This window comes from Colwellia sp., assembly GCF_013214175.1.
Classification (GTDB): domain Bacteria; phylum Pseudomonadota; class Gammaproteobacteria; order Enterobacterales; family Alteromonadaceae; genus Colwellia.
Genome location: NZ_JABSPA010000006.1, coordinates 230,687 through 288,357 on the forward strand (window position 1 = coordinate 230,687; position 57,671 = coordinate 288,357).

Annotated in this window: 60 protein-coding genes (2 of these 60 running past the window's edge); 19 read left to right on the forward strand and 41 right to left on the reverse strand. The window is 39.0% G+C overall.

Going from position 1 to position 57,671, the window contains the following annotated elements; translation table 11 throughout:
• Together feoB and HRT55_RS15345 are read right to left on the reverse strand one after the other, a co-directional pair.
• On the reverse strand, window positions 1-1,736 hold the 5' portion of the coding sequence (gene feoB / locus HRT55_RS15340; protein ID WP_291622677.1) for a ferrous iron transport protein B. 499 nt of this gene lie to the left of the window's left edge; the window shows 1,736 of its 2,235 coding nt (coding positions 1-1,736); its start codon is at window positions 1,734-1,736; the stop codon falls past the left edge of the window.
• A gap of 84 nt (window positions 1,737-1,820) precedes the next feature.
• A complete protein-coding gene (locus HRT55_RS15345) occupies window positions 1,821-2,042 on the reverse strand; it encodes a FeoA family protein (RefSeq protein WP_291622678.1) in 222 nt (73 codons plus the stop codon).
• A gap of 370 nt (window positions 2,043-2,412) precedes the next feature.
• Between HRT55_RS15345 and HRT55_RS15350 the strand changes: the two genes are divergently transcribed.
• Window positions 2,413-4,341, forward strand: coding sequence for a tetratricopeptide repeat-containing diguanylate cyclase (locus HRT55_RS15350; protein ID WP_291622679.1), 1,929 nt, complete (start codon window positions 2,413-2,415; stop codon window positions 4,339-4,341).
• A gap of 110 nt (window positions 4,342-4,451) precedes the next feature.
• On the opposite strand, the gene HRT55_RS15355 is transcribed toward HRT55_RS15350, so the two are convergent.
• Window positions 4,452-5,306: a hypothetical protein gene (locus HRT55_RS15355; protein WP_291622680.1), complete on the reverse strand. Its 855-nt coding sequence runs from the start codon at window positions 5,304-5,306 to the stop codon at window positions 4,452-4,454.
• A 145-nt stretch (window positions 5,307-5,451) separates the two neighbouring features.
• Window positions 5,452-5,847 carry a hypothetical protein gene (locus tag HRT55_RS15360; RefSeq protein WP_291622681.1) on the reverse strand — a complete coding sequence of 132 codons (396 nt, stop codon included), beginning with the start codon at window positions 5,845-5,847 and terminating at the stop codon, window positions 5,452-5,454.
• A gap of 219 nt (window positions 5,848-6,066) precedes the next feature.
• Between HRT55_RS15360 and HRT55_RS15365 the strand changes: the two genes are divergently transcribed.
• Complete coding sequence (locus tag HRT55_RS15365) at window positions 6,067-6,936, forward strand: peptidylprolyl isomerase (RefSeq protein WP_291622682.1); 870 nt, start codon at window positions 6,067-6,069, stop codon at window positions 6,934-6,936.
• A gap of 190 nt (window positions 6,937-7,126) precedes the next feature.
• Here HRT55_RS15365 and HRT55_RS15370 read toward each other — a convergent pair whose 3' ends face one another.
• The 3 genes from HRT55_RS15370 to HRT55_RS15380 form a co-directional block, all read right to left on the reverse strand.
• Window positions 7,127-8,407: an ammonium transporter gene (locus HRT55_RS15370; RefSeq protein ID WP_291622683.1), complete on the reverse strand. Its 1,281-nt coding sequence runs from the start codon at window positions 8,405-8,407 to the stop codon at window positions 7,127-7,129.
• A gap of 12 nt (window positions 8,408-8,419) precedes the next feature.
• Window positions 8,420-8,758 (reverse strand): P-II family nitrogen regulator, encoded by a 339-nt coding sequence (gene glnK, locus HRT55_RS15375; protein ID WP_291622684.1) that lies wholly within the window; start codon window positions 8,756-8,758, stop codon window positions 8,420-8,422.
• Between the two features lie 251 nt (window positions 8,759-9,009).
• On the reverse strand, window positions 9,010-9,237 hold the full coding sequence (locus tag HRT55_RS15380; protein ID WP_291622685.1) for a glutaredoxin family protein: 228 nt from the start codon (window positions 9,235-9,237) through the stop codon (window positions 9,010-9,012).
• Between the two features lie 384 nt (window positions 9,238-9,621).
• Between HRT55_RS15380 and HRT55_RS15385 the strand changes: the two genes are divergently transcribed.
• The 10 genes from HRT55_RS15385 (at window position 9,622) to speD (ending at window position 20,418) form a co-directional block, all read left to right on the forward strand.
• Window positions 9,622-10,815 (forward strand): alginate export family protein, encoded by a 1,194-nt coding sequence (locus HRT55_RS15385; protein ID WP_291622686.1) that lies wholly within the window; start codon window positions 9,622-9,624, stop codon window positions 10,813-10,815.
• A gap of 210 nt (window positions 10,816-11,025) precedes the next feature.
• A complete protein-coding gene (locus HRT55_RS15390) occupies window positions 11,026-11,625 on the forward strand; it encodes an aminodeoxychorismate/anthranilate synthase component II (RefSeq protein ID WP_291622687.1) in 600 nt (199 codons plus the stop codon).
• A 122-nt stretch (window positions 11,626-11,747) separates the two neighbouring features.
• The gene (locus HRT55_RS15395; protein ID WP_291622688.1) at window positions 11,748-12,893 is read left to right on the forward strand and encodes an HDOD domain-containing protein; all 1,146 of its coding nucleotides are present in this window, start codon (window positions 11,748-11,750) and stop codon (window positions 12,891-12,893) included.
• A 352-nt stretch (window positions 12,894-13,245) separates the two neighbouring features.
• Complete coding sequence (locus HRT55_RS15400) at window positions 13,246-14,457, forward strand: aspartate aminotransferase family protein (RefSeq protein ID WP_291622689.1); 1,212 nt, start codon at window positions 13,246-13,248, stop codon at window positions 14,455-14,457.
• A gap of 100 nt (window positions 14,458-14,557) precedes the next feature.
• Window positions 14,558-15,574 carry an arginine N-succinyltransferase gene (astA, locus tag HRT55_RS15405; RefSeq protein WP_291615629.1) on the forward strand — a complete coding sequence of 339 codons (1,017 nt, stop codon included), beginning with the start codon at window positions 14,558-14,560 and terminating at the stop codon, window positions 15,572-15,574.
• 157 nt (window positions 15,575-15,731) lie between these two features.
• Complete coding sequence (gene astD / locus HRT55_RS15410) at window positions 15,732-17,210, forward strand: succinylglutamate-semialdehyde dehydrogenase (RefSeq protein ID WP_291622690.1); 1,479 nt, start codon at window positions 15,732-15,734, stop codon at window positions 17,208-17,210.
• A complete protein-coding gene (astE, locus tag HRT55_RS15415; protein ID WP_291622691.1) occupies window positions 17,211-18,335 on the forward strand; it encodes a succinylglutamate desuccinylase in 1,125 nt (374 codons plus the stop codon). It abuts the gene before it with no gap.
• Window positions 18,336-18,479: 144 nt separating this feature from the next.
• Entirely contained in the window at window positions 18,480-18,824 is a 345-nt protein-coding gene (locus HRT55_RS15420) for a DUF3802 family protein (protein ID WP_291622693.1), read from the forward strand.
• 421 nt (window positions 18,825-19,245) lie between these two features.
• Window positions 19,246-19,653, forward strand: a complete 408-nt coding sequence (locus HRT55_RS15425; protein WP_291622695.1) for an OsmC family protein — start codon at window positions 19,246-19,248, stop codon at window positions 19,651-19,653.
• A gap of 9 nt (window positions 19,654-19,662) precedes the next feature.
• Window positions 19,663-20,418: an adenosylmethionine decarboxylase gene (speD, locus tag HRT55_RS15430; RefSeq protein WP_291622697.1), complete on the forward strand. Its 756-nt coding sequence runs from the start codon at window positions 19,663-19,665 to the stop codon at window positions 20,416-20,418.
• Between the two features lie 165 nt (window positions 20,419-20,583).
• On the opposite strand, the gene HRT55_RS15435 is transcribed toward speD, so the two are convergent.
• From HRT55_RS15435 to HRT55_RS15530, 20 genes are all read right to left on the reverse strand, one after another.
• Complete coding sequence (locus HRT55_RS15435; RefSeq protein ID WP_291622698.1) at window positions 20,584-21,483, reverse strand: phosphoribulokinase; 900 nt, start codon at window positions 21,481-21,483, stop codon at window positions 20,584-20,586.
• Window positions 21,484-21,662: 179 nt separating this feature from the next.
• A complete protein-coding gene (rplQ, locus tag HRT55_RS15440) occupies window positions 21,663-22,067 on the reverse strand; it encodes a 50S ribosomal protein L17 (protein WP_291622700.1) in 405 nt (134 codons plus the stop codon).
• Between the two features lie 43 nt (window positions 22,068-22,110).
• Complete coding sequence (gene rpoA, locus HRT55_RS15445; RefSeq protein ID WP_291622702.1) at window positions 22,111-23,100, reverse strand: DNA-directed RNA polymerase subunit alpha; 990 nt, start codon at window positions 23,098-23,100, stop codon at window positions 22,111-22,113.
• Window positions 23,101-23,125: 25 nt separating this feature from the next.
• Window positions 23,126-23,746: a 30S ribosomal protein S4 gene (rpsD, locus tag HRT55_RS15450; protein WP_291622704.1), complete on the reverse strand. Its 621-nt coding sequence runs from the start codon at window positions 23,744-23,746 to the stop codon at window positions 23,126-23,128.
• A gap of 31 nt (window positions 23,747-23,777) precedes the next feature.
• Entirely contained in the window at window positions 23,778-24,167 is a 390-nt protein-coding gene (gene rpsK / locus HRT55_RS15455; protein ID WP_011041474.1) for a 30S ribosomal protein S11, read from the reverse strand.
• A gap of 13 nt (window positions 24,168-24,180) precedes the next feature.
• Window positions 24,181-24,537 (reverse strand): 30S ribosomal protein S13, encoded by a 357-nt coding sequence (gene rpsM / locus HRT55_RS15460; RefSeq protein WP_011041473.1) that lies wholly within the window; start codon window positions 24,535-24,537, stop codon window positions 24,181-24,183.
• 151 nt (window positions 24,538-24,688) lie between these two features.
• Window positions 24,689-24,802, reverse strand: a complete 114-nt coding sequence (gene rpmJ, locus HRT55_RS15465; RefSeq protein WP_081967783.1) for a 50S ribosomal protein L36 — start codon at window positions 24,800-24,802, stop codon at window positions 24,689-24,691.
• A 30-nt stretch (window positions 24,803-24,832) separates the two neighbouring features.
• Window positions 24,833-26,155 carry a preprotein translocase subunit SecY gene (secY, locus tag HRT55_RS15470; protein ID WP_197061183.1) on the reverse strand — a complete coding sequence of 441 codons (1,323 nt, stop codon included), beginning with the start codon at window positions 26,153-26,155 and terminating at the stop codon, window positions 24,833-24,835.
• 21 nt (window positions 26,156-26,176) lie between these two features.
• A complete protein-coding gene (gene rplO / locus HRT55_RS15475; protein ID WP_291622713.1) occupies window positions 26,177-26,611 on the reverse strand; it encodes a 50S ribosomal protein L15 in 435 nt (144 codons plus the stop codon).
• Window positions 26,612-26,613: 2 nt separating this feature from the next.
• Window positions 26,614-26,793, reverse strand: coding sequence for a 50S ribosomal protein L30 (gene rpmD / locus HRT55_RS15480; RefSeq protein ID WP_058026240.1), 180 nt, complete (start codon window positions 26,791-26,793; stop codon window positions 26,614-26,616).
• A 6-nt stretch (window positions 26,794-26,799) separates the two neighbouring features.
• Window positions 26,800-27,309 carry a 30S ribosomal protein S5 gene (gene rpsE / locus HRT55_RS15485; RefSeq protein ID WP_019026709.1) on the reverse strand — a complete coding sequence of 170 codons (510 nt, stop codon included), beginning with the start codon at window positions 27,307-27,309 and terminating at the stop codon, window positions 26,800-26,802.
• A gap of 9 nt (window positions 27,310-27,318) precedes the next feature.
• Complete coding sequence (rplR, locus tag HRT55_RS15490; RefSeq protein ID WP_291622718.1) at window positions 27,319-27,672, reverse strand: 50S ribosomal protein L18; 354 nt, start codon at window positions 27,670-27,672, stop codon at window positions 27,319-27,321.
• A gap of 9 nt (window positions 27,673-27,681) precedes the next feature.
• Entirely contained in the window at window positions 27,682-28,215 is a 534-nt protein-coding gene (rplF, locus tag HRT55_RS15495; protein ID WP_291622720.1) for a 50S ribosomal protein L6, read from the reverse strand.
• 10 nt (window positions 28,216-28,225) lie between these two features.
• Window positions 28,226-28,621, reverse strand: a complete 396-nt coding sequence (rpsH, locus tag HRT55_RS15500; RefSeq protein ID WP_291622722.1) for a 30S ribosomal protein S8 — start codon at window positions 28,619-28,621, stop codon at window positions 28,226-28,228.
• Window positions 28,622-28,634: 13 nt separating this feature from the next.
• Window positions 28,635-28,940 (reverse strand): 30S ribosomal protein S14, encoded by a 306-nt coding sequence (gene rpsN / locus HRT55_RS15505; RefSeq protein ID WP_291622724.1) that lies wholly within the window; start codon window positions 28,938-28,940, stop codon window positions 28,635-28,637.
• Between the two features lie 4 nt (window positions 28,941-28,944).
• Window positions 28,945-29,490 carry a 50S ribosomal protein L5 gene (gene rplE, locus HRT55_RS15510; RefSeq protein ID WP_033081913.1) on the reverse strand — a complete coding sequence of 182 codons (546 nt, stop codon included), beginning with the start codon at window positions 29,488-29,490 and terminating at the stop codon, window positions 28,945-28,947.
• Window positions 29,491-29,502: 12 nt separating this feature from the next.
• Entirely contained in the window at window positions 29,503-29,817 is a 315-nt protein-coding gene (rplX, locus tag HRT55_RS15515; protein WP_291622729.1) for a 50S ribosomal protein L24, read from the reverse strand.
• 12 nt (window positions 29,818-29,829) lie between these two features.
• Window positions 29,830-30,198 (reverse strand): 50S ribosomal protein L14, encoded by a 369-nt coding sequence (gene rplN / locus HRT55_RS15520; RefSeq protein WP_019026716.1) that lies wholly within the window; start codon window positions 30,196-30,198, stop codon window positions 29,830-29,832.
• Window positions 30,199-30,466: 268 nt separating this feature from the next.
• Window positions 30,467-30,904 carry a D-aminoacyl-tRNA deacylase gene (dtd, locus tag HRT55_RS15525; protein WP_291622731.1) on the reverse strand — a complete coding sequence of 146 codons (438 nt, stop codon included), beginning with the start codon at window positions 30,902-30,904 and terminating at the stop codon, window positions 30,467-30,469.
• Window positions 30,901-31,845, reverse strand: a complete 945-nt coding sequence (locus HRT55_RS15530; protein WP_291622733.1) for a virulence factor BrkB family protein — start codon at window positions 31,843-31,845, stop codon at window positions 30,901-30,903. The genes dtd and HRT55_RS15530 overlap by 4 nt, the downstream gene beginning before the upstream one ends.
• 108 nt (window positions 31,846-31,953) lie before the next feature.
• Here HRT55_RS15530 and HRT55_RS15535 point away from each other — a divergent pair, with 108 nt between their 5' ends.
• A complete protein-coding gene (locus HRT55_RS15535) occupies window positions 31,954-32,178 on the forward strand; it encodes a hypothetical protein (RefSeq protein WP_291622735.1) in 225 nt (74 codons plus the stop codon).
• A 27-nt stretch (window positions 32,179-32,205) separates the two neighbouring features.
• Here the strand turns inward: HRT55_RS15535 and HRT55_RS15540 are convergent, their stop codons facing one another.
• The 7 genes from HRT55_RS15540 to HRT55_RS15570 all read right to left on the reverse strand — a co-directional run bounded on the left by HRT55_RS15540 (window position 32,206) and on the right by HRT55_RS15570 (window position 42,465).
• Window positions 32,206-32,388 (reverse strand): hypothetical protein, encoded by a 183-nt coding sequence (locus HRT55_RS15540; protein WP_291622737.1) that lies wholly within the window; start codon window positions 32,386-32,388, stop codon window positions 32,206-32,208.
• 580 nt (window positions 32,389-32,968) lie between these two features.
• Entirely contained in the window at window positions 32,969-34,786 is a 1,818-nt protein-coding gene (typA, locus tag HRT55_RS15545) for a translational GTPase TypA (RefSeq protein WP_291622739.1), read from the reverse strand.
• A gap of 235 nt (window positions 34,787-35,021) precedes the next feature.
• The gene (locus HRT55_RS15550) at window positions 35,022-36,542 is read right to left on the reverse strand and encodes a carboxypeptidase (protein ID WP_291622778.1); all 1,521 of its coding nucleotides are present in this window, start codon (window positions 36,540-36,542) and stop codon (window positions 35,022-35,024) included.
• Window positions 36,543-36,861: 319 nt separating this feature from the next.
• Window positions 36,862-38,886 (reverse strand): methyl-accepting chemotaxis protein, encoded by a 2,025-nt coding sequence (locus HRT55_RS15555; RefSeq protein WP_291622740.1) that lies wholly within the window; start codon window positions 38,884-38,886, stop codon window positions 36,862-36,864.
• Between the two features lie 198 nt (window positions 38,887-39,084).
• Window positions 39,085-40,476 carry a cbb3-type cytochrome c oxidase subunit I gene (locus HRT55_RS15560; RefSeq protein WP_291622741.1) on the reverse strand — a complete coding sequence of 464 codons (1,392 nt, stop codon included), beginning with the start codon at window positions 40,474-40,476 and terminating at the stop codon, window positions 39,085-39,087.
• A gap of 3 nt (window positions 40,477-40,479) precedes the next feature.
• Window positions 40,480-40,920, reverse strand: coding sequence for a cytochrome c (locus HRT55_RS15565; RefSeq protein ID WP_291622742.1), 441 nt, complete (start codon window positions 40,918-40,920; stop codon window positions 40,480-40,482).
• Window positions 40,921-41,508: 588 nt separating this feature from the next.
• Window positions 41,509-42,465 carry a 4Fe-4S binding protein gene (locus HRT55_RS15570; RefSeq protein WP_291622743.1) on the reverse strand — a complete coding sequence of 319 codons (957 nt, stop codon included), beginning with the start codon at window positions 42,463-42,465 and terminating at the stop codon, window positions 41,509-41,511.
• 339 nt (window positions 42,466-42,804) lie between these two features.
• Here HRT55_RS15570 and HRT55_RS15575 point away from each other — a divergent pair, with 339 nt between their 5' ends.
• Genes HRT55_RS15575 through HRT55_RS15590 form a run of 4 tightly spaced genes read left to right on the forward strand, consistent with a single transcriptional unit; the run spans window position 42,805 to window position 46,491 of the window.
• Window positions 42,805-43,356 carry a hypothetical protein gene (locus tag HRT55_RS15575; protein ID WP_291622744.1) on the forward strand — a complete coding sequence of 184 codons (552 nt, stop codon included), beginning with the start codon at window positions 42,805-42,807 and terminating at the stop codon, window positions 43,354-43,356.
• A complete protein-coding gene (locus HRT55_RS15580) occupies window positions 43,353-43,943 on the forward strand; it encodes a penicillin-binding protein activator LpoB (protein WP_291622745.1) in 591 nt (196 codons plus the stop codon). The genes HRT55_RS15575 and HRT55_RS15580 overlap by 4 nt, the downstream gene beginning before the upstream one ends.
• A 27-nt stretch (window positions 43,944-43,970) precedes the next feature.
• Window positions 43,971-45,500 carry a hypothetical protein gene (locus HRT55_RS15585; protein WP_291622746.1) on the forward strand — a complete coding sequence of 510 codons (1,530 nt, stop codon included), beginning with the start codon at window positions 43,971-43,973 and terminating at the stop codon, window positions 45,498-45,500.
• Window positions 45,501-45,540: 40 nt separating this feature from the next.
• On the forward strand, window positions 45,541-46,491 hold the full coding sequence (locus HRT55_RS15590) for an LPP20 family lipoprotein (RefSeq protein ID WP_291622747.1): 951 nt from the start codon (window positions 45,541-45,543) through the stop codon (window positions 46,489-46,491).
• A 98-nt stretch (window positions 46,492-46,589) separates the two neighbouring features.
• On the opposite strand, the gene HRT55_RS15595 is transcribed toward HRT55_RS15590, so the two are convergent.
• The 7 genes from HRT55_RS15595 to HRT55_RS15625 all read right to left on the reverse strand — a co-directional run bounded on the left by HRT55_RS15595 (window position 46,590) and on the right by HRT55_RS15625 (window position 55,154).
• Window positions 46,590-47,924 carry an ATP-binding protein gene (locus HRT55_RS15595; RefSeq protein ID WP_291622749.1) on the reverse strand — a complete coding sequence of 445 codons (1,335 nt, stop codon included), beginning with the start codon at window positions 47,922-47,924 and terminating at the stop codon, window positions 46,590-46,592.
• A gap of 34 nt (window positions 47,925-47,958) precedes the next feature.
• Window positions 47,959-49,266 carry a sigma-54 dependent transcriptional regulator gene (locus tag HRT55_RS15600; protein ID WP_291622751.1) on the reverse strand — a complete coding sequence of 436 codons (1,308 nt, stop codon included), beginning with the start codon at window positions 49,264-49,266 and terminating at the stop codon, window positions 47,959-47,961.
• 114 nt (window positions 49,267-49,380) lie between these two features.
• On the reverse strand, window positions 49,381-50,595 hold the full coding sequence (locus HRT55_RS15605) for an FtsX-like permease family protein (RefSeq protein WP_291622753.1): 1,215 nt from the start codon (window positions 50,593-50,595) through the stop codon (window positions 49,381-49,383).
• A 20-nt stretch (window positions 50,596-50,615) separates the two neighbouring features.
• Window positions 50,616-51,914 (reverse strand): ABC transporter permease, encoded by a 1,299-nt coding sequence (locus HRT55_RS15610; protein ID WP_291622754.1) that lies wholly within the window; start codon window positions 51,912-51,914, stop codon window positions 50,616-50,618.
• Complete coding sequence (locus HRT55_RS15615) at window positions 51,907-52,647, reverse strand: ABC transporter ATP-binding protein (RefSeq protein ID WP_291622756.1); 741 nt, start codon at window positions 52,645-52,647, stop codon at window positions 51,907-51,909. Before HRT55_RS15615 ends, HRT55_RS15610 begins: the two co-directional genes overlap by 8 nt.
• 146 nt (window positions 52,648-52,793) lie before the next feature.
• Window positions 52,794-54,065, reverse strand: coding sequence for an HlyD family efflux transporter periplasmic adaptor subunit (locus HRT55_RS15620; RefSeq protein ID WP_291622758.1), 1,272 nt, complete (start codon window positions 54,063-54,065; stop codon window positions 52,794-52,796).
• A gap of 267 nt (window positions 54,066-54,332) precedes the next feature.
• Entirely contained in the window at window positions 54,333-55,154 is an 822-nt protein-coding gene (locus HRT55_RS15625; RefSeq protein ID WP_291622760.1) for a crotonase/enoyl-CoA hydratase family protein, read from the reverse strand.
• A gap of 304 nt (window positions 55,155-55,458) precedes the next feature.
• Between HRT55_RS15625 and HRT55_RS15630 the strand changes: the two genes are divergently transcribed.
• Complete coding sequence (locus HRT55_RS15630) at window positions 55,459-55,602, forward strand: hypothetical protein (RefSeq protein WP_291622762.1); 144 nt, start codon at window positions 55,459-55,461, stop codon at window positions 55,600-55,602.
• A 92-nt stretch (window positions 55,603-55,694) separates the two neighbouring features.
• Window positions 55,695-57,671, forward strand: partial view of an acyltransferase family protein gene (locus HRT55_RS15635; protein ID WP_291622764.1) — the 5' portion only. 36 nt of this gene lie beyond the right edge of the window; only the first 1,977 of its 2,013 coding nucleotides appear in the window; its start codon is at window positions 55,695-55,697; its stop codon lies beyond the right edge, outside the window.

Sequence of the window (57,671 nt, forward strand, 5' to 3'; positions counted from 1 at the left end):
GCATGGGGGGAATATAAGTTATTAAAAGTTGCTACTAATACTTCTTTGGCAAATATTCCGGTAATAATGCCGACGCCTGCTTGCCAATTATCTTCTTGCACCCCCATAGGCGCCAACAGCGGCATCACGACTTTTGCTCCTTGGCTCAATATAGAGTTTTCACTGTCTTGATTACCAAATTGACCACTGGTATCAATAGAGTTAAAGAAGTTTAATAAACACACAACTATCACTATGGTTTTACCAGCGCCGGTAACGAAGCCTCTAGTACGCTGCCAGACACGTTGACTTAAATCGCCAAGTTTGGGCAGTTCATAATTAGGTAATTCCATAATATTTAAAGAACTAGTGCCTGACAACACGGTTTTCTTTAATAAGAAGCCGGTAAAGATCGCGGCGGCAATACCAACTAAATACAATAAAAACACTAGGTTTTGACCATTATCAGGAAAAAAGGCCGCGGCAAATAGCGCATAAACAGGCAACCTAGCCCCACATGACATAAAGGGAGACATCATTACCGTAGTAATGCGCTCTCGCTCACTATCAAGAATTCTTGCTGACATGACCGCAGGTACCGTACAGCCAAAACCAACAATCAACGGCACAAAGGCTTTACCGGGTAAACCAATTTTTTGCATAACGCTGTCCACTACAAAAGCGGCCCGTGCTAAATAACCTGAGCTTTCTAAAATTGATAAGCCGATAAACAAACAGGCGATAACAGGTATAAAGGTCGCTACTGTTTGCAAACCACTGCCAAAGCCCTCAACGATAGTAAGTAACCACTGCGGTAAGTCTAACGGTGCAAGAAAATGTAATGGGTAATCGACAAATAAGGTGCCACTAAGAATATCGAAAAAATCGATAAAGGCACTACCTACATTAATGGCAAACATAAAGAGTAAGTACATCACGCCGAGAAATACCGGTATGCCCGTTAAGGGGTGTAAAACTACGCTATCAATTTTATCTGACATCGACTTGTTGGCACATGCAGGATTGGCGTAGGCAGCATTGGTCGCCTCAACACTGCTAACACGGGCCAGCATATCGGTAATATAATCATAACGCGCTTGCATTGCTTTTACGCTTTGCTTTTGTTGCTGCGCTGGTGGCTGCTTTATTTCTCGCTCTTTTTGGCAGCTAACACTATTAACGATTTTTTGATGGCTAACACTATTAACGATTTTTTGATGGCTAGCGGATAGCTCATTTGTCATTTGAGCCAGTGCCTGCTGCACTTCTACTAAGGCATTTTTACTTTGGGCACTTATGGCAATAACAGGACAACCTAATTCTGCAGCTAATGGCGCAATATCAATGTGTAAATGTTTTTTTCGATCGACTTTATTGAGTACCACTATCATAGGTACACCCAATTCGAGTAGCTGACTAGTTAAATAAAGTTGCCGGCTAAGCTGGTTAATATCAACAACGTTCACTAAGCAATCAATATCATTATCTTGTAAAAAGGATTGCGAAATAGTCAGATCTTTACCTTGCTCGGCATGTTTTTCTAGTGAACTTAAACCGGGTAAGTCTGATAAATAAGCGCTCTGCTGCCCTAAACTAAAACTGGTTTTTTTAGCGGCTACGGTAACACCTGACCAATTGCCAACTTTTTGCTTACTTTGCTTTTTTTTGTTTTCGCTAGCGGATAATAACAGGTTAAATAAAGTGCTTTTACCTGAGTTGGCAAAACCAACCAGGGCGAAATGTTTTGATTGTGTCACGGCAAGATTCTTTTGAGGTTGCGGGGTATAAATGAATTATCTTTGTAATCAATTTTTTTCTTAACTTATCGATTACTTTACTAATTAAAGACTAACGCCAATTTGCTTTGCGACGGAACGCTGAATACAAATTTTAGTATTGTGTAAGCGAAAGGCCATTGGGCCATTAAAGGGTGCCTTATGCGCTAATGACACATGGGAACGAAGAGTAAAGCCTTGTTCAATCAGTTGCGCAGCGATTGCTTCATCTTTAGGTAAAGCGCTAATTTTAGCAGGCTTATTCAGGGGAAGGTCTGCGAGAGTCATGCTAGAAGTCCAAAAAAAAGTTCATTAATCCACAGATGTTAACCTAAGGGATAATGATAATTACTATTGTTTAGATGGTAGCATTAGCCAGAAAAAATCAATAGTAAAACAATGTAACTAATCTTGACCTTGATCAAACAAAAATGTTTCATTAACTAATCAAACCTCTATGTCATTACTTATAGAGTTTATGTCCATTACATTACTTTTTTCACTATTACTAAGCTCGTTGCAAGCTTAGCTATAAACATTGATTTCAGCTAAAACGAATTCCTTGGTAAAAGTGACTACAATTAATACAGGTAGACTGTTTATATGTAAAAACTTTTAGTAATATAATGGTTAATAAATCCATCCGAGAGCTAGCTATATGAAAAAAAAGGTTAATGTTTGCAATATAGCAGAAAAAAACACCCTGATTTTTACTATTATCGTAAGTGTTTTTTTTATGTGCTTTAGCTTAAACAGCCATAGCTACACGCTTGATTCCCCTTCTACTTGGATGCAAGTCCCCCTTAATAAAATTGATGAATTAAATAAGAAAGATCCGGCATTAGCACTAGCCTTTTCTAAAAGTCTACTGAATGAACATAAGCAAAAAATGACTGATATTGATAAAGCCTCATTGTTTAGCAAGATGGCTCAACATAACTATATATTAGGGCACTATAATATAAGTCAGGGGTATCTAGACCAAGCTTATGCCTTGAAAGTAGACTTAACAACTGATGTTGGTATTTCTTTGTTATTAACTCAGGGCGGTATCATGGATGAGCTGGGTAGATCAGAGCAGGCAATGGAAAGGTACTCACTCGCAGCGAAATATGCCAAAGAAAATGAAAACTCTAGACTGCTCGCAGATAGTTATTCTTACATGGCTTACTCATATTCTATTAATCATAAAGATACTCAAGCCCTAAAGTTTTATCATCAAGCTTACTTACAACTTGAACAAATTGGGGATGAGTTAGGCTTAGCTTATTTGAAAGCTGAAATGGCTAATGCCTATTCACTTACCTTTGACGACATCAATGCAATTAAGCTAGCAAAAGAAGCAAGTGATTACTTTAACAAGCATCAATATTATTTTGATGAGTTATTTATACAAAATGTATTAGCCAAAATTTACCTACGAAAAAAAGATTACCAAAAAGCCGAAATAACCTATCTAAGAGTTATCGAAATAACAAAACAAACCAATAAAAAAGAATACATCTACTTAGCTTATTTAGGTTTAGCGAATACTTACCATCACTCTCAACAACACGATAAAGCCCGTGTTTTTTGGCATAAATATCAAGAGCAACATCCCCTTTATGAAAATCCGTCGGCAGAAATTGGCGCCATTGTATTAGAAGCCAAACTTGCACTGAGTGATAACAACATACCAGCTGCAATTGATATTTTAGCTAGAACTGAAGCAATACTTAAACCTTTAGGTATGCAGAATGCGCTTAGTTGGTATGTACAGCTATTCGATTTACAGGCACAAGTTGCGGTTATCCAAAGAGACTTTCAAACTGCATATTTCAAGCAAAAACAAGCAAGAGCCTTACAAAAAGATTATTACAACGCTGAACGTGAAACTATACGTTCAAAATATAAAGTCATCTTTGATACTGACCAAGCTATTTTGACCAACAAGTTATTAGAGCAAGATAAGGCTTTAAATAAAGCGGCTCTAGAGAATTCGATACAACAACAGCAATTACAAAATATGATCATCATAATTATTTTATTATGTGTGTTAGTACTCTGCTATTTTATTTATCGACAAATACTTAATAGTAAAGCTCTTCAAAAAATAGCTAACACTGATACCTTAACTGAACTAGCAAACCGTAGGTATAGCTTTATTTATGCCGAGAAGATGTTATTGCAAGCGATAAAAGCCAAGCAAGCATTTTCTGTCGTCATATTCGACGTAGATCATTTCAAACGAGTTAATGATAACTTTGGTCATGCCGGTGGTGATATCGCATTAAAAGAGCTTGCCTCAACAGCCAATGAATACGTTAGATCTCATGATATTCTAGGTCGCATAGGTGGTGAGGAATTTTTACTGATTTTACCCGAAGAGTCTGCAACTCAGGCATATGAAATAGCTGAACGTATTAGACATGCTATCGAGCATAAAGTAATGACTATCCAAGGGCAGTCATTACAAATTACCGCAAGCTTTGGCATTGCCGAGTTAACGGAGCAACAAGATAGTTTTAATCAACTCTTTAACAGTGCCGATATGGCTTTATATCAAGCAAAAGACCAAGGCAGAAACCAAGTGGTGATGGCAAGCTAGGCATCGCCCATCAACTTTATTAGCTGAATTAAACTCAATAAAAAACTGCTTAACCATGAATAGGCACCTTGATTACTTTTGTTGACATGGTAAGCATAAGTTGGCCTTTATTAATGTTTAATTAAATCAGCCAAGCTTTGTTTATTGATTAATTTCTTTTTCATACCATAGGCAAGTCTATGGGTTCCATGACAACGGGCACAGGCCAAAACCGCTAGGGTTCCCAGATCACGTCCTTGCTGCTTAGCCGTACCTAACTCTAATGATACTTGTAAACTACTTAGCGTACTCTTCATCGCTTCGCTTGGATAAGTTTTGCGGTCTTTTTTATGGCAATCCACACAAGTTTCACCGAGTGTCACCATACCTTGATTAAGCTCAACTAAAGTTGCTAGAGCTAAGTATTTGTTACCATCTTGCGCCGATATTTTTATCTGATTCACTTGCTTAGTTAAGCTGTTCATATGCTCGGTAAAGCTTATTTTCTCTGTGATTTTTATACCGCGAAAGTCCGCTGTTCGATAAGTTAAAGCGGTAATCGCTTGGTAATCTTCATGGCAAGCATCACAACTTTGTTGCAAGGTTTTATGCTGAACTAACACAGCGGAAAAATCTTTTTTATCACTGGCTAATTTTAACTCAGCCATGGTTTGCAGTGACAATTTCTTTTGCCATGCAGGCACCATGTCAGCCACTTTAAGGTAATGCTCATTAAGTTGCCCTACCCACTTATGTAAAAGCTCTGCCTCTTGCTGTTGCGCATAAAACTCTACTGCCTGCATTTCACGCCTGAGTTTAAACATATTATGCAGCCAAACTTGTCGCTTATTTTCAGGTTTATACCATTGCGCCAGCGCTATCGGTGGAGTTTTAACTAAGCTAACTTTATCTTGATGCTGATAAATAAGCCCAGCAACTATTAACAAGATAATCACCAGTAAAAGAATAAAATAACGCCAACGCATAACTAAGCACTCTGTTTCATTTAATAGCCATTAGTGTATTTTAAATAAAATTCAGCATTATTGATTTGGCATAAAAAAAGAGCTTTAAAGCTCTTTTTATAAATTTAGCAAACTAACGTGTTAATTAGCTTGCTGAATTAACTAATTAAAATGAAAAACGCACACCGATAGCACCATCAACACTAAATTTAAATTTATCATCAAAATTTGCTACTGGCTGTACTTGGCCGTATAAATCCCAACCTTTGGCAAAATACCAAGAAACACCCACTGGCACACGTACACCATAGCCATGGTTCCAACCAGCCCAACCACCGCCAGCAAGATACCAAGATAATGGCGTTTCATTATTAAAACCACCGGTTTTCACTAAATAATCTACGGCGAAACCACTATCACCCAAAACGATGTTATAGCTATCTATCTGTGCAACAAGACTTAAGTCCATATCTAGCGCCACACCAACTTTAACATTAGCTTGAGCATAACTAGACAGTGATAATGCAAGTAATAAAACACTTACTAAAAACAATTTTTTCATTGGGATTCCTAAGATATCGAAGAGGTAGTGATTAAAATTGGCGCTATTGTAATCGTTCTTTAGTGCAAAACAAGGAAAAGCCGAGTACTTTTCGAATATGGCTTAGTTTACTTATAACTTGGTATTGTTACTAAAGTGCTACAGCTACTTGTTAACATTGATCACAGCCTTTACTATAAGAAACGATTTATAACCCTTAACTGCATAATTAGGCTGTCTATGTTTACACAAAAAACCAACAAAACAACAAAAATAAACGCTAGAAAAGCGCTAGCCCTTATCAGCATAGCCACTGCCAGTTTAAGTTTTACTAACACTGCTAGCGCGACTATTGTTGAAATTAAAACCTCACTAAGTGAACAACTGATTAAAGTTAACTTATTTGATAGTACTACACCTGCAACAGTAGCTAACTTCCTCAATTATATTGATAGTGGGCATTACACTAACTCGGTTGTGCATAGAGTTGCTACCGATTTTGTTGTGCAAGGCGGTGGTTATAAATTTACTGGTGAGTGGCCATTAACGCCACTAGTAGCAAGCGCGCCAGTAAAAAACGAGCCTGTTTATTCTAATGTTAAAGGCACCATTGCCATGGCGAAAAAGGGCAGCAATGTTCATAGTGCTACTAACCAGTGGTTTTTTAACTTAAAAGATAATAGCGATAATTTAGACCGACAAAACGGTGGTTTTACCGTATTTGGTCAAGTTATTGAAGGTATGGATATAGTAGACAAAATAGCGCAACTAAAACTATGTAACGCTGGTGATTTAGAGGGTATCCCTATGGTCATGGCTGAAAGTCAACAATGTGGCGATATGAGCACACCTGGCATGGAGAACTTTGTTGTTATTGAGTATGTAGGTATTTTTGATAACTCTGAGGTGACGGATGGTGATTTAATCCCATTGAAATCAAAAGAGCCTGATAGTGATGGTGATGGTGTGATAGACATATCTGATGCTTTCCCAAGCGACCCTGCTAAATATTTACCTGATGCTCAAGAAGATAGCGGTGGTTCAATCACTTGGTTTGCTCTTGCTATGCTTACCTTGCTAACCATGAGAAGACGTCTCTTCTCTATGTAGGAGCAGGCTTTAGCCGCGAACATTAGTAAATATTCAGGCGTAAACATTCGATAAAACCTAGATTCCCGACAAGTGAACTCGGGAATGACGGTACAGAAGCCCATATATTAAAAAGCAGCGTATCGTCTAACGATAGCTGCTTTTTTTAGTGCTTAAGCTTTTGTAACTAAGACATTAATGCCTAAGTCCCCTAACCTCTAGTGAATTCTGGATAAGCTTCCATACCACAGTCAGAGATATCAACACCTTCGTACTCTTCTTCAGCACTAACACGAATACCGATGATTTTCTTCAGGGCAAACCAGACAATAAAGCTAGTACCAAAGACCCAAACAAAAATGGTTGCCGCGCCAATCAGCTGACCGCTAAAACTAGCTGATGAATTAGTAATTGGTACAATCAACAAACCAAAGAAGCCAACAACGCCATGTACTGAAATAGCACCTACGGGATCATCAATTTTAATTTTATCTAAAGCTAAGATTGAAAGCACCACGATTACACCAGCAATGGCGCCAAAGAGTGTCGCTTGTAATGGTGATGGCGTTGATGGCTCAGCAGTGATAGCCACTAATCCAGCCAAAGCACCGTTTAAGGTCATGGTTAAATCGGCTTTCTTAAATAATATTTTAGCAAAAACTAAGGCTGAAATTGCACCGGCAGCAGCGGCGGCATTAGTATTTAAGAACACCATAGCCACTGAGTTAGCACTATTAATATCGGCAAGTTTTAATACTGAACCACCATTAAAACCAAACCAACCCATCCATAAAATGAAAGTACCTAAGGTTGCCATAGGCAAGTTAGCGCCAGGAATGGCATTCACTTTACCGTCTTTACCGTATTTACCTTTACGAGCACCAAGCAATAAAACACCGGCTAATGCCGCTGAAGCGCCAGCCATATGAACAATACCAGAGCCAGCAAAGTCAGAGAATCCTAAGTCACCTAAAGTATATAAACCAAAGACAGCTTCACCGTTCCAAGTCCAGCTACCTTGCATAGGATAGATAAAGCCGGTTAATACCACAGTAAAAGCTAAGAAAGCCCACAGTTTCATCCGCTCAGCAACAGCACCTGAAACAATCGACATAGCGGTTGCAACGAATACTACTTGGAAGAAGAAATCAGCTGCATTGGAATAAACAGCGCCACCATCAAATCCAGCTTCTGCAGACTCTGCTAGCACAGTACTAACCAATGCATCAGCATCACTCGCACCATCAAGACCAATGCCATTTAAGAAAACACCACCGCCATACATAATATCATAACCAACAATAAGGTACATAATGCAGGCAATAGCATATAGCGCGACGTTTTTGGTTAGGATTTCAGTAGTGTTTTTAGCACGTACTAAGCCAGCTTCTAACATAGAGAAACCTGCAGCCATCCACATAACCAAGGCACCACACATAAGAAAGTAAAAGGTATCTAAAGCGTATTGTAATTGAAAAATATTTTGTTCCATTATCTCTCTCCCTTAAAGTGCTTCAGAGTCTTGCTCGCCCGTACGAATACGGATAGCATGCTCTAGGTTAAAAACAAAAATCTTACCGTCACCAATTTTACCGGTGTAAGCGGCTTTAGTTATGGTTTCCACTAAACGCTCAACCAGATCATCATTAACTGCAATTTCCAACTTCACTTTAGGTAAAAAGTCTACTTGGTACTCGGCACCGCGATATAATTCGGTATGACCCTTTTGACGGCCAAAACCCTTGACCTCACTGACTGTGATGCCCTCAACTCCGATTTCAGAAATGGCTTCTCTGACATCGTCTAGTTTGAATGGTTTAATGATTGCGCTAATTAGTTTCATGCTTACCCCTAGTTATCGTTCTTTTTATGACTAATAACCTGATAATACAATTCATATGCCACAATAAAATAATGATACTTATTAGCTAGTTAGTTTAAATTCTATTTTTTATCGGTAGCAGTTCGCACCAAGAGCGTGCAGAAAAATCATCCACTGAGTTCATCTGGTGCAATTGGTTAGGGCTAAGGTAAGGTGATTTTTGAGAGAGTATTTTTAGAGAGTCAGCTAATTTAAGGTAGCGCCGCTAACTTTTAGCTATTATAAAGTTCGGTAAAAGTCTTAACCGAAAAACCCTTAAGTAGTTGGTCACCAACCTTCAATACAGGTACGCCACGTAGACCAGTTGCGGCAAACTCTTTTTGCCCCTTGGCAGTTTTAATATTACATAACCTAAAAGCAATACCTTGCTGTTCAAGGTAGCGTTTTGCTGTTTGGCAATGTGGACACTTATCTGTGGTATATAAAACAACACGTTTCATTTTCATTCCTTATTACTTATTACTTATTACTTATTGTTTGTTTTTTGTTGTTTGTTGAACATGACGTATCTAAGATACTAACTGCTATTTTACCCTAGCTTGAAGCTTTATCTGTAACACTTATCTTGGCTTTTTTTTATATTAATCAATAATAACGCCAATAAAGTAGCAAACACGCTAACCTAGACTAAAGTTGTAGCAAAGCTTGATGCAAATCAAGTTAGTAATCCTATTCAAAACAATATATTAACAACTTGATTTAAATCAAACTATTCAACTCGATGCGATGCAAAAATTATCCCATCAGTTACCAATACCCAAAATAATAATAATAATAGCGAAGCTAACTAACCCACTTATAAAACATGATCTTAGGATATTATTATGAAAACAGCAGTAAACAAGTTTACCTTATCGTTAATCACGACCGCGATTTTAGTGGCCCCTGCCGCCTTTGCCGTTGAAACTGAACATGGCAAGGGCATTACCGAAGCGCTTAGTGATAGCACGGTAAAAGTTGAATTACGTGCCCGTTATGAAGGCGTAGATCAAGACGGTAAAGATAAAGATGCCTCTGCAGCAACATTAAAGAGTCGTATCACTGTCAAAACTGGCAGCTACAGCAATTTCTCTATGGCTATAGAAGTGGATAAAGTGGATGCTTTAGTTGATGACTATAACAACACCCAAAATGGTCAAACTCAATACCCAGTAGTTGCCGATCCACAAGGTACAGACGTAAACCAAGCTTATATCAAGTATGCAAATGATGGCTTTAGCGCCGTTGTTGGTCGCCAACGAATTTTACATAACAATCAACGTTTTGTTGGTGGTGTAGGCTGGCGTCAAAATGAGCAAACTTATGATGGTGTACGTGCTCAATACAAAGCGGATGCTTTCTCTGTAGATTACAGCTACATTCAAAACATAAATGACATTACTGCCAACAATGTAAAAGGTGACTTCCACTTAGTAAATGCAAATTATAATATCAATAAAGCCCATAAAATATCTGGTTTTGCTTATATTCTAGATTACGATACCGCTGTAGCTAACTCTAGCAGTACTCTAGGCGCATTATATAACGGTAAATTTGGTAAGTTTTTAGTGAATGCTAGTTTAGCGAGTCAAAGTGATAATGGTGACAACCCTACTAGTTATTCAGCAATGTATATGAATGCCGAAGCGGGTTATAACTTTGGTCCGGTAACTTTAATAGGTGGTTATGAGTTATTAGGTAGCGATAACGGTGTTGGTTTTAACACCCCGCTTGCCACTAAACACGCATTTAACGGCTGGGCTGATAAGTTTTTAGGCACTCCAGGTGAAGGCTTACAAGATGTCTATATAACCGCTAAAGGTAAAGTTTCAGGGGTTAAATGGGCAGCAACATACCATGATTTTTCATCAGACGTAGATAGTATTGATTTTGGTAGCGAGCTTAACTTAGTAGCCACTTATCAAATTAACAAAAACTACGGTGTATTAGTAAAAGCGGCTAATTATGGCGAAGGTGATGACGGTGTATCTCCAACTGACACTAACAAAGTATGGGTACAACTAACGGCTAAGTTCTAATGCTTTACAATTTAAACGTTAGAAATTAATAAGATAGCTCAATGAAACCAGAAACCAGCACATGCTGGTTTCTTATTTTTTAGCCAGCCGTTTTACCCTCCTGTTTTATCCCATCACTTATCCTGTTACTTTATCCTGCCATTACATTGCCCCACCCTAATAAAAGCATTAGAATAGCCGCGAATTTTACTGGCTGTTAGGCGAAACTTTTTGTTATTAATGATCGACAATTACGACTCATTTACTTTTAATTTAGTGCACTATTTTCAAGCGCTAGGTCAAGAAGTGGTTGTTTATAGGAATGATGAAATTAGCCTGAAAGAAATTGAGCAATTAAAGCCTCAATATATTGTTATATCCCCTGGTCCTGGCGATCCGGACTCTGCCGGAATCTCTCTGGCTGTGGTTGAACATTTCTCCGGTAAAATACCCTTGTTAGGTGTCTGCTTAGGTCATCAATGTATTGCCCAGCACTTTGGCGCTAACGTTAAAAAAGCTAAGCAAGTGATGCACGGTAAAACCTCAAAGATTCGCCATAATCAGCAAGGTTTGTTTAACAACTTAAATCTTCCGTTAGAAGTTACTCGTTATCATTCATTAATAGTAAGCAAACAATCTTTACCAAGCGAACTGACGATAACGGCATGGAGCGTAAATAAACAAGGTGAGGTTGATGAAATTATGGCGCTGGAGCATAAAAGCCTGCCTATTAGTAGCGTACAGTTTCATCCAGAATCAATTCTCACTGAGCAGGGACAAAGTTTATTAGCAAATTTTATCAAGCAATTTAAAAATTACCCGATAAGCTAATAACAGGAGCTATTTAGATTAAAGCCAGATAGAGTAGTGCTTTACTCGTTTAGGCGCTAGATTAAATTTAATGCTCAGTTTTGTACTTGGGTAGCAATAAAAAGGTAAGCAATAAAACCGCTATGCAAATTTTTGAACACAATCAAACTGTCGCCACTATATATCAACGCGCGATCAGCCTCTCTATTTGTAAAGATTTTGCGGAAAAGCAAAGTGGTAAAATCACTATGGTTGACCATCAAGGTAGCGAACAAGAAAATCGCCGCCGAGAGTTGTTATCTGTAGAAGTACAAGCGCAACAAGAAAAAATTATTGCCAAGCATGGTGAAGAGCATTTTCGTAAACAAATCAAACAAAGCTTCTTTAGCCGTGTTCGTACAAAAATTAATAGTGACTTTGACAATAAAGAGCACCTTTACCATCATGTGCTAGGTATTGAAGATGCCTGCCCTGCTATTCTCGATATTTTATCTGCTCGCGCCGCTTCCGTTAATCAAATCAAAGATCTTGCTGCCTCTTTATCTTGGTTAGCTACCGATTTAATAAATTTAGTTAATAAGCCACAGTATCGTAAACGTGCTGACGTGCAAGTTACCGATGCTAAGCTAGCTTTGAGTTATATTGGCTTAGACAATTTAAAATTGGTGATGCCAACCTTTACCCTTAAACATTGGTTACCAACCAGTACGGCGCCCTATGGTCTGATGAAGCGAAAGCTATGGAATGATAGTTTAGCTATTGCCCTAGCCGCACGCGCGTTAGCCAAAGAACAAGGTCTAGATGAGTTTACTGCCTTTACTACGGGTATGCTGTCTAATATAGGTAGGTTTGCCGTTACCCGTTGTTATTTAACTACGTTTAGCGAGATGTATAAAAAAGAAGTACGTGAAGCATTTGAAAGTAAAGACAAACGCTTACACAATGTTTTATCAAAAATTGAAGCCAGTGAGGAGCTACTGCTAGAACAACTGACTATGCGCAGTTCACAATTATCTGCTGATTTAATTGAGATAATGAGTTTTAGACGTATGGGCATAACCGAGCCCATTTTTGATCTAGCCTACGCTGATACCATAGAAAAAATGCATCCTATCGCTCAAGTTGTTGCTAAAGCCAAAGCTTATGTTGCCTTTCGTGCCTTAGCCAAAGAACAGTTAATAAACAGTGATGAGAGTAAAGCATTACTTAGCGTAGTTAAGTTAACGCCAGCTGAAATAACCTTATTGAAAAAGAGCGATATTGACCACATTAAGCTCAACTTCAGTTAATATCCTGCTAATTTTCTACTTTTTCACTGATTTTTTCTGATTAATTATTAAAAAATCACCTTAAGCGCTTTTCAACGTGCAAGCGCTTACCTCCTCACTTACCCCCTTATTTCAACAAAACAATTCGACCCTATAAATATTCACAATTTCTGAATAAAATTAGCTAAACCGTTGTTTTGTCTGGGCTGCAGAGTAGCACAGCAAGACAAGTCGACTGTTTTCTGTCATACTATCGCTCTATTTTTAACGCGCTGTTAATATTTTTCACTAAATTAAGCTATTCATTAAGCAATATTTAGATAATGCAGTAAGATTAAAAAAACATTACCCACAATGAATGAGGATTTTTATAATGTCAGAACATTTTTCGGTTGAACGCGGTTTATTTGATGATGTGATGGTGCCAAACTATGCACCTTCAGCGATTATTCCTGTACGCGGTCAAGGTTCTCGAGTGTGGGATCAACAAGACAAAGAATATGTAGATTTTGCCGGCGGTATTGCTGTTAGTTCTTTAGGTCACTGTCACCCAGCTTTAGTTGGTGCTTTAAAAGAGCAAGGCGAAAAGATTTGGCATTTATCAAATGTTCAAACCAATGAACCAGCATTACGTTTAGCAAAAAAATTAGTTGATAGTACTTTTGGTGAAAAAGTTTACTTTTGTAACTCAGGTGCCGAAGCTAATGAAGCAGCACTTAAACTAGCTCGTCGTTGGGCATTAGACGTACATGGCGCTGATAAAACACAAATCATTGCTTTTAAGCAAGGCTTCCATGGCCGTACTTTCTTTACCGTTACTGTTGGTGGTCAAGCGGCCTATTCTGATGGCTTTGGTCCAAAACCAGGTGATATAGATCATGCTGAGTACAATAACTTAGATAGCTTAAAAGCATTAATCTCTGATAAAACTTGTGCTGTTATGATTGAACCATTACAAGGTGAAGGCGGAATTATTTCACCAACTGATGAATTCATTAAAGGTGTTCGTGCTTTATGTGATCAACACAATGCATTATTAATTTTTGATGAAGTGCAAACAGGTGTTGGCCGTTTAGGTCACTTATACGCATACATGGATTTAGGTGTTACTCCTGATATCTTAACTTCTGCTAAAGGCCTAGGTGGCGGTTTCCCTATTGGTGCTATGCTAACAACTACTGATATTGCTAAGCACCTTAAAATAGGTACTCACGGCAGTACTTATGGCGGCAACCCATTAGCTTGTGCTGTTGCGGAAGCAGTACTAGATACAGTAAACACTGATGAAGTTTATGCTGGTATCAAAAGCAAAGCTAAACTTTATGTTGATGGTTTAAATGCAATCAATGCTAAATATGATGTTTTCTCTGAAATTCGTGGTAAAGGTTTATTAATTGGCGCGGTTTTAAATGAAAAGCACCAAGGTAAAGCAAAAGCATTTTTAAATGCAGCTATGGATGAAGGCGTTATGGTATTAGTTGCCGGCGCAAACATTGTTCGCTTTGCACCTTCACTAGTTATTCCTAATGAAGATATTACCCTTGGTCTAGCGCGCTTTGAAAAAGCTATTGCTAGCTTAGTTTAGAGTTTAACTAAATCTAAACTAGCCTAGTCAGTGCTAATAGCTACTTGTTTGAGCCACATCGATTTAAACAAGTAGCCTCCCCCTTTCATCGAGAGCAATTATGATCATTGTACGTCCGATTAAAAAAAGTGACCTGAAATCTCTATACCAAATTGCGGTTGACTCAGGTCACGGCTTTACTTCACTCCCTGTGAATGAACAATTACTGCAACAACGTATCCACCACGCTGAAGAGTCGTTTGCCAAAGATGTTAAAGAAGCTGGCAACGAAGGCTATCTTTTTGTAATGGAAGATACCGAAACCGGTGAAGTAGTAGGTACTAGTGGCATTGAAGCAGCTGTAGGTTTAGATGATGCCTTTTATCACTATCACCTAGGTAAAGTTGTCCACAGTTCACGTGAACTAAATATATACAATACCGTTGAAACTCTGTCTTTGTGTAATGACTACACCGGCGCCAGCGAAATTTGTACGTTATTTTTAAGTGATAGCCATCGTAAAAATAATAATGGCCGCTTTTTATCGCGTTTCCGTTTTCTTTTTATCGCTGAACACAAAGAGCGTTTTTCTGACACCATCATTGCTGAAATGCGCGGTATATCAGATGAAAATGGCAGCTCACCATTTTGGCAGTGGCTTGAAGAGCACTTTTTCTCAATGGACTTTCCGACCGCCGATTACTTAACTGGCATAGGTAAAAAAGTATTTATTGCTGAATTGATGCCTAAGTATCCAATTTACGTTAATTTGCTCAGCAAAGAAGCGCAAGCAGTAATCGACAAGGTACACCCGAAAACAGTACCAGCGTTGCGCTTATTAGAAGCTGAAGGTTTTGCCCGACGTGGTTATGTTGATATTTTTGATGGTGGCCCAACGGTTGAGTCTCATGTTAACAATATCAGAACAGTAAACCACAGTAAGCGTTGCCAAGTGATCATCGGCGAAGTGCAATCTACCGATAATTACATTATCTGTAATAGCAAAGTTGATGGTTTTAGAGCAACACAAGCACCACTTTCATTACGTGACACCGCTAATCAAGTAGTGATTAGCCAAGAAGTGGCTGATGCGTTAATGATCGGTGAAGGTGATTGGGTGCGCTTGGTAGCAAACTAGCTCCTAGCTAATACCTAACGAATACCAAGTTAACACCTAGGCTATTTGCTTAGCAGAACAACTTCACGATTTAGCGTGGCTAGCACTAGCCACTGATCAAATTACTAATGGTGACAGCGACACTCTCTGTCACCACTATCAATGAGAAGGAAATACCATGTCTCACACAAATCCAGTTCAATTTATTAATGGTCAATGGCAAGCAGGCTTAGGTCATGATGTTAGTTCATCTAACCCCGCTCGTAATGAAGTTATTTGGCAAGGTAAAACAGCCAGTGCTGAGCAAGTAAACGAAGCGGTATTAAGCGCTCGTCAAGCATTTGAAAGCTGGGCAAATATTAGCTTAGAAGAACGTGTAGCTGTGGTAACTAAATTTGCTGAATTATTAGCTGAAAACAAAGATGCCTTAGCAACAACAATTGCCTTAGAAACAGGTAAGCCAAAGTGGGAAACTACTGGTGAAGCCGGTGCTATGGTAGCTAAAATAGCTATTTCACTTAAAGCTTACAACGAACGTACTGGTACGGTTGAAAACCCTATGCCTGGCGCTAAAGCATTTATACGTCATAAGCCTCATGGTGTGGTAGCTATTTTTGGCCCTTATAACTTCCCAGGTCATTTACCTAATGGCCATATAGTGCCAGCATTAATCGCCGGTAATACTATTGTATTTAAGCCAAGTGAATTAACGCCGCGTGTAGCTGAAGAGATGTTAAAACTTTGGGAAAAGGCTGGTTTACCTAACGGTGTAATTAACCTAGTTCAAGGTGAAGTAGAAACAGGTAAAGCCCTAGCGAGCCATAAACTTATTGATGGTTTATTTTTCACTGGTAGCTCAACTACTGGTCATTTGTTACATGAACAGTTTGCTGGTCAGCCAGGTAAAATTCTTGCATTAGAGATGGGTGGCAATAATCCACTTGTTGTTAAAGACGTTAGCGATATTGATGCTGTTGTGCATGATATTGTGCAATCTGCCTTTGTAACTACGGGCCAACGTTGTACTTGTGCACGACGTTTATTCATTGAAGCCAATGAACAAGGTGATGCAATATTAGCTCGTCTTATCGAAGTAACTAAAAACTTAACCATTGGTTATTTTGATGATGAAGAGCAGCCATTTATGGGCTCTATGATCTCTGAAAAAGCGGCACTTAGCTTAGTAGCTGCACAAGATAAATTATTAGCCTTAGGTGCAACATCAATTGTTGAACTTAAACACTTAGAAGCGGGCACTGGTTTTGTTTCACCGGGCATAATCGATGTAAGTGACATTATTGCTGATATTCCAGATGAAGAGTACTTCGGTCCACTAGTGAAAGTTTATCGTTATACTGATTTCGATAAAGCTATTGATGAAGCTAATAACACTGGTTTTGGTTTATCTGCTGGTTTGTTATCTGACAGCGAAGAGTCATACAACCACTTCTTTACCCGTATTCGTGCTGGTATTGTTAACTGGAACAAGCCTATTACTGGCGCTAGCAGCGCAGCACCATTTGGTGGTATTGGCGCTAGTGGTAACCACAGAGCCAGCGCGTTTTATGCAGCTGATTATTGTGCCTACCCAATCGCTTCAGTTGAAGCGGAAAAAGTTAGCTTACCTGAAACATTAACACCTGGTTTAAAATTCTAAATGCAAAACGACAATACTCTTACTTCAAAAAAACTTACCGATATTACTGGTAATGATTTTAGCCAAGCTTATGAAGAGTTTCTTAAGCAAGGCGACTTTATTTCATTAACACGCCAGTTTGAGCAAGGTTTTACCCAAACTGGTCGAGATAACCAGCTTAGCTTCAACGTCAAGAAAGCTAAAGTGAGTATACTCGACACTGGTATCTTGTTAGTTGAGCCTGAAAATTCAACTACATCGGTTAAGCCTAGTAAGAGTATTGTCATTTCTTCGGCAATTCATGGTAATGAAACTGCCCCGATTGAAATTGTCCAACAACTCATAAGTGATATTGTTGCACAAAATATTCAAGTGAAGCACCGAACTTTATTCATCATGGGTAACCCTGTAGCGATGAATATTGCCAAGCGCTTTCAAACTGAAAACTTAAACCGCTTGTTTTGTGGTAAACATCAAGATATTGCACCTTGTTTTGAAAAAGATCGTGCTGAAAAACTAGAAACTTATGTTAGTGATTTCTTTAATGCTGGCACAGATTCAAGTGATAGTGATGTAACTAACTATCACTATGATCTACATACTGCTATTCGTAACTCCAAACATGAAAAGTTTGCTATTTACCCTTACCAAGGTGATAAGCCTTGGGACAAAGAACAGCTAAGCTTTATGGCTGCTTGTGGCGTTAACACTATTTTATTTGGTCATGGCCCAACTGGCACATTCTCCTATTACAGTAGTGCTAATTTTTCAGCCCATGCATTTACCGTAGAATTAGGTAAAGTAAGACCTTTTGGTGAAAATAATATGGCTAACTTCTCGGCCATGACAGAAAAGCTAACCGCTCTTATTTGTGATGAAGACCTGTTATTAAATAGCTTTGATAATAAAGACTTTAATTTATATACCGCACTTGGTGATATCACTAAAGTTAGCAATAATTTCAAGTTATTTATTGATGACTCAGCCAGTAACTTTACCGATTACCCGGTTGATACTTTATTATCAACTGATACCGGTGAAGAGTATCGAACTACACAGCCTGGTGAGAGTATTGTCTTTCCTAATGCTAAGGTCGGTAATGGTCAGCGCGCAGTATTAATGGTGGTGCCAACTACACTGTCATAAGCTCATGCCTTATAAGTTCTCTGCTATATAGCCCTTAAATCATTACCAAAGAAGGGCTATTGATTCTCCCTAGCTAAAAACGCTACACTAACTGCTATACTCAAACAAAAGTACTATTCATAAGCAAAGGTAAGTAAAGCAATTATGGTTACAGACACTGACGGTTATATTCAAATTATTGAGTACCTTACCGAACATCTTAGTTTATTTGAAAATGCCAAAGCACCAGAAAAAGCTAGTGAAACTGTGATGTCAGCCATTGAAGTAGAGCTTTGTGAGCAAATAATTAGCGTTTGTAGTCAAAATCCAAACCTGACGTTTAATCAACGTAATGCCATTATTCGCGAAGTTGATGCCATCGTCTATGACTTAGAAGAGATTCTATCTGGTGTTATCAACAACCCAGTTAATACTGAGCAATTAGCTTTTATTCGTGAATTTGCCGGCTTAATCAAAAATCTATTTGATAGCGTTATCCACAAAGATTAACCCTGCTAAGGGTTAATTCATCTTTTGAATTAGCCTTACTAAACAGTACTGCTCCCATCTATACCCGTTACTAATCAAGATGCATGTTTCAGAGTGCTTAAACTACTTCAATTCAAGGCGCTGTGAAGAAATAATGGTTATTCCATTATAAGCCACAGCAACGATGAAGTGATGTGGTTCAAGCGCTTCTTCGATGGGTTTAAAATGACTTTATACAGCGTTAAATAATCAAAGCATAGAATAACTATTCTTAAATTACTCTCCTCTCCTAAACACATTTTTAATTCCCACTGATATCCTGCACTTTGAATGGTATGGGTATATAAACTCTATTACACATTACAACTGGTGATGGCGCTTCAACTTAGATAGAATCCCTCTATATATTATTTATAATCATTAATTAAAAATAGAGTCCACAATGAAAGCACAAGTAAAATGGTTAGGCGAAGAGTTATTCATGGGCACCTCGGAAAGTGGTCATACTATGGTTTTAGACGCTAATGGTGGCAACCTAGCTCCTAGCCCGATGGAAGGTGTGCTAATTTCTCTGGGCGGTTGTTCTTCAGTAGACGTTGTGAGCATTTTACAAAAAGCGCGACAAAAAATCACTGCTTGTCATGTAGAAATCGACGGTACTCGTGTCGATAGCGTACCTGCGCTGTTTGAAAAGATACATCTACACTTTGTTATTACTGGTACTGATGTTGCTGCGAAACACGTAGAACGAGCGGTAAGTTTATCTGCTGACAAATATTGCTCCGTGGCGTTAATGCTTAATGCGAAAGTAGACATTACTCACGATTTTGAAATTATTGCGGCTACTTAACTTTTCTTTATGCAAACTGACACTAAAATTGCCCTGTATGGCTTTAATAATTTAACGAAGAGTTTAAGCTTTTCGTTATACCGGGTACATTATTTAGTGGCTACCCAAGCTGTTACTGATTATCATACTTACATCAATGAGACTTATAACGGTAGCCGTCTTGAGGAATTACTGACTAAGATTTGCCATGCCATCGGTGGTAATGTGTTAAATATTGCCAGCCAAGATTACACCCCTCAAGGAGCGAGTGTAACTTTGATGATGTCAGAAGAGGCAAAGCCTGAATCTTTAGTCGCTCATTTAGATAAAAGCCACTTGTGTATTCACACCTACCCCGAAGAAACAGCCCAAGACAATATCGCCATTTTCAGAGCCGATATCGAGCTATCAACCTGTGGTGTCATTTCTCCCTTGAAGGTCTTGGATTATGTTATTGAGGCTTTCTCAGCTGATGTTGTTGATATAGATTATCGTATTCGAGGTATGACTCGCGATCAACAGGGAAAAAAGTGCTTCAGTGACCATGACATCATGCAGATTAGTGATCATTTAGCTAATGATACCCTTGATAGGTACCAGGTCAAAGACAGTGTGATGGCAGCAAATAACTTATTTCATTGTAAGTTAGCAAGACATTCTATTGACTTAAAGCAACATGTTTTCAACCTAGCTAATAATCACATCACAGCTTTTGATGAAGAACGAATCAAACAACAGCTAGCATTTGAGCTTAATGAACTTTTTATCGGCAAAGCAATGGGATAAATTGATTGAAAACCTTCCTGCTATGAAAATTAACATCTTTATATTAAAAAGCCCTTAGACAAATAATTGTCTAAGGGCTTTTTAATAAAGTGATTAAATTTAACAGCTATTTGACTCACTGACTAAATAAGTGTTAATAACCATAGAAAGCAACTGTTATAGACTCTACAAATCACTCATCCAATCAAGTTGCTTATTGGCTTGAGTTTTACGCTCTATCAAATCTCTTATTAGCGGCGTAAGTATAAGCTCCATTGCTAAACCCATCTTGCCACCTGGAACCACAAGGGTATTAATACGTGACATAAATGAACCGTCGATCATACGAAGGTAATATTGAAAATCAACATTCTTCACTTCACGAAAACGAATAACCACAAAGCTTTCATCTAAGCTTGGAATTGCTTTAGCACTAAAGGGGTTTGAAGTATCCACCGTTGGCACACGCTGAAAGTTAATATGAGTACGGGAAAACTGCGGGGTAATAAAAGAGATGTAATCTTCCATACTGCGGACTATACTCGCGGTGACGGCTTCTCTACTGTGGCCACGCTTATTGGTGTCCCTAATTATTTTCTGGATCCACTCTAGATTGACAATCGGTACCATACCAATGAGCAGATCGACATGTTTAGCAACATCGTTATCTTTAGTGACCACGCCACCATGAAGTCCCTCGTAGTACAATAAGTCAGTACTGTCTCCGAATTCTTCCCATGGTGTAAAAGTACCAGGCATTTGATTGAAAGGTACAGCTTCATCAAAAGTATGCAAATAGCGCCTAATTTTACCTTTGCCCGTTTCGCCATAGTCACGAAAGAGCTTTTCCAGTGCGGTAAAATCATTAGCCAAATCACCAAAATAACTAATATTATTTCCTACTTCTTTTGCCTTTCTCTTTTCCATATCCATTTCTTGGCGGGAGAAGCGATGAAAACTATCACCTTCAACATTTACCGAAGTAATGCCAAGCGTTCTAAAAATATGTTCAAAAGAGGCAGTAGTAGTAGAGGTGCCCGCTCCCGATGAGCCGGTAACAGCAATTATTGGATTTCGTGATGACATAAGGGCTCAAGAGTAATCTAAAGTACAATAGATATTTTATACGGTGAATTAACGTTTAGGTCAAGGAAAGCGACCTGTTTAACGACGAAAGCGTCATTATTTATGGAATCACCTACATTTAAGGCAATAAAAAACGGAGCCTAAGCTCCGTTTTTATAAGTATAATTTAGTAAACTAAATTATGCTTCTGCTGATTCTTCAACTACTTCAGGAGCATCTTCTACTACTGGGCGGTCTACTAATTCAATATAAGCCATAGGCGCTTTATCACCAGTACGGAAACCACATTTTAAAATGCGAGTGTAACCACCTGGACGTTCTTGGTAACGAGCACCAAGTTCGTTGAATAAAATACCTACTACTTCTTTATCTTGTGTACGAGCAAATGCCAAACGGCGATTTGCAACACTGTCGATCTTAGCCAATGTAATCAATGGCTCTACTACCATACGTAGTTCTTTAGCTTTAGCTACAGTCGTTTTAATAACGCCGTGCTTAACTAAAGAGCTTGCCATATTGCGGAACATCGCTTTACGATGACTGCTATTACGGTTTAACTGGCGACCGCTTTGACGATGACGCATAAGTTAATCCTTCTCTCAAACTATTAAAAAAATGATGATCGAACTAGTCGTTGTCAACAATGCTTTCAGGTGGCCAGTTTTCTAGACGCATGCCTAGAGACAAACCACGCGACGCTAACACGTCTTTGATTTCAGTTAGAGACTTCTTACCTAAATTAGGCGTTTTCAGAAGTTCAACTTCAGCACGTTGTACTAAATCACCAATGTATTGAATTGCTTCTGCTTTTAAACAGTTAGCTGAACGAACAGTTAATTCAAGATCATCAACAGGACGAAGCAAGATTGGGTCGAATAATGGTTTTTCTTCCACTTGTTCAACTTCTTTGATATCACGAAGTTCTACAAACGCATCAAGCTGTTCAGCAAGAATTGTTGAAGCACGACGGATAGCTTCTTCTGGATCCAATGTACCATTGGTTTCCATATCCAAAATTAATTTATCTAAATCGGTACGTTGTTCAACACGTGCAGACTCAACATCATAAGCAATTCTGACTACAGGGCTGAATGAGGCGTCAACCAACAAACGGCCTATAGCACGATCTTCTTCCTCGGCATCGCGACGAACTGAAGCAGGTACGTAACCACGACCCATTTCAATTTTAATGCGCATACTGATAGCACCTTCACCTGTTAGGGTGCAGATAACATGTTCCGGATTAGTAATAGTTACATCACCGTCATGTTGAATATCAGCTGCCGTTACAGGGCCTTCACCAGACTTTGTTAAAGTTAGAACGGCTTCATCTTTGCCTTCTAAAATAACAGCTAGCCCTTTAAGGTTTAACAATATTTCGATGATGTCCTCTTGAACACCTTCTTTACTACTGTACTCATGTAAAACGCCATCAATCTCAACTTCAGTTACGGCACAACCCGGCATTGAAGATAGAAGAATGCGACGTAACGCATTACCTAAAGTGTGACCAAAACCACGTTCTAGTGGCTCTAAAGTTACTTTAGCGCGACGAGGGTTGATATTTTCAATACCAACCATGCGTGGTCTAAGGAATTCGGTTACAGAACCCTGCATATATGTCCTCTCTTAAAGTGCAACTCTACTTAGAGTAAAGTTCAACAATCAACTGTTCATTAATTTCGGCAGATAAGTCAGCACGATCTGGAACACGTTTGAAAACGCCTTCAAGCTTCTTAGTATCTACTTCAACCCAAAGTGGTTTCTCACGTTGATCAGCTAATTCTAAAGCAGCGATGATACGCGCTTGAGTTTTAGACTTCTCACGAACAGAAACAGTATCTTCAGCTTTAACAGTGAAAGATGGAATATTAACTACTACGCCATTTACCACGATAGCCTTATGGCTAACTAATTGACGGGCTTCAGCACGAGTGCTTGCATAACCCATACGGTAAACTACGTTATCTAAACGAGTTTCTAAAAGCTGTAACAAGTTTTCACCTGTGTTGCCTTTTTGACGTGCCGCTTCTTTGTAGTAATTACTGAATTGTTTTTCAAGCACGCCGAAAATACGACGAACTTTTTGTTTTTCACGAAGTTGAACACCATAGTCTGATAAACGACCGCGACGGGCGCCATGTTGACCTGGTATTGTTTCGATTTTACATTTAGTGTCAATTGCTCTAACACCACTTTTAAGGAACAAATCTGTTCCTTCGCGGCGACAAAGTTTTAACTTAGGACCTAAATATCTAGCCATTTTCTTTCTCCAACTATCCTAAAAAGTGCGATTAAACGCGACGTTTCTTAGGAGGACGACAACCATTATGAGGAATAGGTGTTACGTCAGTAATGTTGGTGATTTTAAAACCAGCAGCATTTAAGGCACGGATAGCAGATTCACGACCTGGACCTGGACCTTTTACGAACACTTCAATATTCTTCAAACCAAACTCTTTTGCAACAGCGCCAGCGCGGTCTGCAGCTACTTGCGCAGCGAACGGAGTTGATTTACGTGAACCACGGAAACCTGAACCACCGGCAGTCGCCCAAGATAAAGCATTACCTTGACGGTCTGTAAGAGTCACGATTGTGTTGTTGAAAGAAGCATGGATATGAGCCATGCCATCAGCAACTTGTTTTTTTACGCGTTTACGCGTACGAACTGGTGTTTTAGCCATTGTCTAGTTCCTCTTACTTCTTAATTGGCTTACGAGGACCTTTACGGGTACGCGCATTTGTTTTAGTGCGTTGACCACGTAGAGGAAGACTGCGACGATGGCGAATGCCACGGTAACAACCTAAATCCATAAGACGTTTAATGTTCATTGAAACTTCACGGCGTAAATCACCTTCAACGGTAAATTTATCCACTTCTGCACGTAGCAAATCAATTTTTGCTTCGTCCAGTTCACTGATCTTTGTTGATTCAGCGATACCAGTAGCTGCACAAATTGCTTTCGCACGTGTAGCTCCAATACCGTAAATCGCAGTAATGGCGATTACTGCATGCTTACGATCAGGGATGTTAATGCCAGCGATACGGGCCACTAATCACATCTCCTATTATTAATTTAAATTACTTTGGTTGGAAAGCCCGTTAGGATACCCAACCATTCTATTTTTCTGCAAATCGAAGCGGCATTATACAGAATATTCTACATAATGCCACTTCTAAAAGATTTTTGATTAAAAACTAATCTTAACCTTGTCTTTGTTTGTGCTTTGGTTCAATGCAAAGAACGCGAATCACGCCTTTACGTTTTACCACTTTACAATTACGACAAATCTTTTTTACGGATGCACGTACTTTCATTTTATACTCCGTTAACTAAATCAGTTCGGTCTAACGACCGTAACCTTTTAAGTTTGCTTTCTTAAGTACATTGTCATATTGATGAGACATCATATGAGTTTGTACTTGTGCCATAAAGTCCATAATCACAACCACGATAATCAATAATGATGTACCGCCGAAGTAGAACTGTACGTCCCACGCCATGATCATAAACTGTGGAACCAAACAGACAAAGGTAATATACGCCGCACCACATAGGGTTAAACGTGTCATTACTTTATCAATATATTTGGATGTTTGTTCACCTGGACGAATCCCTGGAATGAACGCACCTGACTTTTTCAAGTTATCTGCTGTTTCACGCGGATTGAAAACAAGAGCCGTGTAAAAGAAACAGAAAAATATAATTGCTGCCGCTAACATCATTACATACAAAGGTTGTCCTGGAGACATAGCTCCTGAAACACCTTGTAAGAAATCAGCTACCGGGCCGTCACCTTGACCAAACCAGCTCGCAAGCGTGCCTGGGAACAAGATTAAGCTTGAGGCAAAGATTGGCGGTATAACACCAGCCATATTCACTTTCAACGGTAGATGTGTACTTTGTGCAGCAAACACCTTACGGCCTTGCTGACGTTTAGCGTAGTTAACAACAATGCGTCGTTGACCACGTTCTACAAATACTACTAAGAAAGTTACTGCAAATACCACAACGCCGATTAGCAACAATACTAATAAGTGCAATTCACCTTGACGCGCCATTTCAGCTGTTTGACCAACTGCAGATGGCATGCCAGCAACAATACCTGCGAAAATAATAATCGAAATACCATTACCGATACCACGTTCAGTAATTTGCTCACCTAACCACATTAGAAACATGGTACCCGTGATCAAACTAACTACTGCGGTGAAATAGAAACTAAAACCTGCGTTTATAACAAGCCCTTGCATCATATCCGGTAAACTTCTGGCAATCGCTATCGATTGTACTGTTGCTAGAACTAAAGTGCCGTAGCGTGTGTATTGGCTGATTTTACGACGTCCAGCTTCACCTTCTTTCTTAAGCTCTGCCATTGCGGGATGAACCACAGTAAGCAATTGCATAATAATAGAAGCTGAGATGTACGGCATAATACCAAGTGCCAATACTGAGGCTCGCTCAAGTGCACCACCGGAGAACATGTTAAACATCTCTACAATGGTGCCCTTTTGTTGTTCAAAGAACTGAGCTAATACAGCGGCGTCAATACCAGGGATTGGCACAAAAGACCCTAAACGAAGCACAACTAAGGCGACGAATACGAACCATAATCTTTGTTTCAACTCAGACAAACCGCCTGCGCCTTTACTACCTTGTGAAGTAGCCATTCCTGGTGTAGCCATTATGTATTATTCCTCGATTTTGCCACCAGCAGCTTCAATAGCTGCTTGTGCGCCTTTAGTTACTGCAATGCCACGTAATGTAATTGGACGAGTAATTTCGCCAGATAACATAACTTTAACAGCTACGATATTACGTGTAATTAGACCAGCGTCTTTAAGTGCATGAATATCAACAACATCGCCTTTGATAAGGTTTAATTCATGTAAACGAACTTCAGCGCGAACTAAAGACTTACGTGAAGTAAAACCAAATTTAGGTAAACGTTGTTTTAATGGCATTTGACCACCTTCAAAACCTGGACGAACACTACCGCCAGAACGAGACTTCTGACCTTTGTGACCACGACCACCAGTTTTACCGATGCCTGAACCAATACCACGACCACAGCGCTTTTTAGCTTTGTGAGATCCCGGTGCAGGGGATAAAGTATTTAAATGCATAATTAATCCTCCACCTTAACCATATAGTAAACCTTGTTGATCATACCACGTACAGATGGAGTATCTTCTAACTCAACTGTATGATTGATACGACGTAGACCAAGGCCTTTTAATGTAGCTCTATGCTTCGGTAAACGACCGATAGAACTTTTTATTTGAGTTACTTTAACTGTTTTAGACATGCTCAATTACCCCAAAATTTCTTTAACGCTTTTGCCACGTTTAGCTGCCATATCTTTTGGTGAATGCATATTCACTAAAGCTGAAACAGTAGCGCGAACTACGTTAATTGGGTTAGTAGAACCGTATGCTTTTGACAATACGTTCTGAACGCCTGCAACTTCAAGTACTGCACGCATCGCGCCACCGGCGATGATACCTGTACCGTCAGAGGCTGGTTTCATGAAAACTTTAGAGCCTGAATGCTTGCCAGTAATAACATGTTGAAGAGTAGTACCCTTCAAGTCAATAGTTACTATGTTACGGTGTGCTTTTTCCATTGCTTTTTGGATTGCAGCAGGCACTTCACGTGCTTTACCGTAACCAAAACCAACACGACCATTACCGTCACCAACTACTGTTAGTGCAGTAAAACTGAAAATACGACCACCTTTAACCACTTTTGAAACGCGGTTAACGGCGATTAACTTTTCAGCCATATCGCTTTGTTGTGAGTTTTCTTGCTTATGATTAGCCATTATAAACCCTTAGAATTGAAGACCAGCTTCGCGAGCTGCTTCTGCTAACGCTTTTACGCGACCATGGTAAAGGAAACCAGAGCGATCAAAAGCTATCTTAGAGATACCTTTTGCTACAGCACGTTCAGCGATTGCTTTACCTACTGCAGTTGCTGCTGCAACATTACCTGTTTTTTCAATTAAAGCTGCAACTTCTTTGTCTAAAGTAGACGCAGATGCGATTACTTCAGAACCCGTAGGAGCGATCAATTGAGCGTAAATGTGACGAGGAGTACGGAATACAACTAAACGATTCGCACCCAACTCGCTAATTTTTGCACGAGCGCGTTTAGCGCGGCGCAAACGAGATGTTCTCTTATCCATAGTATTACCCTACTTCTTCTTAGCTTCTTTACGACGAACGTTTTCATCAGCGTAACGAACACCTTTACCTTTATAAGGCTCAGGTTTACGGTATGCACGAATGTTCGCAGCGGTTTGACCAACTAAATGCTTATCACAACCTTTCAGTATGATTTCAGTTTGGCTAGGAGTTTCACAAGTAATTCCTTCAGGAATTGTATGTTTGATTGGGTGTGAAAAACCTAAAGATAAGTCTAAAGACTTACCAGCAGCTTTGGCACGGTAACCAACACCTTGTAAAACTAATTTCTTTTCAAAACCTTTACTAACACCTTCAACCATATTATTGATTAAAGCACGTGTAGTACCGGCTTGAGCCCAAGCGCCTTTAACATCAGCAACGATATTAGTAATGATGTTGTTTTCTTCTTGAGAAACAACAACGTCACTATGGATCGTGCGAGATAATTCGCCTATTGGACCTTTAACTGTAATGTCTTGACCTGATAACGTAATGGTAACGCCAGCAGGAACAACGACATGTGCTTTAGCAACACGAGACATATTATTCTCCTTACTCTACGAAACCAAGAACTTCACCGCCGATACCCGCAGAGCGAGCGGCACGATCCGTCATCAAACCTTTAGAAGTCGAAATGATCGCAATACCCATGCCAGCAAGAACTTTAGGAAGTTCATCACAGCTTTTGTATATACGAAGACCAGGACGTGAAACACGTTTGATCACTTCAATTACTTCTTTACCTTCAAAATATTTCAATGTAACAGCAAGTTCAGGCTTAACTTCGCCTGATACTGAAAACTCTGAAATATAACCTTCTTCTTTAAGTAAAGTAGCAATTGCAACTTTAACTTTTGAAGATGGCATTGTAACTGCAACTTTTGCTGCAGATTGACCGTTGCGGATGCGTGTAAACATGTCCGCGATAGGATCAGTCATCATAACCATTTACTCCCGTGAATTACCAACTAGCTTTCTTAAGACCTGGAACTTCACCACGCATCATAGTTTCGCGTAATTTAATACGGCTTAAACCAAATTTGCGTAAGAATCCATGTGGACGGCCAGTAATAGCACAACGATTACGTTGACGACTACTGCTCGAATCACGAGGTAAACTTTGAAGTTTCAATACAGCATCCCAGCGTTCTTCATCAGAAGAATCAGTACCAGAGATGATTGCTTTTAGTGCAGCACGCTTTTCAGCATATTGTGCTACTAACTTGGTTCTTTTAGCTTCACGAGCTTTCATTGACGTTTTAGCCATAACTCTACACCTTCTTCTGGAACGGGAAATTGAAGGCGGACAATAAAGCTAGTCCTTCTTCATTATTTTTCGCGCTAGTAGTAATAGTGACATCTAAACCACGAATCTTATCGATTTTATCGTATTCGATTTCAGGGAAGATGATCTGCTCACGAACGCCCATGCTGTAGTTACCACGACCATCGAATGACTTAGGATTTAAGCCACGGAAGTCACGGATACGAGGAATAGAAATAGAGATAAAACGCTCTAAAAATTCCCACATACGTTCGCCGCGTAGAGTTACTTTTGTACCAATAGGGTAGCCTTCACGAATCTTGAAGCCCGCAACTGATTTGCGTGCTACTGTCGTTAGCGGCTTTTGCCCTGAGATTGCAGTAAGATCATTTGTGGCGTGTTCTAAAACTTTCTTATCAGAAATAGCCTCACCAACGCCCATATTAAGGGTGATCTTTTCAATCCGAGGGACTTGCATGACACTTTTATAACCAAATTGCTTTTGCAATTCCGCTACAACTGTATCTTTATATAAATCATGCAGTTTCGCCATCGTTTACTCCAATTATATTATTTCGTTGTTAGACTTGAAAAAACGAACTTTTTTGTCGTTTTCAATTCTAAAACCAACACGATCTGCTTTGCCCGTTGCTGGGTTAACAATCGCTACGTTGGAAACTTGTAAAGGTGCTTCTTTTTCAATAATCCCACCAGGCTGCTGTAACTGAGGTACAGGCTTAGTGTGTTTCTTGATTAAGTTAATACCTTCTACGAATACTTTGCCGCTTTCAACAAGAACTTTAGTGACTTTACCAGTCTTACCCTTGTCTTTGCCCGCAAGTATAATTACTTCATCATCACGACGAATCTTAGATGCCATTATCGTGACTCCTTATAGTACTTCAGGTGCTAATGATACGATCTTCATAAATTTTTCATTACGAAGTTCACGTGTCACAGGCCCGAAAATACGAGTACCAATTGGTTGTAAGTTTGCATTCAAAATTACAGCCGCGTTTTCGTCAAAACGGATAGCAGAACCATCTGTACGACGAACACCTTTCTTAGTGCGCACCACTACCGCAGTAACAACATCACCTTTTTTTACTTTACCGCGAGGACTTGCTTCCTTTACGGCAACTTTGATGATATCACCAATGCGTGCATAGCGACGGTGCGAGCCACCAAGAACCTTTATACATTGAACACGCTTAGCGCCACTGTTATCAGCAACATTCAGCTGTGATTGCATTTGGATCATTGATTTTTGCTCCATTGTCATCTTTTTTAAGTTGAGATAAATATCAACAAAAACAAAAGATAAATTATAATTCAAGGCCAGAAATTTGACCCGTCACTGCCTTTTGAAAGACCCCCGCTTCGGTTAGAATTTAGACATAAAAGTCATAACTCAAACTTAACGGGCGCGAGATTATAACACCACTTATACAAAAGTGATAGCCTAATTAGCTAAAAAACAAACAGTACATCATTTACCGCTTTATCGGATAAAAGATTAAATCCCATATTCAGATTGTCAGGGTAAAAGTCACGGGGCCATCGTTTAGCAGTGCTACTTTCATATCAGCGGCAAACTCCCCTGTAGGCACTTTAAAGCCTTCTTGACGTAATTGCCCAACAAAATACTGGTATAAGGTATTGCTCAACTCAGGGTTTGCTACGGTAGAAAAGCTAGGTCGCAAGCCTGAATTAGTATCTGCAGCTAGGGTAAATTGAGATACCACTAAGATATCGCCACCTGCTTGTTTGACATTTAAATTCATTTTGTCATTTTCATCGCCAAAAATACGATAACCTGCAACACGCTGTGCTAAACGTTTAGCCTTAGCTTCATTATCTTCTGGTTCAATAGCAAGAAACACTAATAAGCCATGACTAATCTCGCCAATGACTTGGTTATCAACAGTAACGCTTGCTTGACTGACACGCTGTAGCAAAGCTATCATTTCATTTGCTCTTCATTTGTTGGTGGTAGGTTTTCTTCTTTAGGTATTTGTTCTTTTAACGCTTGGTCTTTTAGACCTTGATCTTTCAACCCTTGCTCTTTCAACAAAGGGTACTCTTGTAAAGATACAGTTATCATGGCTCCCACCAAGACAATAAGCCAAGAAACATAGACCCATAAAAAAATAATAGGAATAGTTGCTAATGCACCATAGATTACTTGGTAAGAAGGAAATGCTGCAATATATAGGGCAAAAGCTTTTTTCGCAAATTCGAATAACACCCCTGCCACAAATGCGCCCGATATTGCGTACTTAAAAGGTACCGCTTTATTAGGCACTGCCATGTAGAGAATAACAAAGGCAATAATGGAGGAAAGTAATGGCAGTAGTCGTAAAAAAACATCAAACAAGCCTAAAATATCATACTGATCAACCGCGACTATCGACACTATATAAGAAGATAAGGCAATACTAGCACCAACCAATATTGGTCCTAACGTTAATACCATCCAATACATGGCGAATGAGGTTATCGTCCGGCGTTTATCTGTTACTCGCCAAATTTTATTAAAGGTATTATCTATTGAAGAAATCAATAACAGTGCTGCGACAAACAAGAATGATATAGCGACAGCCGACATTTTTGAAGCATTGGCGACAAAGCCGGTTAAATATTCTTGTACCACATCGCCTGCTGCAGGGACAAAGTTTTGATAAACAAATTGTTCAACGGTCTGTTGCAGCTCTGCAAATAGCGGGAAAGCTGTCATTACCGATAACATAACGACTATTAGCGGTACTAATGACATCAAACAAACATAAGATAGATAACCCGCGACTACTTGGATTTGTTCACGTTTAACACGTCGGCTAAAATAAAATAGCAGCCCTTTATGTTTATGCCAATACTCGCCAATACTTGTTTGCTTGAATGCACTCATATTTGTTAACAATTTACCGATTTGTCATATTTGTTGCATATATTAAGATAGCGTTAATGAATTAGCCAGTATGATACTGGTATTGATAAAATAAAAACGGAGTAATTGATGGCCATTCAAGGTTCGGCGGGAAATGTAATTTCCGCTATTTGTAATGTATTTTTCCCTGGTTTAGGGCAACTGGTACAAGGTAGGCTAATGGCAGCAATAATTTTTGCCATTGTCTGTGTTGGGGGTTATGCACTATGGTGGATGGTGATTCCAGCGGTTATCGCCGGAATATTCCATTTATGGTCAATTATAGATGCCGCAACCTATAAAAATAACACTTAATGAGCTGGGTTTTTTATACCTAACTTATCAACCAAAACGCGGCGCGGAAATAAAGCTAACATGCTCATTTTCAGCTGTTGGCTCTGTTTCATCATAACGATTAATTTCCGCCAATAAAGCGGATAGCTGTTGGATTTGTTTTGGGTTAGCTTTACCTTGACTGAAAATTTGACTTAGCTCTTGAAGTTTTTTTAATTGTGCTGGGGACATAATACAATTCCTTTTGTTGGCAAATAAAGCAGGGGTTTGCTGCTGCTTGATAACTTTAAGCCTAGTTACAAATAAACAACTCTGCTGCTTTATTTTTAAAGTAGAAGTAACAAGATATTAATATCTTATTACCACTTAACTGTTTGGTGCCATAAAACAGTGACTTAATGACAATAGCTAGCTTCTTTGTCGACAACACTGACAGCAATTGCAGATATGTCTCACAGCGGGGGATTTACCCTCCTATACATCAGAACAATTGCTCAGGAGAATGTGCGCCCTGCATTCTCTAATAAGTGGCATCCATGCCACGTCTGCATTATCTTCATAAGGTACGTCCTGTACCGTCTGATTTATCTATTAAGTGGCATCCTTGCCACATTGTATTGTCTAATAAATTACATCCATATAACGTCATAGCACAGCAATACCCGTACATCCTGTGCTTAACGTATTTGCTCACTCCTAGACATCCTGTCTTCGTGACACCCGTACATCCTGTATTATCTTTAGATAATAAAAAACGCCTATCACTTTCGTGATAGGCGTTTTTTTTAAACGTTACTAAGGTGGTCAGTAATTACTTACTGCCTCTACCTTCGCGTTTACGTTCATTTTCTTTTAAGGATTTTTTACGAATACGAATATTCAGAGGTGTTACTTCTACCAACTCATCATTATCAATAAACTCTAAAGCTTGCTCTAAAGACATTAAGATAGGTGGCGTTAATGTTTGTGCTTCATCAGTACCTGAAGAACGAACGTTAGTTAACTGCTTGCCTTTAAGTGCATTAACAGTTAAATCGTTATCGCGGCTATGAATACCAATAACTTGACCTTCATATACATCAATACCGTGCCCAATCATCATACGGCCACGTGACTGTAAGTTGAAGATAGCGTTAGTAAGCGCTTTACCAGTTGCGTTAGCAACCATTACACCATTTTTACGTTGGCCAATTTCACCACCTTTATGAGGACCATATTCGAAGAATGAATGGTAAATCAAACCAGAGCCTGACGTTAACGTCATAAATTCAGTTTGGAAACCAATTAAACCACGACTTGGCATAATGAAATCCATGCGAATACGACCAGTCCCATCAGGTGCCATGTCAGTTAATTCAGCTTTACGGATACCCATTTTTTCCATGATCGAACCTTGATGTTGCTCTTCAACATCAATAGTTACTGTTTCATAAGGTTCTTGTAATACACCATCAACCATACGTTCAATAACTTCTGGACGCGAAACAGCTAACTCAAAACCTTCACGACGCATGTTTTCAATTAAGATACCTAAGTGAAGCTCACCACGGCCTGACACTTTAAATTTATCAGGATCAGGTAACTGCTCAACACGTAATGCTACGTTGTGTACTAACTCTTTTTCTAAACGCTCTTTAATGTTGCGCGAAGTTACGAACTTACCTTCTTTACCACAGAATGGTGAAGTATTTACTTGGAAAGTCATGTTGATGGTTGGTTCATCAATAGATAACGCAGGCAGGCCTTCTACTTCTTTAGGACAACAAACGGTATCTGAAATTTTCAATTCACCTAAACCGGTAACCGCAATGATATCACCAGCAAAACCTTCTTCAATATCATGACGTTCTAGGCCTAAGTAACCAAATACTTTACCTACTTTAGCGTTATGTATACCGCCACTAGCTAGCTGTATAGTTACTTGTTGATTTGGCTTAACACTACCACGCTTAATACGACCAACACCGATTACACCTAAGTATGAGCTGTAATCAAGTTGAGAAATTTGCATTTGGAATGCGCCTTCAGGATCGGCATCTGGTGCCGGTACTTCAGAGATAATAGTATCAAATAAAGGTGTCATATCAGTACCAACAACGCCTTCTTCTAAAGAAGCCCAACCGTTGATTGCTGAAGCGTAAACAACTTTAAAGTCAAGTTGTTCATCAGTAGCACCTAAGTTATCGAACAATTCGAAAACTTGATCCATAACCCAATCAGGACGAGAACCAGGCTTATCAACTTTGTTGATAACTAAGATAGGTCTTAAACCTTGAGCAAACGCTTTTTGCGTAACAAAACGCGTTTGTGGCATAGGGCCTTCTTGTGCATCAACAATCAATAGTACTGAATCAACCATTGACATAACACGCTCTACTTCACCACCAAAATCAGCATGGCCAGGAGTATCTACGATGTTTACACGGTAGTCGCCCCAGTTAACAGCGGTATTTTTAGCTAAAATAGTAATACCACGTTCTTTTTCAATATCGTTTGAATCCATAACACGTTCGTCATGGCCAGCACGCGCATCTAAAGTACCTGATTGCTCAAGTAATTTATCAACTAAAGTGGTTTTTCCGTGGTCAACGTGGGCAATGATTGCCACATTTCTTAATTTATCTAACACAGGCTTTACTCGCTGTTACTATCGTTAATCGCTATTCCAGCGGATTACCGAAATAGGGCTATAATTTTGCGCGCATTATACAGCGATTTCGACTAAAAAGAAATCAATATATAATCTATTGGCCTCTCCTGCACTTTTATAGAAGGCGCAGACAACAAAAAAGCTTAGCCAAATTATTGACTAAGCTTTTCATTTAACTAATTACTAACCAATAGATTAATTTATCGACAATTCATTAATACTTAGCTGCTTGGCCTTTAGCCGGTAAACTTTTTTTGATGAAGTCACGAATATCTTGATTTGATTGTCGTAAATCTTCATGGCGTAAATACATCATATGACCACTTTCATAACCTTTAAATGACAACCTGTCTTTCATCAAACCACTTGGGTCTAGTTGCCATAATGTATATTTAGCATCAAAGTAATTAGTAGCGCCATCAAAGTAACCTGATTGAATCATCACTTGTAGGTAAGGGTTTTGTGCCATGGCAGAACGAAGTCCTTCGCCGGTTTTATTACCGGTGCGATCCCACGGATGAACATTACCAAACATATTGTATTTAATGTCTGTTTTATAAGCTAACTCTTCGCGTAAATAATAGTTAATTGCCGGGGTAAAACTATGTAACCATGAGCTTAACTCAGCGTTATAATCAGGGCGTGAACCTGCAACTTTTTTATCAATGCCTAAATAACGAGAATCTAAACGACCAATAGTTTGTTTTCTGTCGCGTAATAACTCTTTCCAGAAAAAGTTATTATCAACATCTAAGTTATTATTAACAACGGCGCTCACTGATAAGCCGGAATATTTCGCTACTTGTTCAGCGATATCCTGCTTCTCTTGTACTGAGATAAATCCACCTTTTGCTAACGCCGGCAGATATTCACCAACAGTAAACTGTTCAACTTCGGCCAGTAACGCAGTTAGAGGTTTTTTCTGCAACTCAGGCGTTAGCGCTTTATGATACCAAGCAGCTGCGGAAAAATAAGGCAGTCTGTTCGCCGCTTTTACCGGACCATCACGTTTAATACCAATATCGGTTGGTGAAACTAGAATCACACCGTTAACGTACATCCACTGACGTGACTGTAATTCTTTAGCTAAACCAGCAACACGTGTGGTGCCATAGCTTTCACCAATTAAATATTTAGGTGAGCGCCAGCGGTTATTACGACTAACAAAAGTATTTACCCATTCGGCCAAATATTTAATATCCGCGTTAACACCAAAGAACATTTTCTTTTGTTGCTCTTTAGTTGGCATTTTACCGTCTTTATCTGGCAATACGCGTGAATAGCCGGTATTAACAGGATTAACAAAAACGATATCAGCGACATCTAAAATTGAATAAGGATTAGTTTTCACGCCATAAGGCTGTAACGGATAACCTTCATTATCGACATTCAATACTCTAGGACCGGTATAAGCTACATGCATCCATACAGAAGCAGAGCCAGGGCCACCATTAAAAGAAATCACCAATGGACGTTTTGCGGTATCTTTTACATCACTGCGTTGGTAATAGGTATAAAACAAACTCGCTGTTGGATTACCGTCTTTATCCCATACCGGTTGTGTCCCAGTAGTTGCGGTATATTTAAATTTTTTACCATTGACCTTAGTGCTGTGTTTAGTGGTGTTCTTCTCATCAATAGCCAACTTACGTTCATGACCACTGTTTTGTTCACTAGACTGGCTAGCCGCATTTGCTGATAGTACTGGGCTTAATGATAAGCTGAGCATGACCATTACCGGGACCAATAAGCTTTTACCCTTATTTAGCAATGTTTGTATATTTGAAATAGAGATAATTAAATCCTCATCAGGTTAAGTTTGCTTAAATTTAATGAGCTAAATTAAGTGAACTTGAATAAAGTTAGTTTGAAAGTAACAGCTAGTATAGAAAGGATAAAACTGTTTTCGTTAAAGCGAAGAGGAAATAGGTTCAAATGCATTGAATTACATTTTTTAACCTTATCTACATACTTTAAAAAATAGACTTGAAAAATACCGGCTTAAAAAGAGTTACCTGTAAATAGCGGCTTTGTTTTTCTAAAAATCACGGTTACTAAGAAACTTTGAAGGTACCAATAGCGGCATCTAACTTAGTGGCTAATTCAGCTACCTGCTTACTATAATTCAATGTTGAGGATGACAAATCACTACTTTTCTGGCCTAAATCAACAACCGCATCAATACTCTGTTTTATATCATTACTTAAGCCATTTTGCTGGGTAGCTGACTGCGATATATCCTGGCTCATGATATGCATTTCTTCTATCGCTTGATGGATTAAGGACAATATGGCCAAAAGCTCAACCGTATGTTCTTGGCAGTTGTTCGCTTCATTTTCTCCTTGAATAATATCCGCTACTGCTTTTTTAGTTTGCCCTTGTAACGACTCAATCAACACTTGAATTTCATTGGCTGATTCCTGTGTTCTGCTAGCCAGTAGACGTACCTCATCAGCAACCACGGCAAAACCTCGACCAGACTCCCCTGCCCTTGCGGCTTCTATCGCCGCATTTAATGCCAACAAATTAGTCTGTGCTGAAATACTGCTAATAGCATCTAATATACCGCTAATATCGAGGGACTTTTGTTGTAAAACCGCCATAACCTCTGAAGTATTATCAAGCATTGTAGTCAAATTTTTCATGCGTTCATTGGTAAGCTTGGCTATATTTTCAAGTTTATTACTTTGCGCCAAGGCATCAGTCATTTTTTGTTCGGCATTGGTCGCTTTTTTCAAAATATTTTCAGCACTCAACTCCAAGTCATCTGTTTGTGCTGTTGCTTGCATTATTGTTTGCTGTTGCAAAGATAAAGCAGAAGTCACTTGCGCGGTTTTATTACTGGATTGTTCAGCGGCATTATTAAGTGAATGAGTATAATTAGAAATATTGGTTATTAATGCCGTTAAATCGGCAACCACTAAATTAACATTTTTTGAAAGCTCACCATACTCATCATCTGATCGAACAGTTAACTGGCGCGACAAATCACCTTTGGCTATTTGCGCCAACACTTTATTAATGCCTGTTAAGGGTCCTATCATGGTCCGTATAGTAATGGCCGCAATACCCGCACCAACAATAAACAAGACAATAAAAACAACTAGCGTTTCAATATTACCTTGCTCAACATTGTCAAATATATCCGCTTGCAGTTGTGCTAAGTTTTTATCTAGTACTTGTAAAAAAATATCAATATCGTCGCTAGCATCATTGATATGTTGATCGGAATTTTTATAAGCTTTATTAAACAAGTCTCTATGTTCGAGTTGTGATACTTTTAAGGTAAATATATTATTATCACTACGCAGCATAGACTTTGAACGCGTAAACTCGTCAATAAACTGATCTATTAAACCACCGGTATCATAATCTTCACCTAGGCGGCTTAAAAAAGTTAATAACTGAGTAATATTATCTAAACCAAAATCAATATCTTGCTGAGACATGGTGACTTCTTCAATACTATTAATGGTTAGTATCGCCTTAGTCGCATCGGTTAAATTAAACAAGTAACCCTCTATTTGGCTAGCTGAACCTATAATACGCTCGATCTGCCGCTGGTTTTGCGTATCTTCTAAAAATGATAAATCACCTAAAATAGCACTGGCTTCATCTAAAATGTTATAGAGGGCTTTCTGCTGCTCGTTAAGTTGTATGGTTTCAGTTAATTGTGCTTTTTTATAAGTAAACATAAGCGCAACAGACTGGGTATAGGCATTATAAGTTGTAGTGAAATGACTTAAATTATCCATGGCTGGAAAGCTAACCAGCATTTTTGTTATTAACTGGCTGTTTTTGATTAACAGTAAATTTTGTTGAGCAAAGTTTTGCTCAATTGTTTCAATGGCACTTACCGTTGACTGAGTAACAATTAACGCTTCCAGCTTGGCCTGCTTAAGCAATTGCTTTTGCACATTATTCGCATAACCTTGCAATGGCAGAGCAAAGTTATCTACCTTCGCCGTAGCAATTTTAATATCACTTAAAATTCCTACTGAACTAATACTAGAAAATAATAGTAGTAGCAAAATAATGGCAAAACCTATGATTACTTTATGAGTAACTTTTAATACCATCTGTATGCCCTTACTTCATCCGTTTAACAGCCAAGCTGCTAATAAATTCAAGAACGTTATATCAGTATAGACAATTTTAACCAGCGTTTTTTTAACTAAAAAAAGCCGAGATGCTAGCATCTCGGCTCTACTTATTGCTGAATTAACACCTATTTGCATTTACTCCGTTTGAAAAGAAGTAATTAAAAATAGGATAAATTAAGCTTGTGCTTTTTTCTCTGTGATAAAGAAGCTAGTTAAATAAGAGATCAAACCTAGTAGGAAGATAACCCCAGCAATTTCACGTAACCAGTAGAAAATAGCAAGCTTATCTTGAGTGACCATAAAGCTTAATGCTTCACCAGACTCAGGTAAACGTTGTAACCATACTTGTAAGATACCGGCACCCGTTAAGAATAATGTGATAAATACCATAGCGACTGTCATTAACCAGAAGCCCCACATTTCAACAACTTGTGCTTTATTACAATTTGCTTCACCAATACCACGAAGTTTCGGCATTGCATAAGAGATAATTGTCATAACGATCATAGCGTAAGCGCCGTAGAAAGCCATGTGACCATGTGCTGCAGTAATTTGTGAACCATGAGTATAATAGTTTACAAACGATAAGGTATGTAAGAAACCCCATACACCAGCACCTAAAAATGACATTACCGCAGTACCTAAAGCCCATAAAGTAGCAGCTTTGTTTGGATGTTCACGACGACGACGGTTAACCATATTAAAGGCATACAACACCATAGCGAAGAAAGGTAGTGGTTCAAGAGCAGAGAAGATAGAACCAACCCACTGCCAGTATGTAGGCGTCATTAACCAGTAGAAGTGATGACCCGTACCTAAGATACCCGAGATAAGTGCCATCGCAATGATCACATATAACCATTTTTCGATTACTTCACGGTCAACACCGGTAACTTTGATCAATACATAAGCCAAAATTGCGCCCATGATTAATTCCCATACACCTTCTACCCATAGATGAATAACAAACCACCAGAACAATTTATCTAAGGCTAAGTTAGTTGGATTATAAAAAGCGAATAAGAAGAATACCGCTAGGCCTACTAAACCAGTAAAAAGCACCATGTTTATCGCCGTTTTACGGCCTTTTAACATGGTCATGCCTAAGTTAAATAAGAAACCTAAACAAACAATAACAATACCGATTTTAGTAATGGTAGGCTGCTCAAGAAACTCACGTCCCATGGTTGGCCATAATTCATTAAAGGTAATATCCGCTAAAGTTGAATACGGTACTAATAAGTAACCAAGGATAGTTGCAACACTGGCAACAACGAAGATCCAAAACAGGATAATCGCGAGTTTAGGACTATAGAGTTCAGTTTCAGATTCCTCGGGCACTAAATAATAAGCAGAGCCCATAAAGCCAAAGAGTATCCAAATTATCAGTAGGTTAGTATGCACCATACGAGCGACATTAAAAGGGATTATGCCCGATAAAAAGTCACCAACAACATATTGTAAGCCCATAACAAGACCAAAAAGTATTTGGCCAACGAACAAGATCATTGCAAAAATAAAATAAGGTTTTGCTACGGCTTGTGATTGATATTTTAAAGTATTCACGCCCTACCCCTCGATGTTTGGTGGCCAGTTATTGGTATCTAGCTCTGATGTCCATTTAAGGAACTCAGCTAAATCATCAATTTCTTGGTCATTTAAGTGGAAGTTAGGCATTTGACGACGGCCTGGAATATTTAACGGCTGAGCATTCATCCAACCATTTAAGAATGGTTTGAAGCCGGCTTCACCGCCACGGCGAATATAGACATTACCTAGTTCAGGAGCAAAGTATGCTCCTTCACCAATCAAGGTATGACAACCGATACAATTGTTTTTTTCCCACAAATGTTTACCGCGTTCAACCGCTTCGGTAATGTTATGTCGGTTATCACGTTTCGGCATTTCTTTTACAGTGTGAAAAGTCAAAGCTAAGAATATTAAGAAGAAGAATACACTTCCACCGTAATAAATATTCCTTGCCATGCCTTTAGTAAAGCTCTCTGACATGGTGTTTCCTTAATGAAATAGTTCATGCGTAAGGTTTAAAAAGCAAAGGAATAATAGCTAGGTTGTCAGCTAAGTAACTTGATGGAAATCAAGTTTTCAAAAAATTGTAATAAATCATTTCATAATTACAAACAACTTTGCGCTATATCAAAAAACAGTGTTTTTGTTCGGGCCATTTGCACTAATAAAAACGATATAACCCTATACTTAACAAGGTTATGACCGTGAAATACCATTAAATTCTCTAGGGTTATTAGTCGTTTTTTAATATGGTAGTTGCCTATATATTCAGGAGAGTGCTCCGCAGAATGAGCATCAGGATAATTATTCCTGCATTATCTAGTAAGGTACTTGTAGGAGTTCGTCATCTTCGAGTTCTCTTGTCGAATATCCAGCTCTAAAGGTCAGGATTCAGGAGAGTATGCATCTGGATAATGGCTCCGGCATTATCAAGTAAGGTACATGTAGAAGGTCGTCATCTTCGAGTTCTCTTGTCGAAGATCCAGTTATAAAGGTCTGGATTCAGGAAAATATACATCAGGATAATGGCTCCTGAATTAGCACCTAAGCAGCCACGGCAATGACAACTTAGTTCACTTCTTTAATTTCAATTTTAGTTTCAATTTCATCCGCTTTGAATTTACTTGCGGGTCTATCGACTTCTACGGCGGCATCACCACTAACCCAAGTTAACAAACCTCCATCAGGGTTATGCTTTTGTACCTCATTACAGGCAGAGACACATTGCACACATTGGGTACAAGTGAACTTCGCCCGTTTCATGTTTTGTGTAGGCAAACGCATCGGGCATGCTTGGTCGCAAGGTTTATATTTATGATAATGAATACAGTCTCGGCATGCTTTGGCACGGCCGCGATCAAACTTAATTACCATGGCCTTGTTATTGGCCATCCAAATAAGACTTTGAAATAAACCTAAAGCACAGCCGTATTTACAAAAAATATGGCGAGCAAAAATAAAGTCGATACTAAAAACAACAGTGGCAACACTAATAAAAAGACTTGGACCAAAAGCTAAATTAAATGTCACTAAGTCTTGTAACAAGGGTATGGGTGGCAACATATAACTCGCCAGCGCCACCGCCCAAATAAAGGCCATGGCAATGGCAGGAATGGCGACTATAACTCTCGGCAGAACTTGTTTATTGGCAATACTGGCCTTTTCCCAAACCGTCACCCTATTTAATTGTTTCATCATTAAATCATTAACCAACTCCACCACAGAAAAATGCGGACAAAGCCAACCACAGTAAATACGACCAAACTTCCAGATCAACAGCGCTGATATCGCAACAAAGGCAAAACCAGGAAGCAGCACACGGCTAAATATTTTAATAGCGGCATCAATGCTATCGCCACCGCCATACAAAATTGAATCAATGCTGATGGTCCATGCCTGACCAAAAATAATAAAGTGACCCAAAGTTAAGTCAAAGCGAAAAATGTTTAATAATGGCGCAAAGATAAATAGCATAAAAAAAGCAACTTTCGCACTAATTCTTGCTTGTTGTAATGACATCAACATGGGTTACTCACTGCAATAGAATAAATTTTATAGCAGTGTATCGGCCTTTAAAAATTGCTGACTTATTCTAGATCAGCCTTAACAGTAATCATTTTATTGCAAAATATTACACTTTTTATACAGTTAGCTGCTTGCTACCCACCATAAACAAGGTTCTAATTGACTTATCTACGCTTAAAATAAGCAGTTCAAGCTACAAATTACGCTTTGTTTACATTAATCATTACGAGTTAAACTGAGCAACTGCTTGATTACGCTTTATAAAGCTAAAAAAATACCACTTATCAGTTAATGCTGTTACAGTTTTATCAATTTTCACTTTAGGATATGGAGTTCAACATGAGGAATATACTTTTATTGGTTGCGGTTTTATTGGTCGCTACTGGCTGTTCAAGTAAAAAATCTAGTACTGATATTGAGTCAGATATGGGGTTAAAAGACGCTCCTGCTTGGGTAAATAACGGAACCAACGCAGTTAGCAATGAAAATGGTCAATTAATTCACGGAGTTGGCTCAGCACCTGCCATGGGTGATCTATCTTTACAAAAATCCACGGCAGATAACAGGGCAAGAGCAGAAGTTGCTAGAATCATGTCAACTTTCATCGACTCAACACTAGCAGATTACTCAGCAAGTAACGGTGAAGGCTTTGATATGTCGGTTGAAAAAACGATTAAGTCATCAACTAAAGCCGCTTTATCTGGTGCCGTAATTATAGGTAGTTGGCGAGATATAGATTCAGGTTTGGTTTACTCTTTCGCCGAGTTAAATTTAAACACACTTGAAGCATCAATAAGTAACGCTGACAAAATTAACCAATCATTTAAGCAATATACAGAGAAAAATTTAGAAGCAAACTTTGAACGCTTCACTAAGGAGAATAACGAATGAAGCTTTTAGCAATAATTTTAAGCGTAGTAATATTATCAGCTTGTAGTGGTACAAAAGTTCAACGAATAGATGCATCAGAAACCATAGATTTAAGTGGCGCATGGAATGATTCTGATTCACGCATGACAGCTGAAACTATGGTGAGCGACGTACTTAATCGCCCTTGGATAAATCGCCATGTCAGCAAACATGGAAAACCACCTACGGTAATAGTGGGTAGTATTAAGAACCTAACTCACGAGCACATTAATACCAATACATTTGTTAGTGATATTGAAAGAGAGCTTATCAACTCAGGCATGGTTGAATTCGTCGCGTCAGCCAAACAGCGAGGAGATATAAGAGACGAACGTAAAGATCAAGACCTTAACTCAACCGAAGCAACTCGTAATGCCGCAGGTCAAGAAATAGGTGCTGATTACATGCTTACAGGGCAAATAAACACCATTATCGATGCAAACGCCTCAACGCAACTACGTTATTATCAAGTCGATTTAACACTGATTAGTTTGGCTGATAATAGGAAAGTATGGGTAGGACAAGAAAAAATTAAAAAGTTAGTAGAAAACTCTAAACTTCGCTATTAAAAACACTCGACTAACAAGGAGTATTCATTGGGTAATGTAGCCATAGTGACGACAGTAAAACCTTCAATATTTTTATTGGCTTTATTTTGCTTTATTTTATCTGGATGCGCTGCAAATAATAGAGATGTGTCTGAGGTTGCTAATCAACTCAGACATAATCTACCCATTGAAACTGCATTAACTAAACTCGAAGCAATAAAAGTTGATAAGCGAAGTAGTGCACAGCACGAGCTTAACTTAGGTTACTTACAACTTGTCAGTGGTGACTATCAAAATGCGATAACTAATTTTGAAAAAGCCAAGCAGACCATGACTTCTTTACAAGCGATATCAATATCTGAAAATTTAGCCTCTGCTACCGTCAATGAAACCTTTAGAAACTATTCGGGTTGGCCGACAGACCAAGTATTAGTACATGGTATGATGGCAATGGCTTACCTATTAAATAATGATCTCAACGGCGCTAGGGTTGAGGTATTACAAGCTGACGTGCAAATGAATAAATTAGCTGAAACTGATCAAACCCAAGGGCAGTTAGCCTTTGTTCGCTACCTAGCAGGCGTCATTTATGAATTAAATGACGAATATGATAGCTCACTCATCAGTTATCGAATGGCATTTAATATTTTAACAACACGAAAAGAAACAATACCCGCCCCCTTGCAACAAAGCCTTATTGACTTAACTTCGCGTGTTGGCCTCGCAGATGAATCAAAAGATTACCAAAAACAATTTAGTCGAGGTTTATCTAAGCACTATACCAATAAACAGTTTGTTTTTGCTTTTGACGGTGTTGTCACACAAATGCAGCAAGCTAAATCTACACTTTGGTGGGATATAGATGATGTCTACTTATCAGTAGCACTACCAAAGTTCCCTCGAAATAACTATGTTGAATATCCTTTTTACATTCATTCGGAAGAGGGTGAAATAGTTACTCAAAGTATAGAATCTATTGAAAAACGAGCCAGAGAGGATCTACAAGCAAGAATGCCAGCTATATCGGCTATGGCACTTGCTAGAGCAGGCGCTAAATTCCAAACAGTTAAAGAACTAAATAAAAAAGATAATGTACTTGGCGCTTTCGCAAATATTTTGACTATTATGTCTGAAGTTGCTGATCTTCGTCACTGGAGCCTATTGCCCTCTTCAATTCAAATTGCCATCAGTTATGAAACAACTGCGACATTACAATTATCCAGCAGATACGGCCAACAGTTTATCGATGCAGCTAACGGTCAGCAAATAGAGCAAGTTCAAGAGATAGAGATATACCCCCTTGAAAGCACTCTTACTAATAATACTACTACTGACAATAGTACTTCTGACAACCAGCTTTCCGCTGAAGAAAGTCTCGAAGAAGCTATTTCAAGAAATCATATAACAGAGAGTATGACTGCTAAATCAAGAGCATTGCATGAAAATATCTTGAAAGTAAGTCCTACGACAATGAAAAAGACCAGAACGAATATAGCAAAAATAAATAATTCAACGAATAAGAACGCGGTAGTTCTTCTCTCTAGCTTGACAAATAAAATACATATAGCGAGCTTTTAACGTAATGATATTAATCGCATAAACAGCACAAGGATAAAAAATGAAAAAACTTTTAAGTATTTTAATGGTATTAAGTATTGCTGCTTGTAGCTCAACACAAAATCAACCACCACAATGGCTCACTCAACCAGCAAAGGTTTACCCACAAAGCCAATACCTAGCAGCTGTTGGCCAGGGGCGTGATGTTGAACAAGCAAAGCAAATAGCCTTAGCAAATTTATCGCGTATATTTTCAGTTTCAATATCCGAAGAACAAATAGATAAAAGCTACTTCTCTACTGAGCAAGGTAAAACTCACAATGAAGTAACGCGCTTTATTTCAGCAACAGCGAACCAGCAATTAAAAGGCGCCGTTATAAAAGAAACATATCAAGAGCCACAAGGGCAAAGTTATGCAGTCGCAGTAATGGAAAAGTTACCGGCAGCTAAAATATTTAGAGAATCAATCAGACAACTTGATCGTAAAGTGTCAGGTAACTTGTCGTATGCGAAGAATGAAGCGCCTAATTTCTTTAAGGCCTTAAAGGCACTTGAGCAAGCTCATACTGCCCAGCAGCAGCGTGAAAATGATAATAGGAACTTAGTGCTAGTGGCAAATAAAGGCATAATATCTCAAACCACCAGTGCCGACATCGCAAATTTAATCAAAAGTTCATTAGCCAAGCTTAGCTTCAAAATAAGTAGTGATGACAGTTTTCTAAGTAAACAGTTAAGTGCATCTGCCGCTAATTTAGGTGTGAACTTATCTCAAACTTCTCCAATAGTCTTACTGGGAAAAGTAGAACAACAACCGGTATTATCTCAAGGTGGTTGGTTTTGGCTAAGGGGTAATATCCATATTAGTGTTAGTGATGGAGAAAACACCACGCAACAATTACTTTTCCCTTTTAAAATATCAGCCCAACAAGAGTCGATGTTAACTCCAAGGCTAGAGAAGCATATCGCTAATAATTTAGAAGCATATATTATTAAAACAATATTTAAAGAGTAGTTTTAGAGATATCACTATAAGACTAAAAATTTTAAAGCTAGTTCAGAACACAGCAATGCTTTTCATCTTAATCTTATTTACCGCTGAGCTATTTGGCACTAATTTAGCGGTAAATGCACTTCTACTTGCAAGCCACCTTGGGGATGGTTGTTTAAGGTAATTTGACCTTGATGGCCATCACTAATTTCCCGGCAAATACTTAAACCTATGCCACTGCCATCTGCTTTAGTTGAATAATAAGGCAAGAAGGCTTTCGTCAGTACTTCTACTGGCATACCTGCTCCAAAATCTCTCACTGTAATAGCTAATGTACCCTGTTGACTTGCTACATGTACGACGCTGCTTTTATCTGGGCATGCTTGTTGGGAATTTTTCAGTAGGTTTATTAATAACTGTTCAATTTGGCTCTCATCACCTGAAAACATTAAACTCGTCTCTTGGCAACTAAGGCTAAAATGATACAACTCTTGTAATTGCTTTAAGGTTTTGATTACATCAAAGTTTTGTTTTTGTGGTCTCGATAATCGCGCTAGCTGACTGTAACTTTGAATAAATTCAGCTAACTTATTTATCCGCTTAGAGATAGTGGCAAACACTCGTATTAGTTGTGGCTCATTTAAACGCTTTGCTAGGATATTACCGCTATGACACATAGAGCTTATGGGTGCGATTGAGTTATTCAGTTCGTGGTTAATAACGCGTATGACCTTTTTCCACGTTTGTAACTCTTGCTGATGCATGGCTTGGGTTAAGGGTTTGAGTAAGGTTAATTGATGCCGACTGCCGTGCAATTTCAAATGATGACGAGATAGGTGCCAGCTTTGCTCGGTTTTAGCTGTAGCCTTAACCAGATCATCATTAACATTATTATCATTTAGCAGTAACTGAATAATGGCATTGTCTTTATCATGATGCGGAATGAGTTCAGGCAGCTTCTCTGCTAATAGAATTGCCCAAGACAAACCCAACATACTCTTTTGCTTAAAAAAGTACTCAGCGGCGCGATTAGCGAAGATAATGGTATCTCTGTGGTTCACTAATACCGTGACAACATCGGAGGCATTCACCACTTTATCGAGTAGTAATTCTCGTTGATAGATAGATTGTTTTTCTTGTCTTAACTTATCCGTCACTTGATTGAACAGCGTCAATACTTCGGCTTGGTTTTTATTTGCTTTGTTAGCTTTGTTTTCTTTAGGAACGGCCAAGCTAATAGAGAAATCACCGTCTTGTAAATTACGTAAGCCATGTAATAACGACTGTATGGTTTGCTGGTTTTGTTGACTGTTTTTCTGATCATAGCGATAGCATAGTGCAGCTAAGGTAATCAATAATATTGAGGTTAATGAAAATAATCCAGGTTCACTAGGCAATAACAGTATGAAACTAGCGATAAAGACAATATTGAGCAGGATCAATTGGATAATTAACATAGCGGTTCAACTAAAGTAGTACCTAAAATAAGGGCTAACATTGCGACTCGACATCTATCTGATATTTTTCTATACGGCGGTATAACGCTTGTCGACTTAAACCTAGCTCGGCTGCACTATGTTTGATTACGCCATTATGTTTAATCAATACCTGTTCGATGTGCTCTTTTTCATTGGTCGTTGAAGTTACTAAACTTGATGCTAGCTGAAAATCACTCGGCGCTAGCATGTTATTGTTGGCAAAAACTAACGCACGTTTACAAGCATTTTCTAATTCACGTACATTGCCCAGCCAAGCATGGTTTGTTAATGCATGCTTAGCTTCATCGTTAAGTGAGTAGTCACTACCAATAAAGTACTCAGCTAACGGCACAATATCCGCTTGCCGCTGTGCTAGTTCGGGTAAATGCAACTCGATAACGTTTAAACGATAATAGAGATCTTGCCGAAAGGTACCTTGTTGCACCGCTAACGTTAAGTCGGCATTGGTGGCACTCAATACTCTGACATCAACCTTTATGGTTGTGCTAGAGCCTAAACGTTCAAATTCACCGGTTTGCAATACACGCAGTAATTTCATCTGACCCGACAAGGGTAAGTTGGCGATTTCATCTAAGAATAACGTGCCGCCATCTGCTGCTTCGAAACGCCCAATACGCGCTTGATTCGCACCAGTGAAAGCGCCCTTCTCCGCGCCAAACAACTCTGCTTCCATCAGCTCATGGGGTAAGGCACCCATGTTCACTTTGATAAAGGCATTATTAAAACGTGGCGATTGTTGGTGAATATAATCAGCCAGCTTTTCTTTACCTGCACCATTAGCGCCGGTAATTAATACATTTACCGTAGCGTCAGCAACTTTGCCTGCCTGTGCTATTAGCGTGTACATTGCTTGGCTTTTATAAATAAAATCTTCTGCTGAGTTTTTGTTGTTCTCAATGCTATTTTTGTCTTTAAGCTTTGTTTGAGATTTTTGACTATATTGGGCGACCAGTTCAAGTAGCTTATTATCGTCCCACGGTTTTTGTAGGTAGTCAGTTGCGCCACCTTTCACCAATGAAATTGCGGTTTCTAATTGTGTCCACGCGGTGATTAAGATGATAGGTAAATCATTATTTAGCGCTTTTAAGGCTTTAAAGAGTGATTTACCTTCTTTACCGGAAGTGATGCCTTGGGCGAAGTTCATATCTTGAATAACTAGATCAACACTTTGATGAGCTACCGCCATTAATGCTTGTTTCTCATTTTCAGCAGTTAATACCCTATACCCGTGCAAACTCAATAACAACTCAAGCGCTTCCAGGATATCAGGGTTATCATCAACGATTAATATTTGTGTCATTCTGTTCCTTTTGCATTAATTCTGTAGGCGGGAACTTGTTCGCGCATCACTTAGGAATTTATTCGCGCCTTTCTTACGAGAATTTTTACAAAAACTGCGCGATTAAAATCACGCCTACACCGTTCTCGTAGCAATTACCGGTGGAATATTACTGGTCTTTATCGCGGGGATCAGAGTTGCTAATGTACCGGCAACAAAAATGACTGCACTTGCTAATAAAAACAACATCATATCTGGTTTACTCAAGCTAATATACTGACTCAACAAAATATTGAATGCTAAAGCCATACCCAAACCTAAGACACAGCCAATGCTATATACCAACCAGTTTTCTGTTAGCACATATAAAAGAATATCTTTTTTACGTGCTCCCAACGCACGTCTAATACCAATGAACTTCTTCTGCCGTGAGATATGAAATTGTGAGTAAGCATAACTACTGATAGCGGTAACAAAGATCATTAAGCCACATAACATTAAGAACAATTGTGCTAAGCCTTTGTCATGGCGATAAAAACGCTGCAGGTGTTCAGCCATGGTGATAACTCTGTATATATCACGTTCAGGCTGTACGGCTAATATAGTATCGCTGACTTGGTTACGTACCTTGTCTATGTGGCCAGCGGTCACTTTTAGTAAGTAATTTCGCCCAGTAAATACATATTCCATCACACGATTACCAAAAACCCCATATTGCTTATCAATTGGAATGGTAGGGTCGAGCATTATATCTTTAACGACGCCAACCACACGGCCATTATTAGTCTCTTGCCCGAGCGCTGAACCCTCGCCATATAGCGCTTTTTTTAATGACTCAGTAATAAGTACATTGCCATTTTTCTCACTGCCAAAATCAAGTTCATCATCTTTAGTTAGAAATCGGCCCTCCACTAATGCTAATGCTAACGTTTTCCCAAGCTCCTCATTGGTGAGAAAAATTTTCACGTCTTGTAGGTATTTATCTTTACGCACACTCTCTGGATCATCTAAGTCATAAACATTACCTAACATGCCTCGTCTATTAATAGGTAACTGATTAACAAGCGAAACACTTTCAACGCCCGGTAATTTGTGCAGTGTTTGCAGGTCTTCACTCACGATAGAACGGAAATAGTCTAGGTCACGATAATTTCCCGACGTTGGTTGTAAGGATACAATCAAGATATTTTCGGCATCAAGGCCGGTTTTTTGTGCCAATTTTTCATTAGTATCTAACGCTAAAATAGCGCTATTGATTAACAAACCTAAGGTTATAGCTAATTGTAAGATTAATAATCCCGTGGTAAATTTTCTTAACAATAAGGATTTAAGTAGTGCTTTAATATTCATGAGTATCCCTTACTAACTAGCTATTTAAGTTCAGCTGAAATGGTGTAACGATTGGCGCGATATAGTGGGTATAACGCACTCGCAATTGAAGTAACTAATGCCAATAACATACCTAACACAAGTAACTTAGGCTCTAACACAGCAATATTGGCTAAACGTGGTAAAAACTGTACTGATAATTTAAGAAACAACCAACTCAATACTAATGCTATCGCCCCGGTGAATAAGCCTAATAACACACTTTCAGTTAAGCCTTGCATCAACATTTGACGATTGCTTGCCCCAAGCGCTCGACGTAAGCCAACCTCAAATTTTGCCGCATGAAAGCGTGATAGTAATAAGCTACTGGCATTGAAAATGCAGACAGCTAAGAACAGTACTGAAGCTATGGTGAAGGCTAGTACCTTTTGGTCAACCACCTTTTTTTCCGTTAGCCACTCATTAACATTGTGCAGTTCATTTCTTGTCGCAAGAGGGTGCTCTCCGGCATCTTTAAGTTGTTGACTGTAATTATCAAGGTAAGATTGCATTGCAGAGCGCTGGTGTATATCGTCTAGTTCAACCCAAGCTTGTAAGTAATAAGCGTTTTTATCACGAGTATCTTCAACACCTGAATAATTATCCGCAGAAGAGCTTCTGGCATGTATCGACCAACCTAAGTCTATTGCTGTTTCAAGTGGTGCATATATATCGTCGGTTAAGTTAAAAGCTCGTCCTTCAGTAACATGATAAAACAAAGGTCTTAATACCCATGGTTTTAATACACCAACAATGGTTAACAGCTCTCCATCAAGTTCTAAGGTTTTACCTACGCTATTTTTACCGGCAAATATTTTTTGATTTAAGTCATCACCAATAACTACTTCCATGCCACGACTTTTTTCAAAGGCCGAGCCATAAGCAAAGGGCGCATTAGTTAATTTAAAAAAGCCAGGTGTTGTTGCTCTTACTGTTGAATCAAAGCGTTTCATGCTTGTTGAGTCAACATCTCGTGCATAAACACCCGAGGCATAAAATACTGCACTGCGTTTAGGAATATCTGATTCCGCAATTTTCATGGCATCGCGGTAACGCAAGATATGCATTGGTTCATCTGGCGGCTGATCCCCTGGCCAAGTATTCATACTGATGTGAATGAGTTTGTCACTTTTTTCTGGTATAGGGTCGCTCGCCATAGAGTTTACCAAAGCCAGGTTTGCACAAAGCACTCCTACACCGATAGACAAGGTAAGCATAATTAAGAAATACAATGTCGGCGCGCGCTTAAAGCTTTGCATTGCTAATGATAAGTTATAAGCAAACATGCTATTGCTACGCATCAGCCATTTCCTCTTTTACTGCTGCACTTACCGTTTTGCCTGTAGATCTATCTAGCGGAGCGTATATTCTAAAGTCAGCGAGTTGGCCATCAATAACCTGCACATTTCGACTCACTTCACGGGCTTGGTCAGGATCGTGCGTTACCATAATAATGGTAGCGCCGCCTTTGTTAAGATCATGTAATATTTCCATCACTTGTCGCGCCATTAATGAATCGAGATTACCTGTTGGTTCATCGGCTAATAAGATTTTCGGTTCTCCCGCTAGCGCTCTAGCAATAGCAACACGTTGTTGTTGTCCACCTGATAGTTGGCTTGGTAGATATTTAAGTCTTGAAGCTAAACCTACTTTTTCTAGCGCCTCTTCAACTCGGCGCTTACGCTCACTGGCACTAAAACCACGGTAACGCAGCGGCATGTCAACATTGTCAAAAATGCTGTAATCAGGAATAAGGTTATAGTTTTGAAAAATGAAACCAATTTTTTCGTTTCTTAAGCGTGATAGTTCGTCATCTTTTAGACCTTGTACGCTAACACCATCTAATTCATATTGGCCGCGGTCAAAGTTATCTAATAAGCCGGCGACATTCAGAAAAGTAGATTTACCCGAACCTGAAGGCCCTGTTACCGCGACAAACTCCCCTGCTTTTACATTTAATGAGAAGTCTCGTAGTGCGTGTGTTTGAATGGTATCGCTTTGATAAATTCTAGAGATGTTGTTCATTTTAAGCATAGTACTTTCCTTTTGTATTAAGCTCTTACATGTTGCCTTAGGCTAAACATGCGCCACTAAGCCTTGGCTTATTTATTTGTTTGATAGTTTGTATGTCTAGTAAATTAGTGTTTATTTTAGGGAGGCTTGATCACCCCCCAAGTTATTTAACCACCTAGGTAAATTTGTTCGGCTTTATTAAAATCGTCATAGTCTGAAGTAATCACTTGCTGGCCAGCTGTTATACCGGAAGTAATTTCGATATATTCAACGCTACTTGCCCCCGTGGTAATCGCTATTTTGTTGGCATAACTGTCTTCAACAATTTTAAAGATAAACTTGCCACCAAATGAGCCTATAAAGGCACCACGTTTAACCATAAGCACATTTTCTTTTTTCTCGAATTCAATGCGGGCGTTAATACGTTGGTTCTGTCTTAATTGAATTTTCTTTGAATTTATAATCTTCGCTCGCACGGTGACTTGATTGCCTTTAACTTCCGGTGAAATTGCTATAATTTCACCGCGTATTGAAACTCCAGAAATTTTCATTGCGACTTCCAGACCTAGACCTAAATCATCAGCGTAGAACTCAGGTACACTTAACTCTGCTTCGTACTCAGATAAGTCGACAATGGTCATAATCGCGGTGTTAGCTGCAATGGTATTTTTCTGCGCTACCAGCCAGTTACCTACCACGCCACTTACCGGTGCCTTAATGGCTAATGCATTATAACGACGCGATAATTCATCAAGGATCAGCTGCTCTTTTTTGACCAAAAACACTCTATGCTGCTGTTCGAAATGTAAACGCTCTTTGGCAAATGACACTCTTTTCTGCGCATGTTCAAATAAACGGGTGGCATCAGTTACCGCGTCCTGGCTTTTTAGCCAATCCACTTCACTAATAATTTGTTTAGCGTAAGATATTTCTGCCCGTTGAAATTCGCGCTTAGCAACATTTAAGCTAGATTGCGCGGTATTCATGTTACTTTCAAGGTCAAGCTGCGCCTCTTTATCTGCTAAGACACCGCGGTTGGCGTTAATGCTTAATTGCTCAAGGGTCGTTTGTTGCTGTTTGATTAGGGCGTCTAATTCCGGGCTAACCAAGCGAGCAACAATTTGGCTTTCTTGCACCGCTTCCCCTGGTTTGGCTAGCAGCGTTATTTTACCAATTTCAGTGCTATAAAGTTGTGGAGCATTGGCCGCAACAGCTTTACCAGAAACCACCACATCACGGATAAGGTCTCCTCGAATCACTGTGTTTATGTTAACGGTGTTACTGTCAATAGTCGGAATTGAAGAGTACCACTGAGACAGGGTTGGTAAAGTAAGATAAGAAAGGCCACATAAAACCGTTAAGCTCAGTAATATTTTCTTTACTGGAATTTTCTTAGGATTAACAATTACTTCATCCTGTCCACTTGTTCCTGCAATCATGTAATTCTTCTAAGTTAACTTTTGATAACCTAGTGTTGCAGATTCAATGCCAAAACATGAATACTTATAACTAATTGTAATTAAAGGGATAATATTTACGTGAAAATAACAGAGTGTCCGAACGGACACTCTACCTGTCCGTTAGTGTCCGCTGGACAGCATACGGACACTGTCGAATAGTGAAGTACTCAGAAAAGTAGCGTTAGACTCAAGCTGGAGTTAAGTTGCATTAATGCTTGAGGTTAATGATGATGGTAGGACTACTGACTACCAATTTTGTCTGTTAACAAACTCCCTTGGCTTTTCATCTTGGTGAAGTTGATTATAGCTTTTAATTTTTCTGTTCCTACCCAATAAAATTTTAATTTGATAATAAGACTCTCTCGCAAGTGCAAAACCAGGTTTACTCCACCAACTTTTATTATAGAGTTTTTTGGTTGCAGCTACGGCATCGGGTGACTGGTGGCAAATGGCTCTGGCTAGTTGTAATGCTTTTTCAGAGGGATTGGCATCTACATGAGTAACTAAACCATAGTTAAGTGCTTGCTCACCACTGATAGTTTCCCCAGTCATAGCGAGCTCTTTGGCATTATCTAATGATAACAACTCCCTTAATGCCAGAGTTCCGCCCATATCAGGTATTAAGCCCCAACGAGCTTCCATAACAGCAATTGAAGCATCAGGCGAAGCAATACGGAAGTCACCGCCTAGTGCTATCTGCAATCCTCCTCCCCAACAACGACCATGAATAACCATGATCACTGGTGCCGGTATCTTTCTCCAACCAACCGAAACGTACTGCGCTAGATTCGCATGCCAAGGTAACCACTTGAACAACAGTTGTAATGGCGCCTTTGCCGACTTCATCACAGCTTTAATATCTAAGCCAGAACAAAAATCTTCCCCCTTGCCTGTAACAATAACAGCTCTTATCGAGCGATTACGCCGCAAATCATTAATAGTCTCGCGGATGGCATAAAACATCGCCATATCTAGAGCATTATGCTTTTTAGCTCTATTGAAGCTGACGTAGGCAATATTATCGCTTATCTGCAGTTCAATGCTTTTATCGATGTTCTGGTTAGTCATAGATGATCTGCTTTTATTATTAATAACTTCTGGTATGACCACCAAGTTAACTTATCTGAAATAAGATGTCGATTACAAAAACAGCCGAATTACTAGCAATTTAAGAAATAGAACGGCATTGCTTTGCATTATGCAACCCCCCGCTAACAACGTTAACTAAGCGGCTAATAAAGCGGTACAAATAAAACGGAATACTCTTTGCTTATTTACATATAAAACCTAAATTTGGCTTGGAATTTTCATGATGTACCTGAAAAAAAATTAAAATTTTATCTTTCGCTGCTATCAGCTGAACTAGGGACTAATGACATTATCAATCTGTCCTAAAATGGGCCAAAGCAGCAATGCTTATAACAGCGCTAAATACCGTCCAGTGAGCCCTTGGTCATGGCAGAATGTTTTACATTTTCTAAAAGATACTCAATTATTTACTATTGAGCATCTATAGCCAAATACAGAAAAACAACCACAAATTAAATATTAAGAAACAAAGTAATGCTATGCCAACAAGTTATATCGGCGAGTAATAAAGAGGTTGTAATGAATAATCAGACGAATAAATACCGAGCTGACATTGATGGTTTAAGAGCCATAGCTGTGCTTTCCGTCATTATCTTTCACCTTGATAAAAACATTCTGCCTGGTGGTTTTGTTGGTGTAGATATTTTCTTTGTTCTTTCCGGTTACCTTATTTCACTGTATATCTATGAAAAAATGGCTCAAGGGCAGTTTTCAATTACAGAGTTTTATCGTCGCAGGATCAAACGAATAGCCCCAGCAATGTTAGCTGTTTTACTATTTGTCTTGATAGTTTCGCAACTGCTGCTATTACCCAAAGATGCTAAAGCAGTGTCAGAGTCGGTTATCTGGTCATTACTCTCAATGGTCAACATTCACTTTTATTTGTCACAAGACACAAGCTATTTCGCTGCTGCCATGGATGAGAAGCCATTACTACATTTTTGGTCATTAGCGGTTGAAGAGCAGTTTTATCTAGTTTGGCCAGTAATACTTTTGATTTTTTATCCTGTTAGGCACAGCAAGCTGTTTTTATGGCTGTTAGTACTGACGGCCTTTATATCCTTTTTTGCCGCACAGTATTTTTATGCCAGTGACGCATCCTTAGTATATTACATGTTACCAACCCGAGCGGGTGAATTACTTGTCGGCGCGATTATCGCTTATATCATTCATAAAGGAAGTTGCTGTGAACTATCAACCGCCACACTAAGCCTTATATCTTTGGTTGGCCTGTTGTTGGTAATTTTATCTTTAATCATTATCTCAGAAGAGAGTGTTTTCCCTGGTTTTATTGCTCTAATACCAACCGTAGGTACCGCCTGTATGGTCTTCTCTGGACAATATCAAAGTAACATTATAACTCGGTTTTTGACCTTAAAACCTATGGTGTTTATCGGGCTCATTTCATACTCGGCTTATCTTTGGCACTGGCCTATTATTGCTTTTTTTCGCTATGGCCTATTTGAACAAAACTTGATGACCAACATCGCATTATTTACTTTAACCCTATTACTTGCCTGGTTGAGTTATCACTATATTGAACAGCCTTTTCGCTATACTAAAGGCAACTTCAACAAAGTTATTACTCGCCAATATTTAATACCGGCAACTTGCATTACCTTAGTAGCAGTAGTTGCTTATCAAATTAATGGTTTTGGTTTAAGGCAATTTTCATCGAATTATCAAGTCACACTTCAAGCCGCATTATCCGATGTAAAACCCTCTTTTTCTTATAAATATATTTGCCAAAAAAGCCGTATTAAAGCTAAAAACATTACGGATACCAATTGTATTATTGGTCAAACTAGCCGTATAGATAGTCAAGCTAATGCCTATATAACTACTGAAGAGCCAGAAGTTTTGTTACTAGGAGACTCTAATGCAGCGCATTATGTTGGTATGATAGGTGCTTTTGCACTAGAACAGGGTTTCTTATTTCGAAATATTCAAATTAATTCCTGTCCCCCTATCAGGCAAAAGATAAGAAAATACATGGAGATTAAGTACTATGCTAGCTGTCGTGATTCTTTAAAATTATTATGGACAAAGCTAGCTGACTATCAAGTGTTAATAATTTCTGCTTCTTGGCTAAATTATCAATCAAAATCATCTGACTTTCTAACAGACTTTTATCATACAGTTATTCATTTAACCGGTAAAAACAAACACGTGATCATCTTAGGAAAAGTGCCGATAATTAGATCCTACAATATAAATTGTATGGCAAGATCACTGAGCTTTCCCTTGATGCAATGTTATAAACCAAGTACCTCGCTGAATAAAAAAATAGCTAACATAAATTTAGAGCTAGAGGGCTTTGCCAAAGAAAACAGTTTCGTTGAGTACTTTGACGCTAACAGTTACTTGTGCCGAAACAATAATTGCTCGGCATATAATAGCAGAGGTGAAGCACTCTATTTTGACCAAAGCCATTTATCAGTTCCCGGCTCATGGAAGTTAGGTAAAGAAATCATCAAACAAGAAGGAGTTCCCTAT

Coding starts and splice junctions, on each gene's coding strand:
- HRT55_RS15345 (WP_291622678.1), bottom strand. CDS start 2,042: ATGACTCTCGCAGACCTTCCCCTGAATAAGCCTGCTAAAATTAGCGCT.
- HRT55_RS15350 (WP_291622679.1), top strand. CDS start 2,413: ATGAAAAAAAAGGTTAATGTTTGCAATATAGCAGAAAAAAACACCCTG.
- HRT55_RS15355 (WP_291622680.1), bottom strand. CDS start 5,306: ATGCGTTGGCGTTATTTTATTCTTTTACTGGTGATTATCTTGTTAATA.
- HRT55_RS15360 (WP_291622681.1), bottom strand. CDS start 5,847: ATGAAAAAATTGTTTTTAGTAAGTGTTTTATTACTTGCATTATCACTG.
- HRT55_RS15365 (WP_291622682.1), top strand. CDS start 6,067: ATGTTTACACAAAAAACCAACAAAACAACAAAAATAAACGCTAGAAAA.
- HRT55_RS15370 (WP_291622683.1), bottom strand. CDS start 8,407: ATGGAACAAAATATTTTTCAATTACAATACGCTTTAGATACCTTTTAC.
- glnK (WP_291622684.1), bottom strand. CDS start 8,758: ATGAAACTAATTAGCGCAATCATTAAACCATTCAAACTAGACGATGTC.
- HRT55_RS15380 (WP_291622685.1), bottom strand. CDS start 9,237: ATGAAACGTGTTGTTTTATATACCACAGATAAGTGTCCACATTGCCAA.
- HRT55_RS15385 (WP_291622686.1), top strand. CDS start 9,622: ATGAAAACAGCAGTAAACAAGTTTACCTTATCGTTAATCACGACCGCG.
- HRT55_RS15395 (WP_291622688.1), top strand. CDS start 11,748: ATGCAAATTTTTGAACACAATCAAACTGTCGCCACTATATATCAACGC.
- HRT55_RS15400 (WP_291622689.1), top strand. CDS start 13,246: ATGTCAGAACATTTTTCGGTTGAACGCGGTTTATTTGATGATGTGATG.
- astA (WP_291615629.1), top strand. CDS start 14,558: ATGATCATTGTACGTCCGATTAAAAAAAGTGACCTGAAATCTCTATAC.
- astD (WP_291622690.1), top strand. CDS start 15,732: ATGTCTCACACAAATCCAGTTCAATTTATTAATGGTCAATGGCAAGCA.
- astE (WP_291622691.1), top strand. CDS start 17,211: ATGCAAAACGACAATACTCTTACTTCAAAAAAACTTACCGATATTACT.
- HRT55_RS15420 (WP_291622693.1), top strand. CDS start 18,480: ATGGTTACAGACACTGACGGTTATATTCAAATTATTGAGTACCTTACC.
- HRT55_RS15425 (WP_291622695.1), top strand. CDS start 19,246: ATGAAAGCACAAGTAAAATGGTTAGGCGAAGAGTTATTCATGGGCACC.
- speD (WP_291622697.1), top strand. CDS start 19,663: ATGCAAACTGACACTAAAATTGCCCTGTATGGCTTTAATAATTTAACG.
- HRT55_RS15435 (WP_291622698.1), bottom strand. CDS start 21,483: ATGTCATCACGAAATCCAATAATTGCTGTTACCGGCTCATCGGGAGCG.
- rplQ (WP_291622700.1), bottom strand. CDS start 22,067: ATGCGTCATCGTCAAAGCGGTCGCCAGTTAAACCGTAATAGCAGTCAT.
- rpoA (WP_291622702.1), bottom strand. CDS start 23,100: ATGCAGGGTTCTGTAACCGAATTCCTTAGACCACGCATGGTTGGTATT.
- rpsD (WP_291622704.1), bottom strand. CDS start 23,746: ATGGCTAGATATTTAGGTCCTAAGTTAAAACTTTGTCGCCGCGAAGGA.
- rpsK (WP_011041474.1), bottom strand. CDS start 24,167: ATGGCTAAAACACCAGTTCGTACGCGTAAACGCGTAAAAAAACAAGTT.
- rpmJ (WP_081967783.1), bottom strand. CDS start 24,802: ATGAAAGTACGTGCATCCGTAAAAAAGATTTGTCGTAATTGTAAAGTG.
- secY (WP_197061183.1), bottom strand. CDS start 26,155: ATGGCTACTTCACAAGGTAGTAAAGGCGCAGGCGGTTTGTCTGAGTTG.
- rplO (WP_291622713.1), bottom strand. CDS start 26,611: ATGCATTTAAATACTTTATCCCCTGCACCGGGATCTCACAAAGCTAAA.
- rpmD (WP_058026240.1), bottom strand. CDS start 26,793: ATGTCTAAAACAGTTAAAGTAACTCAAATAAAAAGTTCTATCGGTCGT.
- rpsE (WP_019026709.1), bottom strand. CDS start 27,309: ATGGCTAATCATAAGCAAGAAAACTCACAACAAAGCGATATGGCTGAA.
- rplR (WP_291622718.1), bottom strand. CDS start 27,672: ATGGATAAGAGAACATCTCGTTTGCGCCGCGCTAAACGCGCTCGTGCA.
- rplF (WP_291622720.1), bottom strand. CDS start 28,215: ATGTCTCGTGTTGCTAAAGCACATGTCGTTGTTCCTGCTGGCGTTACC.
- rpsH (WP_291622722.1), bottom strand. CDS start 28,621: ATGGTTATGATGACTGATCCTATCGCGGACATGTTTACACGCATCCGC.
- rpsN (WP_291622724.1), bottom strand. CDS start 28,940: ATGGCTAAAACGTCAATGAAAGCTCGTGAAGCTAAAAGAACCAAGTTA.
- rplE (WP_033081913.1), bottom strand. CDS start 29,490: ATGGCGAAACTGCATGATTTATATAAAGATACAGTTGTAGCGGAATTG.
- rplX (WP_291622729.1), bottom strand. CDS start 29,817: ATGGCATCTAAGATTCGTCGTGATGATGAAGTAATTATACTTGCGGGC.
- rplN (WP_019026716.1), bottom strand. CDS start 30,198: ATGATCCAAATGCAATCACAGCTGAATGTTGCTGATAACAGTGGCGCT.
- dtd (WP_291622731.1), bottom strand. CDS start 30,904: ATGATAGCTTTGCTACAGCGTGTCAGTCAAGCAAGCGTTACTGTTGAT.
- HRT55_RS15530 (WP_291622733.1), bottom strand. CDS start 31,845: ATGAGTGCATTCAAGCAAACAAGTATTGGCGAGTATTGGCATAAACAT.
- HRT55_RS15535 (WP_291622735.1), top strand. CDS start 31,954: ATGGCCATTCAAGGTTCGGCGGGAAATGTAATTTCCGCTATTTGTAAT.
- HRT55_RS15540 (WP_291622737.1), bottom strand. CDS start 32,388: ATGTCCCCAGCACAATTAAAAAAACTTCAAGAGCTAAGTCAAATTTTC.
- HRT55_RS15550 (WP_291622778.1), bottom strand. CDS start 36,542: ATGGTCATGCTCAGCTTATCATTAAGCCCAGTACTATCAGCAAATGCG.
- HRT55_RS15555 (WP_291622740.1), bottom strand. CDS start 38,886: ATGGTATTAAAAGTTACTCATAAAGTAATCATAGGTTTTGCCATTATT.
- HRT55_RS15565 (WP_291622742.1), bottom strand. CDS start 40,920: ATGTCAGAGAGCTTTACTAAAGGCATGGCAAGGAATATTTATTACGGT.
- HRT55_RS15570 (WP_291622743.1), bottom strand. CDS start 42,465: ATGTTGATGTCATTACAACAAGCAAGAATTAGTGCGAAAGTTGCTTTT.
- HRT55_RS15575 (WP_291622744.1), top strand. CDS start 42,805: ATGAGGAATATACTTTTATTGGTTGCGGTTTTATTGGTCGCTACTGGC.
- HRT55_RS15580 (WP_291622745.1), top strand. CDS start 43,353: ATGAAGCTTTTAGCAATAATTTTAAGCGTAGTAATATTATCAGCTTGT.
- HRT55_RS15590 (WP_291622747.1), top strand. CDS start 45,541: ATGAAAAAACTTTTAAGTATTTTAATGGTATTAAGTATTGCTGCTTGT.
- HRT55_RS15595 (WP_291622749.1), bottom strand. CDS start 47,924: ATGTTAATTATCCAATTGATCCTGCTCAATATTGTCTTTATCGCTAGT.
- HRT55_RS15600 (WP_291622751.1), bottom strand. CDS start 49,266: ATGACACAAATATTAATCGTTGATGATAACCCTGATATCCTGGAAGCG.
- HRT55_RS15605 (WP_291622753.1), bottom strand. CDS start 50,595: ATGAATATTAAAGCACTACTTAAATCCTTATTGTTAAGAAAATTTACC.
- HRT55_RS15610 (WP_291622754.1), bottom strand. CDS start 51,914: ATGCGTAGCAATAGCATGTTTGCTTATAACTTATCATTAGCAATGCAA.
- HRT55_RS15615 (WP_291622756.1), bottom strand. CDS start 52,647: ATGCTTAAAATGAACAACATCTCTAGAATTTATCAAAGCGATACCATT.
- HRT55_RS15620 (WP_291622758.1), bottom strand. CDS start 54,065: ATGATTGCAGGAACAAGTGGACAGGATGAAGTAATTGTTAATCCTAAG.
- HRT55_RS15625 (WP_291622760.1), bottom strand. CDS start 55,154: ATGACTAACCAGAACATCGATAAAAGCATTGAACTGCAGATAAGCGAT.
- HRT55_RS15630 (WP_291622762.1), top strand. CDS start 55,459: ATGACATTATCAATCTGTCCTAAAATGGGCCAAAGCAGCAATGCTTAT.